The organism is Marinobacter alkalisoli, assembly GCF_045449795.1.
GTDB lineage: Bacteria > Pseudomonadota > Gammaproteobacteria > Pseudomonadales > Oleiphilaceae > Marinobacter.
On sequence record NZ_JBJJLB010000023.1, the window covers coordinates 1 to 55807 of the forward strand.

General features: G+C 58.5%; 52 protein-coding genes and 1 tRNA gene. 25 read left to right on the forward strand and 28 right to left on the reverse strand.

Going from position 1 to position 55807, the window contains the following annotated elements:
* Positions 1-89: 89 nt before the first annotated feature.
* On the reverse strand, positions 90-1352 hold the full coding sequence (gene rho / locus ACJO3M_RS11015; protein ID WP_406985466.1) for a transcription termination factor Rho: 1263 nt from the start codon (positions 1350-1352) through the stop codon (positions 90-92).
* Between the two features lie 367 nt (positions 1353-1719).
* Here rho and moaB point away from each other — a divergent pair, with 367 nt between their 5' ends.
* Genes moaB through ACJO3M_RS11035 form a run of 4 tightly spaced genes read left to right on the forward strand, consistent with a single transcriptional unit; the run spans position 1720 to position 4235 of the window.
* Positions 1720-2292, forward strand: coding sequence for a molybdenum cofactor biosynthesis protein B (gene moaB, locus ACJO3M_RS11020; RefSeq protein ID WP_407001421.1), 573 nt, complete (start codon positions 1720-1722; stop codon positions 2290-2292).
* 2 nt (positions 2293-2294) lie between these two features.
* Positions 2295-3509: a molybdopterin molybdotransferase MoeA gene (locus ACJO3M_RS11025; protein ID WP_407001422.1), complete on the forward strand. Its 1215-nt coding sequence runs from the start codon at positions 2295-2297 to the stop codon at positions 3507-3509.
* A 2-nt stretch (positions 3510-3511) separates the two neighbouring features.
* A complete protein-coding gene (gene moaD / locus ACJO3M_RS11030; RefSeq protein ID WP_407001423.1) occupies positions 3512-3775 on the forward strand; it encodes a molybdopterin converting factor subunit 1 in 264 nt (87 codons plus the stop codon).
* 1 nt (position 3776) lies between these two features.
* Positions 3777-4235, forward strand: a complete 459-nt coding sequence (locus ACJO3M_RS11035) for a molybdenum cofactor biosynthesis protein MoaE (RefSeq protein WP_407001424.1) — start codon at positions 3777-3779, stop codon at positions 4233-4235.
* A 142-nt stretch (positions 4236-4377) separates the two neighbouring features.
* On the opposite strand, the gene mobA is transcribed toward ACJO3M_RS11035, so the two are convergent.
* Together mobA and trxA are read right to left on the reverse strand one after the other, a co-directional pair.
* Positions 4378-5004: a molybdenum cofactor guanylyltransferase MobA gene (gene mobA / locus ACJO3M_RS11040; RefSeq protein WP_407001425.1), complete on the reverse strand. Its 627-nt coding sequence runs from the start codon at positions 5002-5004 to the stop codon at positions 4378-4380.
* A gap of 55 nt (positions 5005-5059) precedes the next feature.
* On the reverse strand, positions 5060-5386 hold the full coding sequence (trxA, locus tag ACJO3M_RS11045; protein WP_012139190.1) for a thioredoxin TrxA: 327 nt from the start codon (positions 5384-5386) through the stop codon (positions 5060-5062).
* Positions 5387-5698: 312 nt separating this feature from the next.
* Here trxA and ppx point away from each other — a divergent pair, with 312 nt between their 5' ends.
* A complete protein-coding gene (gene ppx, locus ACJO3M_RS11050) occupies positions 5699-7228 on the forward strand; it encodes an exopolyphosphatase (protein ID WP_407001426.1) in 1530 nt (509 codons plus the stop codon).
* Here the strand turns inward: ppx and ACJO3M_RS11055 are convergent.
* Positions 7225-9177 (reverse strand): ATP-binding cassette domain-containing protein, encoded by a 1953-nt coding sequence (locus tag ACJO3M_RS11055; RefSeq protein ID WP_407001427.1) that lies wholly within the window; start codon positions 9175-9177, stop codon positions 7225-7227. The two genes, ppx and ACJO3M_RS11055, sit on opposite strands and share 4 nt — an antisense overlap.
* A 48-nt stretch (positions 9178-9225) precedes the next feature.
* On the opposite strand from ACJO3M_RS11055, the gene ACJO3M_RS11060 reads away from it, so the two are divergent.
* The 3 genes from ACJO3M_RS11060 to bamJ all read left to right on the forward strand — a co-directional run bounded on the left by ACJO3M_RS11060 (position 9226) and on the right by bamJ (position 10979).
* On the forward strand, positions 9226-9753 hold the full coding sequence (locus ACJO3M_RS11060) for a DUF2390 domain-containing protein (protein WP_407001428.1): 528 nt from the start codon (positions 9226-9228) through the stop codon (positions 9751-9753).
* A complete protein-coding gene (locus ACJO3M_RS11065) occupies positions 9750-10145 on the forward strand; it encodes a DUF4124 domain-containing protein (RefSeq protein ID WP_407001429.1) in 396 nt (131 codons plus the stop codon). The genes ACJO3M_RS11060 and ACJO3M_RS11065 overlap by 4 nt, the downstream gene beginning before the upstream one ends.
* A 126-nt stretch (positions 10146-10271) precedes the next feature.
* Positions 10272-10979: a BamJ family beta-barrel-assembly machinery protein gene (bamJ, locus tag ACJO3M_RS11070; RefSeq protein WP_407001430.1), complete on the forward strand. Its 708-nt coding sequence runs from the start codon at positions 10272-10274 to the stop codon at positions 10977-10979.
* Positions 10980-11049: 70 nt separating this feature from the next.
* Here the strand turns inward: bamJ and rsd are convergent, their stop codons facing one another.
* Both rsd and ACJO3M_RS11080 read right to left on the reverse strand, forming a co-directional pair.
* Positions 11050-11532, reverse strand: coding sequence for a sigma D regulator (rsd, locus tag ACJO3M_RS11075; protein ID WP_406985476.1), 483 nt, complete (start codon positions 11530-11532; stop codon positions 11050-11052).
* Between the two features lie 101 nt (positions 11533-11633).
* The gene (locus ACJO3M_RS11080; protein WP_407001431.1) at positions 11634-12140 is read right to left on the reverse strand and encodes a disulfide bond formation protein B; all 507 of its coding nucleotides are present in this window, start codon (positions 12138-12140) and stop codon (positions 11634-11636) included.
* Positions 12141-12305: 165 nt separating this feature from the next.
* On the opposite strand from ACJO3M_RS11080, the gene ACJO3M_RS11085 reads away from it, so the two are divergent.
* A complete protein-coding gene (locus ACJO3M_RS11085) occupies positions 12306-12752 on the forward strand; it encodes a flagellar basal body-associated FliL family protein (protein WP_407001432.1) in 447 nt (148 codons plus the stop codon).
* A 20-nt stretch (positions 12753-12772) separates the two neighbouring features.
* On the opposite strand, the gene rmf is transcribed toward ACJO3M_RS11085, so the two are convergent.
* From rmf to ACJO3M_RS11105, 4 genes are all read right to left on the reverse strand, one after another.
* Complete coding sequence (gene rmf, locus ACJO3M_RS11090; RefSeq protein WP_407001433.1) at positions 12773-12988, reverse strand: ribosome modulation factor; 216 nt, start codon at positions 12986-12988, stop codon at positions 12773-12775.
* 152 nt (positions 12989-13140) lie between these two features.
* Positions 13141-14694 (reverse strand): glutamate--cysteine ligase, encoded by a 1554-nt coding sequence (gene gshA, locus ACJO3M_RS11095; protein WP_407001434.1) that lies wholly within the window; start codon positions 14692-14694, stop codon positions 13141-13143.
* Between the two features lie 74 nt (positions 14695-14768).
* The gene (locus ACJO3M_RS11100) at positions 14769-17111 is read right to left on the reverse strand and encodes a Tex family protein (RefSeq protein ID WP_407001435.1); all 2343 of its coding nucleotides are present in this window, start codon (positions 17109-17111) and stop codon (positions 14769-14771) included.
* A 47-nt stretch (positions 17112-17158) separates the two neighbouring features.
* A complete protein-coding gene (locus tag ACJO3M_RS11105) occupies positions 17159-18895 on the reverse strand; it encodes a putative bifunctional diguanylate cyclase/phosphodiesterase (protein WP_407001436.1) in 1737 nt (578 codons plus the stop codon).
* A gap of 99 nt (positions 18896-18994) precedes the next feature.
* On the opposite strand from ACJO3M_RS11105, the gene rep reads away from it, so the two are divergent.
* From rep to ACJO3M_RS11120, 3 genes are all read left to right on the forward strand, one after another.
* Positions 18995-21013 carry a DNA helicase Rep gene (gene rep, locus ACJO3M_RS11110; RefSeq protein WP_407001437.1) on the forward strand — a complete coding sequence of 673 codons (2019 nt, stop codon included), beginning with the start codon at positions 18995-18997 and terminating at the stop codon, positions 21011-21013.
* Positions 21014-21153: 140 nt separating this feature from the next.
* Entirely contained in the window at positions 21154-23451 is a 2298-nt protein-coding gene (locus ACJO3M_RS11115; protein ID WP_407001438.1) for a galactose oxidase-like domain-containing protein, read from the forward strand.
* 8 nt (positions 23452-23459) lie between these two features.
* Positions 23460-24026: a hypothetical protein gene (locus ACJO3M_RS11120; RefSeq protein WP_407001439.1), complete on the forward strand. Its 567-nt coding sequence runs from the start codon at positions 23460-23462 to the stop codon at positions 24024-24026.
* 53 nt (positions 24027-24079) lie between these two features.
* Here ACJO3M_RS11120 and ACJO3M_RS11125 read toward each other — a convergent pair whose 3' ends face one another.
* The gene (locus ACJO3M_RS11125) at positions 24080-24493 is read right to left on the reverse strand and encodes a c-type cytochrome (RefSeq protein WP_407001440.1); all 414 of its coding nucleotides are present in this window, start codon (positions 24491-24493) and stop codon (positions 24080-24082) included.
* Positions 24494-24690: 197 nt separating this feature from the next.
* Here ACJO3M_RS11125 and ACJO3M_RS11130 point away from each other — a divergent pair, with 197 nt between their 5' ends.
* Together ACJO3M_RS11130 and ACJO3M_RS11135 are read left to right on the forward strand one after the other, a co-directional pair.
* Positions 24691-25023: a hypothetical protein gene (locus ACJO3M_RS11130; RefSeq protein ID WP_407001441.1), complete on the forward strand. Its 333-nt coding sequence runs from the start codon at positions 24691-24693 to the stop codon at positions 25021-25023.
* Positions 25024-25038: 15 nt separating this feature from the next.
* Positions 25039-26202, forward strand: coding sequence for a phospholipase A (locus ACJO3M_RS11135; RefSeq protein WP_407001442.1), 1164 nt, complete (start codon positions 25039-25041; stop codon positions 26200-26202).
* Positions 26203-26349: 147 nt separating this feature from the next.
* On the opposite strand, the gene ACJO3M_RS11140 is transcribed toward ACJO3M_RS11135, so the two are convergent.
* The 3 genes from ACJO3M_RS11140 to ACJO3M_RS11150 form a co-directional block, all read right to left on the reverse strand.
* Positions 26350-27702 carry a phosphohexomutase domain-containing protein gene (locus ACJO3M_RS11140; protein ID WP_407001443.1) on the reverse strand — a complete coding sequence of 451 codons (1353 nt, stop codon included), beginning with the start codon at positions 27700-27702 and terminating at the stop codon, positions 26350-26352.
* A 9-nt stretch (positions 27703-27711) separates the two neighbouring features.
* Entirely contained in the window at positions 27712-28188 is a 477-nt protein-coding gene (bfr, locus tag ACJO3M_RS11145; RefSeq protein WP_406985488.1) for a bacterioferritin, read from the reverse strand.
* A 98-nt stretch (positions 28189-28286) separates the two neighbouring features.
* A complete protein-coding gene (locus ACJO3M_RS11150; RefSeq protein WP_406985489.1) occupies positions 28287-28493 on the reverse strand; it encodes a bacterioferritin-associated ferredoxin in 207 nt (68 codons plus the stop codon).
* 180 nt (positions 28494-28673) lie between these two features.
* Between ACJO3M_RS11150 and ACJO3M_RS11155 the strand changes: the two genes are divergently transcribed.
* The 6 genes from ACJO3M_RS11155 to ACJO3M_RS11180 all read left to right on the forward strand — a co-directional run bounded on the left by ACJO3M_RS11155 (position 28674) and on the right by ACJO3M_RS11180 (position 35258).
* On the forward strand, positions 28674-29216 hold the full coding sequence (locus ACJO3M_RS11155; RefSeq protein ID WP_407001444.1) for a YaeQ family protein: 543 nt from the start codon (positions 28674-28676) through the stop codon (positions 29214-29216).
* Positions 29217-29432: 216 nt separating this feature from the next.
* Entirely contained in the window at positions 29433-30617 is a 1185-nt protein-coding gene (locus ACJO3M_RS11160; protein ID WP_407001445.1) for a thiamine pyrophosphate-dependent dehydrogenase E1 component subunit alpha, read from the forward strand.
* A 1-nt stretch (position 30618) separates the two neighbouring features.
* On the forward strand, positions 30619-31596 hold the full coding sequence (locus tag ACJO3M_RS11165; protein WP_407001446.1) for an alpha-ketoacid dehydrogenase subunit beta: 978 nt from the start codon (positions 30619-30621) through the stop codon (positions 31594-31596).
* A 26-nt stretch (positions 31597-31622) separates the two neighbouring features.
* Positions 31623-33224: a dihydrolipoyllysine-residue acetyltransferase gene (locus ACJO3M_RS11170; RefSeq protein WP_407001447.1), complete on the forward strand. Its 1602-nt coding sequence runs from the start codon at positions 31623-31625 to the stop codon at positions 33222-33224.
* A gap of 9 nt (positions 33225-33233) precedes the next feature.
* Positions 33234-35159 carry a protein kinase domain-containing protein gene (locus ACJO3M_RS11175; protein WP_407001448.1) on the forward strand — a complete coding sequence of 642 codons (1926 nt, stop codon included), beginning with the start codon at positions 33234-33236 and terminating at the stop codon, positions 35157-35159.
* A gap of 22 nt (positions 35160-35181) precedes the next feature.
* Positions 35182-35258 (forward strand) — tRNA-Arg (locus tag ACJO3M_RS11180).
* Positions 35259-35591: 333 nt separating this feature from the next.
* Here ACJO3M_RS11180 and ACJO3M_RS11185 read toward each other — a convergent pair.
* On the reverse strand, positions 35592-36935 hold the full coding sequence (locus ACJO3M_RS11185; RefSeq protein WP_407001449.1) for a HipA domain-containing protein: 1344 nt from the start codon (positions 36933-36935) through the stop codon (positions 35592-35594).
* Positions 36932-37264, reverse strand: coding sequence for a helix-turn-helix domain-containing protein (locus tag ACJO3M_RS11190; protein ID WP_407001450.1), 333 nt, complete (start codon positions 37262-37264; stop codon positions 36932-36934). The genes ACJO3M_RS11185 and ACJO3M_RS11190 overlap by 4 nt, the downstream gene beginning before the upstream one ends.
* Positions 37265-37566: 302 nt before the next feature.
* Here ACJO3M_RS11190 and ACJO3M_RS11195 point away from each other — a divergent pair, with 302 nt between their 5' ends.
* The 3 genes from ACJO3M_RS11195 (at position 37567) to ACJO3M_RS11205 (ending at position 41800) form a co-directional block, all read left to right on the forward strand.
* The gene (locus ACJO3M_RS11195; RefSeq protein ID WP_407001451.1) at positions 37567-38574 is read left to right on the forward strand and encodes a helix-turn-helix domain-containing protein; all 1008 of its coding nucleotides are present in this window, start codon (positions 37567-37569) and stop codon (positions 38572-38574) included.
* A gap of 49 nt (positions 38575-38623) precedes the next feature.
* Positions 38624-39952 carry an amidohydrolase gene (locus tag ACJO3M_RS11200; RefSeq protein ID WP_407001452.1) on the forward strand — a complete coding sequence of 443 codons (1329 nt, stop codon included), beginning with the start codon at positions 38624-38626 and terminating at the stop codon, positions 39950-39952.
* Between the two features lie 252 nt (positions 39953-40204).
* Positions 40205-41800: a GMC family oxidoreductase gene (locus ACJO3M_RS11205; RefSeq protein ID WP_407001453.1), complete on the forward strand. Its 1596-nt coding sequence runs from the start codon at positions 40205-40207 to the stop codon at positions 41798-41800.
* Here the strand turns inward: ACJO3M_RS11205 and ACJO3M_RS11210 are convergent.
* A complete protein-coding gene (locus ACJO3M_RS11210; protein WP_407001454.1) occupies positions 41797-42690 on the reverse strand; it encodes a LysR substrate-binding domain-containing protein in 894 nt (297 codons plus the stop codon). The two genes, ACJO3M_RS11205 and ACJO3M_RS11210, sit on opposite strands and share 4 nt — an antisense overlap.
* Positions 42691-42839: 149 nt before the next feature.
* On the opposite strand from ACJO3M_RS11210, the gene ACJO3M_RS11215 reads away from it, so the two are divergent.
* Positions 42840-43151, forward strand: coding sequence for a hypothetical protein (locus tag ACJO3M_RS11215; protein WP_407001455.1), 312 nt, complete (start codon positions 42840-42842; stop codon positions 43149-43151).
* Positions 43152-43175: 24 nt separating this feature from the next.
* Here the strand turns inward: ACJO3M_RS11215 and ACJO3M_RS11220 are convergent, their stop codons facing one another.
* The 7 genes from ACJO3M_RS11220 to ACJO3M_RS11250 form a co-directional block, all read right to left on the reverse strand.
* Positions 43176-44483, reverse strand: a complete 1308-nt coding sequence (locus ACJO3M_RS11220; protein WP_407001456.1) for a methyl-accepting chemotaxis protein — start codon at positions 44481-44483, stop codon at positions 43176-43178.
* 150 nt (positions 44484-44633) lie between these two features.
* Positions 44634-46436, reverse strand: a complete 1803-nt coding sequence (locus ACJO3M_RS11225; protein WP_407001457.1) for an AMP-dependent synthetase/ligase — start codon at positions 46434-46436, stop codon at positions 44634-44636.
* Positions 46433-47242 carry an ABC transporter ATP-binding protein gene (locus tag ACJO3M_RS11230; protein ID WP_407001458.1) on the reverse strand — a complete coding sequence of 270 codons (810 nt, stop codon included), beginning with the start codon at positions 47240-47242 and terminating at the stop codon, positions 46433-46435. Before ACJO3M_RS11230 ends, ACJO3M_RS11225 begins: the two co-directional genes overlap by 4 nt.
* An 8-nt stretch (positions 47243-47250) precedes the next feature.
* Positions 47251-48471 carry an ABC transporter substrate-binding protein gene (locus ACJO3M_RS11235; RefSeq protein ID WP_407001459.1) on the reverse strand — a complete coding sequence of 407 codons (1221 nt, stop codon included), beginning with the start codon at positions 48469-48471 and terminating at the stop codon, positions 47251-47253.
* A gap of 59 nt (positions 48472-48530) precedes the next feature.
* Positions 48531-49574, reverse strand: coding sequence for a branched-chain amino acid ABC transporter permease (locus ACJO3M_RS11240; protein ID WP_407001460.1), 1044 nt, complete (start codon positions 49572-49574; stop codon positions 48531-48533).
* Position 49575: 1 nt separating this feature from the next.
* Entirely contained in the window at positions 49576-50454 is an 879-nt protein-coding gene (locus tag ACJO3M_RS11245) for a branched-chain amino acid ABC transporter permease (RefSeq protein ID WP_407001461.1), read from the reverse strand.
* Positions 50454-51269, reverse strand: a complete 816-nt coding sequence (locus ACJO3M_RS11250) for an ABC transporter ATP-binding protein (RefSeq protein ID WP_407001462.1) — start codon at positions 51267-51269, stop codon at positions 50454-50456. The genes ACJO3M_RS11245 and ACJO3M_RS11250 overlap by 1 nt, the downstream gene beginning before the upstream one ends.
* A gap of 180 nt (positions 51270-51449) precedes the next feature.
* Here ACJO3M_RS11250 and ACJO3M_RS11255 point away from each other — a divergent pair, with 180 nt between their 5' ends.
* Complete coding sequence (locus ACJO3M_RS11255) at positions 51450-52244, forward strand: enoyl-CoA hydratase-related protein (RefSeq protein ID WP_407001463.1); 795 nt, start codon at positions 51450-51452, stop codon at positions 52242-52244.
* Between the two features lie 10 nt (positions 52245-52254).
* On the opposite strand, the gene ACJO3M_RS11260 is transcribed toward ACJO3M_RS11255, so the two are convergent.
* From ACJO3M_RS11260 to ACJO3M_RS11275, 4 genes are read right to left on the reverse strand one after another with little or no spacing between them, the layout of a single operon-like run.
* Positions 52255-52959, reverse strand: coding sequence for a hypothetical protein (locus ACJO3M_RS11260; protein WP_407001464.1), 705 nt, complete (start codon positions 52957-52959; stop codon positions 52255-52257).
* On the reverse strand, positions 52956-53720 hold the full coding sequence (locus ACJO3M_RS11265) for a hypothetical protein (RefSeq protein ID WP_407001465.1): 765 nt from the start codon (positions 53718-53720) through the stop codon (positions 52956-52958). Before ACJO3M_RS11265 ends, ACJO3M_RS11260 begins: the two co-directional genes overlap by 4 nt.
* Positions 53721-53744: 24 nt before the next feature.
* On the reverse strand, positions 53745-54968 hold the full coding sequence (locus ACJO3M_RS11270) for a DUF445 family protein (protein WP_407001466.1): 1224 nt from the start codon (positions 54966-54968) through the stop codon (positions 53745-53747).
* A gap of 20 nt (positions 54969-54988) precedes the next feature.
* On the reverse strand, positions 54989-55747 hold the full coding sequence (locus ACJO3M_RS11275) for an Abi-alpha family protein (RefSeq protein ID WP_407001467.1): 759 nt from the start codon (positions 55745-55747) through the stop codon (positions 54989-54991).
* Positions 55748-55807: the final 60 nt, after the last annotated feature.

Sequence of the window (55807 nt, forward strand, 5' to 3'; positions counted from 1 at the left end):
TTCCCCGTTTTGGTCCCTCCTGTCCCACACCTCACTCTTCGAGCTTCAGGTACCTGCACCAGAAATCGGCAAGTACCTCAAAACCAGGATCAACGACGTTTCATGGACTGGAAGAATTCGTCGTTGGTCTTGGTGTCCTTGAGCTTGTCCAGCAAGAACTCGATGGCGGCGGTATCGTCCTCCATGGAGTGCAGCAGCTTACGCAGAATCCACACGCGCTGGATATCCGCCTCGCTCATCAGCAGGTCTTCGCGGCGGGTGCCGGAGCTACGGATGTTGATGGCCGGATAAGTGCGCTTCTCGGCGATCTTGCGGTCCAGGTGCACTTCCATGTTACCGGTGCCCTTGAACTCCTCGTAGATCACCTCGTCCATCTTGGAACCGGTATTGACCAGTGCGGTGGCGAGGATGGTCAGGCTGCCGCCTTCTTCCACGTTACGGGCCGCACCGAAGAAACGCTTGGGCTTCTCGAGGGCGTGGGCGTCCACACCACCGGTCAGAACCTTGCCTGAGGACGGAATCACGGTGTTGTAGGCACGGGCCAGACGGGTGATGGAATCCAGCAGGATCACCACGTCTTTCTTGTGCTCAACCAGACGCTTGGCCTTTTCGATTACCATTTCCGCCACCTGAACGTGACGGGCCGGCGGCTCGTCGAAGGTGGAGGCGATGACTTCACCGCGTACCGTACGCTGCATTTCCGTCACTTCTTCCGGGCGCTCGTCGATGAGCAATACCATGACATGGCATTCCGGACTGTTGCGGGTGATGGACTGGGCGATGCTTTGCATCAGCAGCGTCTTACCGGCTTTGGGCGGGGAGACGATCAGGCCGCGCTGGCCCTTGCCGATGGGCGCCACCAGATCCAGAACCCGTGAAGAGAGATCCTCGGTGCTGCCGTTACCGGCTTCGAGCATAAGGCGCTCGTCCGGAAACAGCGGTGTGAGGTTCTCGAACAGGATCTTGTTTCGGGCGTTGTCCGGCTTGTCGAAGTTAATCTCGTTAACTTTCAGCAGGGCAAAGTAACGCTCGCCGTCTTTGGGCGGACGGATCTTGCCGGCAACGGTGTCACCGGTTCGCAGGTTGAAGCGGCGAATCTGGCTCGGCGACACGTAGATATCGTCGGGTCCGGCAAGGTATGAGGCATCGGCGGAACGGAGGAAGCCGAAACCATCCTGCAGAATTTCCAGTACGCCATCACCGTAGATGTCTTCGCCGCTTTTGGCATGCTTCTTCAGGATCGTGAAGATAACATCCTGCTTGCGCGACCGGGCCAGGTTATCAAGGCCCATCTCTTGCGCAATATCGAGCAATTCGGGCACGGACTTCTGCTTGAGTTCAGTAAGATTCATAGGTTGTTAGATTTTCGGAATGGAAGTAAACGAATATTGGAATGACAGGAATGCCCCTGAACGAATTGATCGGATACTAGTTGAACTTGGTGCTGGCCAGATGGAGCAACCGGTATAGATGAAAGCCGGAAAAGTACTGAAGCCAGAGACAGGAAGAACAACCGTTCGCCGGGCAACACGGATAATCGGCCACCTGACCTGTGAATGTCAAGTGATGCTGACCAAATTTACACCAATCGCCGCTCATGTCAAAGGGGAAATACCACCACACACATCCTCCTCCCTCTGATGAGATACTCCCCTTCCATTCCCGTGCAGCTACGGGGATACTGACCACAATCAGTGATTTAACCTGCGGAGTAACACCATGAGCAGCGACAAAAGCGACGAACTCAAACCCCTGAACATTGCCATACTGACAGTATCCGACACTCGCGGGGCCGATGAGGACACCTCCGGCCAGTTTCTTGAAGACAGCGTTGTTGAGGCCGGTCACCAATTGATCGCACGGCGAATTCTCCCGGACGATGTGTATCTGGTTCGCGCGTTGATGTCCGGCTGGATCGCCGATGCGGACATTCACGCAATCATTATTACCGGCGGGACCGGTTTCCATGAGCGCGATAGTACTCCGGAAGCCGTCGCACCACTGCTGGATAAAACCATTGATGGCTTTGGCGAGGAATTTCGCCGACTGTCGGCCTCGGAGATTGGCACTTCCACGATCCAGTCCCGCGCATTTGGGGGGCTGGCCAACCACACCGTCATTTTCTGCCTGCCCGGATCAACCGGCGCGTGTCGCACCGGCTGGAACGGCATTCTGAGTACGCAGCTGGACAGCCGTCACGGACCGTGCAACTTCTCGGCACTGGCGCTGCGCAAACCGGACAGCCCCCATCACCGGCTGCATGAAAAGATTGGCAACAGGGGGCAGCGATAGTCATGGCAGGCCAACAGCTAACGCCGCTCGAGGAAGCCCTCGCCCGGCTATTGGCACAGGCAACCCCGCTGGCCGGGTCGGAGACCGTGCCGCTGACCGAGTGCCTTGGCAGGGTGCTGGCAGAGGACCATCACGTGCCGGCGGATGTGCCACCAGCGGACAACAGCGCGGTGGACGGGTACGCACTGAGAACACAGGACTTCGTCCCTGGCAGCCCCCTCCCGGTGTCGGCCCGGGTGCCCGCGGGGCAGGCCCCGGCAGCGATTGAAGCCGGCACAGCAGTTCGTATTTTTACCGGCTCGGAGATTCCCGAAGGCGCGAATGCGGTGGTGATGCAGGAACGGGTGGAGGTGACCGATGCCGGCATAGTGATCCGCGACGATGTCAGCGAGGGCCAGAATATCCGCCGCCATGGACAGGACCTGAGCCAGGGGGATCTGGCCCTCGCGCGGGGCACCCGCCTGCGCCCCCAGGAAATGGGGCTACTGGCGTCCATGGGCATCGCCCGCGTACCGGTATTCCCCCGCCTGAAAGTTGCGATCCTGAGCACAGGCGATGAACTGGTTGAACCGGGCACCGCTCTAAACCCCGGACAGATCTACAACACGAACCGGTTTACCCTGCTCGGTTTGCTGGCTGAAACCTGTTGCGACGTGGTGTTGTGTGAAACGCTCCGGGACTCGCGGGAAGCCACTCAGGCAACCCTGAAGCGCGCGGCCAGCGAGGCAGACCTGGTGATTACCAGCGGCGGCGTCTCGGTGGGCGAAGAGGATCATGTGCGGGCGGTGCTGGAGGAATCCGGCGAGCTGTCCCTGTGGCGCCTGGCCATCAAGCCGGGCAAGCCACTGGCTTTTGGCTCGATCGATGGCACGCCGGTTCTGGGGCTGCCGGGCAATCCGGCGGCGGTGCTGGTCACCTTCCTGGTGGTGGCAATTCCTTACATCCGCAAGCGCCAGGGCGCCTCGGATTATCGGGTTTCCGGTGAACAGCTGCCAGCAGCCTTCAAGGTGGACTCGGCCTCCGTTCGCAGGGAGTTTATCCGGGCGCGGAAAGAGACCCATGGGCAGCGGGTGGAAGTGGCGGCCTATCCGAATCAGAGTTCCGGAATGCTTAGTTCCGCCTGCTGGGCCGATGGCCTGGCGGTGGTGCCGGAGCACACAACCGTCAGTCCCGGTGATATGATTACGTATTATTCTTTTGCAGAGCTTCTGGGGTAACCATGAGTAACGAGAACACCCTGACTGTTCATTTTTTTGCCCGCCTGCGGGAGGAGCTGGCGACTGACAGCCTGACTCTTCCGGCGCGGCCCGACGCCACCGCCGGTCAGGTGTTGTCTGAACTGGCGGCGAAAGGCGGCCCGTGGGCCCAGCTGGATGGCGGTCAGCCGGTGATGATTGCGGTCAACCAGGCCATGGCCAAGCCGGAAACGCCACTCAAGGCGGGGGATGAGGTGGCCTTCTTCCCGCCGGTGACAGGAGGCTGAAGTGAATCATTCCGTTACGGTTCAACACGAGGATTTCGATGCCGCCGTGGAGTACCAGGCATTGCGGGGCAGTGGCGCCGGCACGGGGGCTATTGCGACGTTTACCGGGCTGGTGCGGGACAGTGGCGATATGCAAGGCGTGACTGGGCTGTTTCTTGAGCATTATCCGGGGATGACGGAGCAGGTGATCGGGGATCTGATGGAGCAGGCGGCCGAGCGCTGGGATGTGCGCAAGGCGCGTGTGGTTCATCGGGTGGGTGAGTTGGCGCTTTCCGATCAGATTGTGTTTGTGGGGGTGTGCAGTGCCCATCGGGTGGATGCGTTTGCGGCCTGTGCGTTCATTATGGACGCTTTGAAGACGTCAGCGCCGTTCTGGAAGAAGGAGATTACGGAGTCCGGGGAGCACTGGGTAGAGCAGAAGGACGCTGATCTGGCTCGTAGTCAGAGTTGGGAATTGTAGGCTCCCTGCAGGCCTCATATTGGAGTGCGCCGGCCGGTCACTAATGCGGGTGGGTGGTTCCGAAAAACGCTTTGAATACGTCCGTGTACGCTTGGGCTCCGCCATCCATGGCTCCGCACATTTTCGGAACCACCCACCCGCATTAGCGCCCTGCTTCTGAGTTATCTTCCAGATCTTCGGGACGGTTTCTGTTTTTGAACGCCTCGGCTGCGCTTTCACATTTCACTTTTACCACTCCAGCCGCCTCGGCAAAGACCATCACGCGGCGGTTGCCTTCCCCATGAAGCTGTTTTTCCAATAACGGCACCAGCGATACCGGATAGACGCCGTGCAGCGGATGCGCCCTGCCCTCGCATTCGGCGATGACGGGGTTGTCAGGGGCTTTTCGCCAGGCACTCACCAAGTGTGAGAGTACGTCGGGGGTGATTTCCGGGGTGTCGCAGGGGCAGACCAGGACCGCGTCGGCGCCGAGGGCTGCGGCCTGTTTCATGCCGGTCAGCAGGCCTGCCAGGGGGCCCTGACCGCGAACGGCTTCTTCGTCTTCGACAACCTGGTTGGGAGCGAGCTGTCGGTAGTCGTCCAGGGATCGGTTGGCGCTGATCAGGACGGGGCTGGCGACGGTTGAGAGGGTGCTGTGTACCCAGGCGGCCATGGGGCGACCTTGCCAGAAGACCATGCCTTTGTCGCGGCCTCCCAGGCGGCGACCTTCGCCTCCGGCCAGGAGCAGGCCGGCGATGTGTTTTTGGTCAGTCTGTTTTTTCATGGTCATAAAAAACCGCCCGTGAACGTTGGCTCAGGGGCGGTTTCGGGCGTCCGGTCAGCAATCAGAGATTGCTGTCCAGGAAGGCCGCCAGCTGGGACTTGGACAGTGCGCCCACTTTGGTGGCGTCCACGTTGCCGTTCTTGAACAGCATCAGGGTGGGAATGCCGCGGATGTTGAACTTGGGCGGAGTCTGTTCGTTTTCGTCGATGTTCAGCTTACAGATTTTCAGCTTGCCGTCGTACTCATCGGCGATTTCTTCCAGTACCGGCGCGATCATTTTGCAGGGGCCACACCACTCTGCCCAGTAGTCCACCAGTACAGGTACGTCAGACTGCAGTACGTCCTGCTCAAAAGATGCGTCAGTTACGTTTACGATATTTCCGCTCATTACCATTTCCTGAATCAGGCACCTTTCGCTCTTGATACCAAGCGGATACTGCTCGGAACCATACGGCCCATGCCGCAGCGATTGGTGCTGTTGAACGTTGCTGAAGGCTGCATTCTGTTCAAAAGCAGCCGTTCACCCTCATCTCAATACGCAATACTTTACGCGATTGATCAGCTGTCTGTGAAGCGGTTCTGCCCGTCTCTCGGTTTCTCGCTATACTGGCGGTGAGTAAAATCCGATGGCGACCATTACTGACAGGTCCGCCGGAATTCGCTTATAGTACCGGCACATGCCTAGAGGAATTCTTCACACGTGACGGCCACCCCCTCTGCCGAATCCAATGCCACATCGCCCGAGCTGCTTGCGGCTATCGACATGGGCTCCAACAGTTTCCATATGGTGGTTGCCCGGCTGGTACACGGGGAAATCCGCACCCTGGAGAAAATGGGCGAGAAGGTTCAGCTCGGCGCCGGGCTGGATAGCCATAACCGTCTCACCGAGGAAGCCCAGCAACGCGCCCTGGCCTGTCTGGGCCGGTTTGCCCAGCGCCTCCGCGGGATGCCGCCCGAGGCGGTGCAGATTGTCGGCACCAATGCCCTGCGGGTCGCCCGCAATGCCCAGGAATTCATGGCCCGCGCGGAGGAGGTTCTGGGCTATCCGGTGGAGATCATTGCCGGGCGCGAGGAAGCCCGTCTCATTTACCTTGGGGTGTCCCATACCCTATCCGACGATATTGGCCGGCGGCTGGTGATTGATATTGGCGGCGGTAGTACCGAGTTCATCATCGGCGAGCGCTTTGAGCCCCAGGAACTGGAAAGCCTGCACATGGGTTGTGTGTCGTTCCGCAACCGGTATTTCGCCGATGGCAAGATCACTCGTCGCCAGATGGACAAGGCGGTCACCCATGCCCAGCAGGAGCTGTTGAATATCCGCCAGCATTTTCGCAATGTCGGCTGGCAGAGTTCTGTCGGCTCGTCCGGCTCCATCAAGGCGATCGCCAGTGTTCTGGCGAGCCTGAAGATCACCGACGGCACCATCACCCTCGCCGCAATGAATGAGCTGCGCCAGCGCCTGGTCAGCATGGGCAAGGTGGAGAAGCTGTCGGATCTTGGCGTGCGCACGGACCGCCAGAGTATCTTTCCGGCGGGTTTCGCTATTCTGATGGGCGCATTCCAGTCGCTTCAGATCGAGGAGATGACCTTCACCGAAGGCGCCCTGCGGGAGGGGTTGCTCTACGATATTGTCGGTCGCATCCAGCATGAGGATGTGCGTGAGCGGACCATCACGGCGCTCCAGGAACGCTACCATGTGGATCAGGAACATGGCCGTGCGGTGGAGGAAACGACTATTGCGGCCTGGGACCAGGTGGCGGATACCTGGGCACTCCGCACCCTGCCGGATGAGGAAGTTCTGCGCTGGGCCTGTCGCCTGCACGAGATCGGGCTGACCATTTCCCACAGCCAGTACCACAAGCACGGCGCTTACCTGTTGCGCTACTCCGATCTGCCGGGTTTCAGTCAGCAATTCCAGCGGGATCTGGCCACTCTGGTGAGAGGCCACCGGCGCAAGTTCTCCTCGGCCATTTTCGAAGAGCTCGACCCCGAGGACGTACCGCGACTCAAGTACCTCTGCGTGCTGGTGCGGCTCGGGGTGCTGCTTCAGCACCCCAGGAATATGGAACCGCCGCCCGCCTTTCGACTCCATGCCGGCGAGAACCGGCTGGCGATCGAATTTCCCGATAGCTGGTTTGATGAGCGCCCGCTGACTCTGGCGGACCTGGAAAATGAGCGGGACTATCTGTCGAAGCAGGGCTTCAAGCTGGAGCTGACTCCTGACGCCTAGGCAACCAGCTCCGCTTCCAGGCTTTCCACGGTTTCGCTGATCTCCAGCCATTCGGCTTCCACGTCTTCCAGACGCCCATTGAGCCGGGCCTGTTTCCCCAGCAACTCCTTCAGTTGCTGTTTGCCCTCATCCTGATAGAGCTCTGGTGCGGACAACGCCTCTTCCAGGGTCAAAAGACTCTGTTGCAGCTGCTCCATCTCCTTCTCAAGCGCGGACTGCTGTTTACGATAAGGGCTCAGTTTCTGCCGTATGGCCGCTTCGGCGCGCTTGCGCGCCTTGCGGTCATCGGCGCTCTCACCAACCACACTCGATTCAGCCGCCGATTGCCCCTGGGCTCCGCCTTGCTGCGGCTCCCTCCTCGGCGGTTCGGATTCGTCCTTGCGGCGGTCTGCCAGCCAGCGCTCGTAATCTTCCAGATCGCCATCGTATTCCGCCACCCGGCCATCGTTAACCAGCCAGAACTCGTCCACCGTATTACGCAGCAGGTGGCGGTCGTGAGAAACCACCACAATGGCCCCGGCAAAGTTCTGCAATGCCATGGTCAGGGCCTGGCGCATTTCCAGGTCCAGGTGGTTGGTAGGCTCATCCAGCAACAACAGGTTCGGCTTCTGCCATGCAATGACGGCCAGGGCAACCCGGGCCTTCTCCCCGCCGGAGAATGAGCGGATCGCAGTCAGGGCCTCATCGCCGTGGAAGTCAAAACCACCGAGAAAGTTACGAATACTCTGCTCGGACGCTTTGGGCGACAATCTTTGCAGATGCAGGAACGGGCTGGCGTCCAGATCCAGGGATTCCAGCTGGTGCTGGGCAAAATAACCCACAGACAGATTCTCGCCGCAGGTGCGCTCACCCGCCACCAGGGTGGTCTGCCCCCGCAATGCATCCATCAGGGTCGATTTGCCGGCGCCGTTGGGGCCAAGCAGACCGATCCGACTCCCGGATAACAGTGACAGGTTAATACCCCTGAGAATCACGGTGTCTCCGTACCCGGCGGCGCCATGTCGAATCGACAGCAGCGGGTTGGACACTTTGTCTGCTACCGGAAACTCGAAACTGAACGGCGAATCTATATGCGCCGGTGCTATTTTTTCCATGCGCTCAAGCGCCTTGACCCGGCTCTGGGCCTGACGAGCCTTGGTGGCCTTGGCCTTGAAGCGGTCGATGAAACGCTGAATCTCGGCAATCCGTGCCTGCTGGCGCTCGAAGCCGGCCTGCTGCTGGGCCAGGCGCTCACCACGCTGCCCCTCGAATGCTGAGTAATTACCCGTATAGAGTTCCAGCTTACGCCGGTCGAAATGAACCACATGGGTCGCTACCCGATCCATGAAATCCCGGTCATGGGAGATAAACAGCAAGGTGCCACTGTACCGGCGCAGCCAGTTCTCAAGCCAGAGACAGGCATCCAGATCCAGGTGGTTGGTGGGTTCGTCCAGCAATAACAGGTCGGACGGTCTCATCAGCGCCTGGGCCAGATTCAGACGAATTCGCCAGCCGCCGGAAAACGCCGACACAGGTCGTTCGGTATCGGCGTCGGAGAAGCCCAGCCCTCGCAGCAATATCTCGGCCCGGCGCGGTGCAGACCAGGCTTCATGCACATCAAGCTCGCCGTGGATGCGAGCCTGGGCGTGATCATCACCCCGCCGTTCCGCCTCGGCCAGCTCCCGCTCCATTCGGCGCAGGTCGTGGTCACCATCCAGCACGAAATCACGGGCGCTTCGCCCGGATGCCTCGACCTCCTGGGCCATATGGGCAATGCGACATCCACCGGGGAGTGACACACTGCCCTGCTCGGGAGAGAGCTGCCCCAATAAAAGCTGGAACAGACTGGATTTGCCAGCGCCGTTGGCGCCGACAATGGCAACCCGCTGCCCCGGCTGAATGGTGAGGCCGACGGTGTCTAGCAACCAGACACCGCCCCGTTGTAAACTGAGATCCGTTATCGTTAACATGCTGTCATTTTATCAGGGTACGTTCCACAGAGAAGACACAGGGCCAAGATGCAGGACAACCGGGAACAGCCGTCACTGGAAATGGAACCGGATAACCCGCTCTGGCGTTTTGCTCTGGCATTCTGGAAATATCCGGGCATTGAGTCGACCTGCCTGGCGTTACAGGGTAAAGGCTGGAGCGTTACACGGATTTTAGGCGCCTGCTGGCTTGCCATTTCGGGCCAGAAATACATCGGCAAAGAAAGCGATACGGTAACAGAGTGGCGCGCCCATGTAACCGGGGCCCTGCGCTCAGCCCGACAATTTATTCCCCGGAGCAACCCGGAGACAGACAGCTTGCGAGCCAGCATCGCCAAAAACGAACTGGAAGCCGAGCGGATTGAGCTGGCTTTGAGCTATCAAAGCCTCGCCAACAGCCAACAAGAGAGCGTCGGTATGTATGAATCGGAACAACTGGCCCGTACCAACCTCGAAGCGGCAGCACCGGAGACGGTTATGGACATGGAAACCGGACAACTGTTAAACGCCCTCACCCGCGGCCTTCTTGCTTTTGCGGCCGAGAATCAGGGGGCATGATCATGAAATGGCTTATCCGTCTCGCTTTTCCTGCGCTTGGCGTTCTGCTTGTGCTGATTTTCTTCGGCATCAACGGGCCGGAACCCAAAGCCGTGGAAAGCACGCCAAAGGAAACGGACAGCAACGAGATCCCGGCCTTTGAGGGTCTGGTGCCATCACCGGTGCCAGTAGAAGGCCCGGACATAGTCTTCAAGTGGCAGGACCGCAACGGCAGCTGGCACTATGCCGACAAGCCCCCCGCAGACGGCCCGTGGAATGCGCTGGCGATCGAGCGCCAAAGCAACGGCGGCACGTCACGCCCGGCGGAACCGGATCCGGAAACTGACTGGCAATCACCCTACAGCGCTCCTTTCTCCCTGGCGCCTTCCTCGCCCACCAACAACGGCAGCTGAGCCGCTAGCCAGTTTCTTAACACATGTTCAGTGGCATCTGGCTACAGAACCCGTTACTTTCCCCTTTTCAGATAAACACAATATGGGGCTCCCCAGGAGTCCCCGCTCACAACATAGGACTCTGCAATGAAGAAAATACTGCTCGCACTGGCAGTATCCGGCGTTGTTGCCGGCTGCTCCACGCAAACCGACTCCAAGAAAGATCCCGGCCTGGAATCCACTGATCAGAAAGTCAGTTACGGTATGGGCCTGGTGCTCGGTGAACGCATGAGGAATGACCTGCCGGACCTGCAGATGGAACAGTTCCTCCAGGGTATCGAACACGGTCACGAGGGTGACGAGGAAGTGAGCCGGATGAGCCGGGAGGAAATCCAGGAGGCGCTGATGGCTTACCAGAAGCAGCTCCAGGAGCGTGACAACGCCCAGAGGGACGAACTGGCCAAGAAAAACCGTGAAGCTGGCGAAGCCTTCCTCGCCGAGAATTCAGAACGTGACGGCGTGGAAACCACTGAATCCGGGCTGCAATACGAAATCCTGGAAGAAGGCGACGGCGAAAAGCCGGCTGAAAGCGACCAAGTCAAGGTCCATTACACCGGCGAACTGCTGTCTGGCGAAGTGTTTGACAGCTCCCGCGAGCGTGGCGAGCCAGTCACCTTTGGTCTCAACCAGGTCATTCCGGGCTGGACCGAAGGCCTTCAGCTCATGAACGAAGGCAGCCGGGTAAAACTGTACATTCCCTCCGACCTGGCCTATGGCCCAGGCGGCAACCACAGCATCGGGCCGAACGAGACCCTGGTGTTTGATGTGGAGCTGATCGAAGTCAACCCGGAGTAATCCGATATACTGCCTGCAGCCTCGGCGCTAATTGCCACGGGCTGCGGGCATCCATCCTTCCCCGAGGCCGTCAGGCCGAGGACATCACCTTCTCTGCATGCACGTTGTGCAGGTGCTCGATGAGATAATCTTCCATCTCGAACCGGCTCTCCAGAATTTCTCCCAGTTCGGACAATTGATCGAACAGCTCCCGGACGTCACTCTCGTTCAAGGCCTTTCCATCGAGGCGATCATTGAAATTCAGCGCCGTCTCCGTGGTCTGTGTGATGCGCGGATACAGCTTGGCGGCCAGCTCCAGACCACCGTCGTTGAATTCCCGGGCTTCCTGAATCAACTGCTCATAGATTTCAAAATGACCAGCCGACACGTAATCCACAAGGACTTCGCAGAGCCGGACAAATTTCTCCCGCAGGGCTTCTGTCTGGGTGAAATCGCTTTCTCCGGACAACTCGCAATAGTGCACCAGCAACTCCTGGCGCTCCTTCAACCAGCGATCAATCAGGTCGCTGACACCACCCCAACGTTCCCTGGCATTACGGCAATTTTCCAACATGACGCCTTTCTCCAGTTACCAGACATACCCGGTGTTCGGATTCGATTTTTTGTTATGTCGAGACTCAAGGTACCCCATGGCCATAGTTGGCCGCAACCGTTTCAGCCACCAACCCAATCAGACCTTTTGCCAGTATTAAACAGCATAACCAGCCCCGTAATGACCAGCAGCGAGAAAAACACTGCCGTCCACCCGGGGATGCTCAAACCGAGGAAACGCCAGGTGACTTCCGCGCAGTCACCGGTGCCCCGGAGCGCGGTGGTCAATACTTCTGTCAGGGGCAGGACATCCAGCATGTAATCCACGGAAGGACCGCACGCGGGCACCTGATCCGCGGGCAGGCTCTGCAGCCACAACTGCCGCCCGGCCACTGCCAGCCCTGCACCGGAGGTGACAGCCAACAGCAAGCCGTACAGGCGCACACCAAGGCCTTTCGGGTTATGCAGTATCGCCAGCAGACTCACCACACCCGCGCCCATAAACCCGAACCGCTGAAGCCAGCACAAGGGGCAGGGTTCCAGCCCCATGACATGCTCCATGTAAAAAGCCACACCCAGCAGCGCGACGCACACAACAAAGATTACTGAAAACACCAGTCTGGAAGTCAAATGCACACCTCGGAAATGACATTCTGGCCCCGTGTCCCCGACCACGGCTGGTCAGGGCGTCAGCGAATGCTGCAAGTGGTCACCGGGCCTGTTATTCTGCGAAAACCAAGCGGTTATCGCCGTAGCTTCGTCACTAAACCCTAAACCATAGTGAACTTCAAGCCTATGACACTTCAGCTAAAGCGCTTTTTTCTGGTCCTGCTGTGCCTGCTCCCCGCACTGCCAGCCATAACAACCGCACAGGAAGAAGAAGCGGAGGAGACCGGGGAGACCCAGGAAGCCACCATCACCGATTACATAGAGATGGATCCGTCGTTTGTTACCCATGTCGGCGAACCCGGCAATAAGCTCACCTACCTGAAGGCCTCGGTCACCCTTCGTGCGTCAAAGGAAACCACACGCCCGGCCGTCGAAGCCCACATGCCAAGGCTGAGGCACGAGCTGGTGATGCTGTTCGGGGAACAGACCGATGCTGACCAACTGGCGACCAGCGACGGGCAGACCGCCCTGAGGGAAGAAGCAAAACAGCGGATAAATGCGGTGTTGGAAGAACAGCAAACCGGCGAGGAAATCACTGGCGTCCTGTTTACCGAGTTCGTGGTGCAGAAATAAACGGGCGCTGGTGAGGCGGCTCAGGCAATCCTGGAGAACAGGTCATCACTGATCGACGCCTGCTCGCTGGCGAGCTGCCACGCATCCTCCCAGCCAGCCTCCCAGGCTGCGATAACCACATCCCCCTGGTATGGGCAGCGGCTTCGCGCCATGCCCATGGAGGCCGCCATATACCCCTGGCGATAAGCCTTGTTCAGCGACTCAACATCCCACCCAAGCTTGAAATCCCTGGCCATGCCCATTCTCCCTGATCCTGATTGCCGAGGTAACAAACAGTGATACACCTGTTACAAAAGCTAACAGCAAGTGCCGGAGCCTGACAAATATTTGTTCACATTTTGTGCGATAGGTCCGGACCCGGTGTGAACCGGGCCGGTATCAGCACCGATCAGGAACGCAGGTACTGCGCCAGGAACTCGTCAAAGGGCTGGGTATCGGCGGCTTCCATTCTCTCCTGCGCTTCCAGGGACTCCGCGCTCATGCGTTCAAAGTCCGCGAGCGTGGTCTCGGAGAATGGCTCCTCGCGCAGAGTCTGCTGATGCTGGCGCGACATTTCCTGAACCCACTCCCGGTGGCCAAGGCCGGATTGTGACATGGCTTCCGTCACCCTGGCGGATGGCACCAGGCCCGGTGACGTCAGCTTTTCGCTCTGAGCTTCGAGCGCACGGCGGTAGGCGTCGCCACCCGTCCAGCTATCGAGCCGTTCCGCCAGGGGCTCCAGTTCCGACAGTATACTGGCAGCCGCTTCGCTCGCCGGGGCTCTACGACCCTCACGGCACAGCGCCAGCTCAACATTGCGACCATGGGCCACCACGTCCTTGTAATTGTCATCAAGCCGTTCACATTCGGCGTCGCCAATGCGGGGGCTATCCGCCAGCAGGCAATCCAGCAGGAACAGGTCCAGGAAATCAATCTGGCTTTCGGTCACGCCCACCGGAGAGAACGGATCCAGGTCGAGACAGCGCACCTCAATGTACTCCACACCCCGGGCTTCCAATGCCTGTATCGGCTTCTCTTCCCGCTCGGTGGTACGTTTCGGGCGCACCGCACTGTAATACTCGTTCTCGATCTGCAGCACGCTGGTGTTGATCTGGATAAATTCGCCACCCCGGCGCGTACCAATCGCTTCGTAATCCGGCCAGGGCGTGTGGATCGCACGATCCAGGGTCCGGGTGTAGGTGCTCAGTTCGTTAAAACAGATATTCAGGGAGGACTGGGCATTATTGTGATAGCCCAGGTCTCCCATCCGCAATGATGTGGCATCCGGACCGTGCCAGGTGTTGTCATTGAAACGGGCCAGATCGTGTTTCACACCGGCGACAAAGCTGGCGTCCAGAGCAGGCGACGCTCCGAACAACAGCATCAGCAGCCAGCTGCGGCGACGGAAGTTCCGGATCAGCCAGAAATACTGGTCTGACTTGAAATCCTTCAGGCTCTGCTGGTTCCCCAGGGCCCGCTGCCACAGTGACCAGAAATCGTCCGGCAACGACAGGTTATAGTGGGCGCCGGCAATGCTTTGCATCATCCGCCCATACCGTACCGCCAGGCCCTGGCGGTACACGTGCTTGAGACGGCCGATATTCGACGTTCCATATTCCGCGATAGGAATACTGGCATCACCGTCCAGCTCGCTGGGCATGCTCGCCGCCCAGAACACTTCATCACCCAGGTTCTGCTGCACAAACCGGTGCACATCCCGCAACGAGGACAGCAATCCGCCCGTGCTGTCGCACACCGGCGTAATCAGCTCCAGCAGGGCTTCTGAATAGTCGGTGGTAATTCGTGGATGGGTCAGCGCGGACCCCAGGGCCCTGGGGTGGGGGGTCTGGGCAATAAAGCCGTTACGGTCAACCCGCAGGCCTTCCTTCTCCACCCCCTTCAGAAAACCGCCCCAGTCATTGGCTGAGAACTGGTGAAAGATATGATGGCGGGATTCAGCCATGAATGACTCCTGCTATAGCGGGTAACGGCCTTGTGAGCCTTACCCGCCTGTGGAATGGGTGTCGGCGCCGCCGGTTAACGGTCGCCTTTCCGTGCCGAGGCCAGCGCCTGGGCCAGTGCGCCGGCCATGGCGCCCTGCTGGGGCTGCTGCCCACCCTGGGGGCGGCTGTTACGACCACCAGACCGGTTCTCACCACGGCCCCGACTCGCCGAGGCACCCGGTTTGCTGTCTGTTTTTTCGCCAGGCTGGTCGTCCATCCGCATGGACAGAGCGATCCGCTTGCGGGGAATGTCCACATCCATCACTTTGACCTTGACGATGTCCCCGGCTTTCACCACCTCACGCGGGTCCTTCACAAAGGTGTTGGACAGCGCGGAGATGTGTACCAGGCCATCCTGGTGCACCCCGATATCCACGAACGCACCAAAGTTGGTAACGTTAGTGACCGAACCTTCCAGCACCATGCCCGGCTTGAGGTCGTTCAGGGTTTCCACCCCTTCCTCGAAGCTGGCAAAACGGAATTCCGGGCGGGGATCACGGCCAGGCTTCTCCAGTTCGGAAATAATATCCTTAATCGTCGGCAGACCAAACTGCTCGGTGACATAGTCCTGGGGATTCAGTGACCGCAGGAACGTTGCATCACCGATGATATTCTCCACCTTCCGGTTGTTTTTCGCCGCAATGGCTTCCACCACTCCGTAGGCTTCCGGGTGCACCGAGGACCGGTCAAGCGGGTTTTCACCGCTGGCAATTCTCAAAAAGCCCGCGGCCTGCTCAAAGGTGCGATCGCCAAGGCGAGAGACTTTCAGCAATTGCTTGCGGTTTTTGAACACCCCATTCTGGTTGCGGAAATCGACGATGTTCTGGGCGATGCTCTGATTCAAGCCAGACACCCGCGCCAGCAGCGGCACGGACGCTGTATTCAGATCCACCCCCACACCGTTTACACAATCTTCCACCACCGCATCCAGACTGCGGGCTAACTGTACTTGAGAAACGTCGTGCTGGTATTGTCCCACGCCGATGGATTTGGGCTCGATCTTGACCATTTCCGCCAGCGGGTCCTGAAGGCGACGCGCAATCGACACAGCACCACGAATGGTCACGTCCAGATCCGGCAGTTCCCTTGAGGCAAATTCCGAGGCGGAGTAGATGGAGGCGCCCGACTCGCTTACCACGATTCGGGCCAGCTTCAGTTCCGGATATTTCTTGCACAGGTCGGCCACCAGCTTCTCGGTTTCCCGGGAGGCAGTGCCGTTGCCGATGGCAATCAACTCAATTTTGTACTCACGACACCAGGCCGCCAGTTGCTCAATAGACTGAGCCCACTGATTGCGAGGCGCATGAGGGAAAATGCCACCGTGGCCGACGACCTGCCCGGTGCCGTCAATAACCGCGACCTTGACGCCGGTACGCAGCCCGGGATCCAGGCCCAGCGTCGGACGCGGCCCTGCCGGCGCCAGCAACAACAGATCCTTGAGGTTGTTGGCGAACACGTTGATGGCCTCGGTCTCGGCGGCTTCCCGTACCTGGGCCATCAGGTCGGTTTCAATCTGGGTGGAGAGTTTCACCCGCCAGGTCCAGCGCACCACGTCCGACAACCACTTGTCGGCGGGACGACCGTTATCACGGATATTCCAGCGCGCGGCAATGCGCTGTTCCGCCGGGTGAGGCTGGCGGCGGTTATCTTCGGCATCTCCCACCACAATGGAGTAGCCCAGAATGCCCTCGTTGCGGCCACGCAGGATCGCCAGTGCGCGATGCGACGGCACCTTCTTCAGGGGCTCGACGTGATCAAAGTAGTCGCGGAACTTGGCGCCCTCGTTTTCCTTGCCCTCAATCACGGTGACCTTGAGCTGGCCTTCCTGCCAGATGAAGTCCCGCAGGTTGCCAAGCAATTCGGCATCCTCGGCGAAACGCTCCATCAGGATATAGCGTGCGCCATCCAGGGCGGCCTTGGTATCCGCCACACCGGCTTCGGTGTTGACGTAGCTGGCCGTGGTGGTTTCCGGATCCAGGGTCGGATCGTCGTAGAGGGCATCCGCCAGGGGTTCAAGGCCGGCTTCTCTGGCAATCTGGGCCTTGGTACGGCGCTTGGGCTTGTAGGGCAGGTACAGATCTTCCAGGCGGTTCTTGGTGTCCGCCTCGTTGATGCTGGCCCGCAGCTCGTCGGTCAGTTTGCCCTGCTCCTCAATGCTGTTGAGGATGGTGGACCGGCGATCTTCCAGCTCCCGCAGGTAACGCAGGCGCTCCTCCAGGTTACGCAACTGGCTGTCATCCAGCGAGCCGGTAACCTCTTTGCGGTAACGGGCAATAAATGGAACGGTGGCACCCTCATCCAACAGGGCGACGGTGGCATTAACCTGTTGCTCGCGTACGCCGAGCTCGTCGGCGATGCGCCTGGAGATACTGTTCATGCAACCTCTGTGATGCTTTCTGGATCAAAGCGCAAAGGTACAGCGGCTTACTGCTGCAGGCAAGCGGCCTCGCCCCGGTTGTTCAGGAAATGCACAAGTTCCTGCCAGGGCATAGGGGTGGCGTAGTAATAGCCCTGAATTTCATCGCAATGCTGCTGGCGCAGGAATTCCAGCTGCCCCTCGGTTTCCACCCCCTCGGCCACCACACTGATCTGCAGGCTGTGGGCAAGGCTGATGATGGCGCGAATGATGTGCTCCGCATCGGCGGAGTGCCCCAGTTCCTGCACGAAGGACTTGTCGATCTTGACCAGCGAAATCGGCAGGTGCTGAAGATTGCTGAGGGAAGAAAATCCGGTGCCGAAATCGTCGAGGGCAAAACTGATCCCCAGCTGATTGAGCTCCCGCAGGCAGCGCTGGGCGTATTCCGGATCGTGCATCATGGCGCTCTCGGTCAACTCCAGCTCCAGCAGGCTGGTATCCACATTGGCGTTGAAGATAATACGGAAGATGGTCTCCGTCATCTTGCGGTCGTGGAACTGACGGAACGACAGGTTAACCGCGAACACCAGCCCCGGGAAGCCAAGCTCCGCCGACTCCTGCAGGCGCTTGCAGGCCTGTTCGATGACCCAGTAACCGATGGGTACGATCAGACCGCTGCGCTCCGCCACCGGAATGAATTCGTCCGGAGCCACCAGCCCCCGCTCCGGATGGTTCCAGCGCAGGAGACATTCCACGCCACGAACCTCCTCGGTGGCCAGGTCGATACGCGGCTGGTAATACAACTCCAGCTCCTTGCCTCGCAACGCATTGCGCAAATCCGCCTCCAGGCGCAGCTGGTAACCGGCACGGACATGCAACTGCTGATCATAGAACCGGTAACTGGTGCCCGGATCACGCTTGGCTTCAAACATCGCGCGGTTGGCCCGGCGCATCAGGTTCTCAGGGCTGTCCCCCGCTTCCGGATAGGTCGCCACCCCCAGACTGGCGCTGATGACCATGCTCTGGCCATCCACCGTGATCGGGTCATTCAGCGCATTCACCACCTTGCGGATGATCTGGGTAATATCGAGAGAGTCTTCCACCTTTTCCACGATGACGGCCAGCTCATCGCCGCCAATGCGCATCAGCGAGTCCACACGGCGGAGACTGTGACGCAGGCGATCCGCCAGCTTCAGCACCAGTTGGTCACTCTTCTGGTAGCCAAAGGATTCGTTGAAACTGCGAAAATCGTCCAGGTTGAGATGCAACAGGGCCAGGCGGTGGCCGCCCCGCTCCGCCCTCAACAACGCCTGCTGGAGTCGGTCAAAGAACAAGTCGCGGTTGATGAATCCACTGGCCACCTCCCGACCCAGGTGACCATGGGCGGAGGCTGCCAGCTGTTCGCGATACCAGAGACATTTGACCGCCCGGGCCAGACTCCAGGCATCCAGGGCCTGGCGACAAAGGTAATCTGCTGCACCATTGGCGATGAGTTCGGACGCACGCTCGGCACTGGGCTCGGCACTGAGCGCCAGGACAGGTTTATCATTACTGGCGACATTGAGGTATTGCAGAAACGACGCCTCGGAGTCGCCGTGGAACACACAGTCCCAGAGAATGACATCGAAGTGGGTGTTGCGGATCAGGTCATCACAGTCAATCAGGTCCGGGCACCAGACCATGTCCGGCACCAGTTCCCGATCACCGGAAAGCGTTGCCTCCAGCCACAGGAAGTCAGCGTATTCCGGCGTCAGTACCAGCAAGCGCACCTGGCTGGAACTCATTGTTTCCATTGGCAGTGTCATTAAAGGTGCCTGATCTCCATGATGAACAACATTCGATCTTCCAAGGATAGCCGATAGATCGTCAAGGTACAGAATCTCTCGCTGGTGTAGAATGCGCGGATGAATAAACTCAACCCCAGACAGAATGAAGCAGTGCGCTACGCCGACGGCCCCCTGCTGGTTCTGGCCGGTGCCGGCAGTGGCAAAACCAGCGTTATTACCCGCAAAATCGCCTATCTGATTGAACAGCTGGGCATTCCGGGGCGCCACATTGCCGCTGTTACCTTCACCAACAAGGCGGCGCGCGAGATGAAAGAGCGCGTGGGCCGCATTGTAGACCGAAAACAGACCCGCGGGTTGATCGTGTCCACGTTCCACAATCTCGGCCTGAACATGATCCGGGAGGAGCACCCGCACCTGGGCTACCACCCCGGCTTTTCCATCTTTGACGCCGAGGATGCCAAAGCATTGTTACAGGATCTGATGATGCGGGAGGACAGCGCCGACGCCGGCGATGAACTCTCCGACATCCAGATGACCATTTCTTCCTGGAAAAACGCCATGCGCGGGCCGGAGGAAGCCTGGAGCAAGGCGGCGGATGAACGCGAGCAACGTATTGCCCTCATCTACAAAAGGTACAACGAATACCTCAAGGCCTACAACGCGGTGGATTTCGACGACCTGATCCTGCTGCCGGTGCAACTGTTCCGTAGCCACCCGGACGTGTTGGCCAAATGGCGCCGCAAGATCCGTTACATGCTGGTGGACGAGTATCAGGACACCAACGTGTGCCAGTACGAACTGGTCAAACTGCTGGTGGCGGAACGGGCGGCGTTTACCGTGGTCGGCGACGACGACCAGTCCATCTACGCCTGGCGTGGCGCGCGCCCGGAGAACCTGGCGCAGCTCAAGGAAGACTTCCCCAGCCTGAAAATCGTCAAGCTGGAGCAGAACTACCGTTCCACCGGGCGGATTCTGCGCAGCGCCAACACGGTGATCGCCAATAACCCCCACGCGTTTGAAAAGGCCCTGTGGAGTGACCACACCATTGGCGAGGAAATCCGCATCGTCCGTTGTCGTAGCGAGGACGCCGAAGCCGACCGCGTGGCCACTGAAATCCTCGACCAGAAGCTGAAAAAGGGCCTGGCCTTCAAGGATTTTTCGGTGCTTTATCGCGGCAACCACCAGGCGCGGCTACTGGAGATGAAGCTGCAGGCTTACCAGATTCCCTATCGCATCTCCGGCGGCCAGTCGTTCTTCTCGAAAAACGAAATCAAGGACGCCATGTCGTACCTGCGGCTGCTGATCAACCCCGATGACGACGCCGCCTTCCTGCGGGTGGTCAACGTGCCGCGCCGGGAAATCGGACCGCGTACCCTGGAACAGCTCAGCCACTACGCCCGCGCCCGCAACGTTAGCCTGTTCAAGGCCCTGGGCGATATGGGGGCGGAAACCCACGTGACCGAGAAAGGCCTGGACCGTCTGCGGCGTTTTGCTCACTGGGTCGACTACATCTGCGAGCGGGTACACAGGGAAGATCCGATACCGGTGATCAAACAACTGTTTACCGACATTGAATACGAGGAATGGCTGCACCAGCACTCCGGCACGCCCAAACAGGCGGAGCGCCGCATGCAGAACATCTGGTACCTGGTGGAGTCGATCCAGCGCATGCTCGATGACGGCAAAGGCACCGCCGACGAACTGGGTATCGAGGATGCCATCAGCAAGCTGATCCTCCGCGATATGATGGAACAGCGGGAAGAAGAGGATGACAGCGATAAAGTCCAGCTCCTCACCCTGCACGCGTCCAAGGGCCTGGAATTCCCCCACGTCTTCATCATGGGGCTGGAAGAGGAAATCCTGCCCCACCGCGCCAGCATCGAAGAAGGCAACATCGAGGAAGAGCGGCGGCTTATGTACGTGGGCATCACCCGTGCCAGGGAGACGCTGACCCTCACCTACGCTGCCCAGCGCAAGCAGTACGGCGAAAAGATCGAAACCATTCCCAGCCGGTTTCTAGACGAACTGCCGGAAGAAGACCTGAAATGGGAAGGTCTGGGCGACCTGGATGTCGAAGCCAACCAGAAAAAAGGCAAAGCCACCCTGAGCGCGCTGCTGGGGGATCTCGGTACCTAGCTATCGATTTCTGTCAGACAATATTTCAAAAAACTGCCGAACAACTGAAACCATTTCTGCTCCCCGAACGTAGGGTATATGGGTTGGGCTGTAACCGCCCCGCCCTCCTTACCGACAAAAACAAGATCGAGGAGCACAGGATGAACTGGAACAAGAACCTTCTGCACCGTCATATCGCTCTGGCCCTGGGCACACTGGCCCTGTCCGCTTGTGGCGGTTCGTCCGGCGATGACAACGCATCATCCGAGCCGAGCCAAAGCCAGCAGGAGTCAGCCGTTGCCGGGGATCAGGCCAGGGCGGAAAGCGAGCCCCTGCCAATCTTCAAAGATGACTACTCCCCCACCGGCGCCTTCAGCGACCCCTTTGCCGAGCCCACTATTATCGTGGATGGCAACGCCGTGGAAACTGACGAGAAATGCGTGACCAACGCCGAGGGCCTGCAGGAATGCAAGCCAGCGGCCGGTACCATGGCACTGCTGGAGGATGGCCGCATTCTTTACCTGAACGCCCTGGAAGGCACCGAGAACGTGGAGCTTTCCATCGTCGCCGAATTCGGCGAGGTGTCCATCAACGATCAAAGCCGGTTACTGTCATTTGATGACAACGACCAGCCCCAATGGTTCAAGCCCAACCCACTGCGTGCGGGAGCCAACCCCGACGGCAATGACAGTGAAACCCTGCTCAACGGCACGCCGCTTGATGGCGTGATTGATACCGCCGACAACACCGACAAGAACGATGGCGCCTTGTTCTGTTCGGACGTCATTGGCCTGGCCGATGGCAGTGTTATGGCCGTCGGTGGCACGGATTACTACTCCGAGCCGGGCGTTGACGGTCTGCCCCTGGGTGCCGCGGAGCTTGAGGGTATCAAGAACTCCCGCATCTTTGACGCCGAAACCAACACCTGGACGCAAAGCGGCGACATGAATTACGGCCGCTGGTATCCCTCCCTGGTCACCCTGCCGGACAGCAAAGTTTTTGTCGCCAGTGGCGTCACCAAACTGCTGAAACCCGTCTATCCGGAAGACCCGCTGAATTCCGGCCGCAACGTGGTTCAGACCGAAACCTACGATCCGTGCAGCGGGACCTGGACCCAGAACCCGTCCACGGCTGACCGCTCCCTGCCGCTGTATCCTCGCCTGCACCTGCTCCCCAACGGGCACGTGCTCTACAACGCCGGCGGCCAGGCCTTTAACCCGTTTGGCCAGGGTTACGACCAGGCCCTGTGGAACATCGTGGCCACGTTTGATCCGGAGGAACAGAGCTGGACCGATATCGGCTACGCCGGCCTGCCCCTGCGATTGGACGAAATCGGTCTGGGCGAACTCAGCAGCACTCTGAACATCACCAACCTATCGCAGGAGCAAGGCTCTTCACTGCTGGGCGACGTCCTGGGTTCGGCCTCGGACCTGCTGACAGCCGCCAGCGAGCTGAACGTGGATGAAGAAACGTTGAAAACCGCTATTGCTGGCGGCATGCGAGGCTCCACCTCTTCCACCATGCTGCCGCTGAAGCCCAATGAAAACGGCGAGTACACGGATGTCGAACTGTTGACCGCAGGCGGCGTACCCAGCTATGCCCTGCTCACCAACCCGGGCGGTTACCTGCCAACCGACCATAGCCGCATCGACACCGTGCGCACCAATGGCGACGACATCGAATACGAGTCCCGCCTGACCGGATCGCTGAATCAACCGCGCTGGTATGGCACCAACGTGGTCATGCCCGACGGTACGGTCATGGTGTTCAGCGGCGGCACACGGGATGGCGTGGTGGCGCCGGGCCTGGAAGGCCCGATCATGACCGCGGAGAAGTTTGATCCGGAAACCGGTACCTGGACGGAAATGGCCATGGGTAAACGCCCACGGACCTACCACAATACCGCTGTGCTGTTGCCGGATGGCCGGGTTCTGGTTGGCGGTCACGCGCCGATCAACACCGCCTACCTGTCCCACATCAATCTGGAAGATTTTGGCCTATCTCCAAACGATGGCCGCGATCCCAGCTTCGAGATCTATACCCCGCCGTACGCCATGCGTAACGACCGCCCGGAAATCCTCAGTGCGCCGGAAAGTCTCGAGCCAGGGGATGAGTTCACCATTCAGGTGGACCAGGCCGAAGCGATCGACAAAGTGCTGCTGATGCGCCGTACCGTCATGACCCACCTGATTGACGGCGATCAGCGCACCATTGAACTGCCGGTACAGTCCCGCAACGGTCGTAACCTGCGCCTGAAAATGCCGGAGACCAGCAGTGTTGTTCCCGCCGGTAAATACATGCTGTTCGCCAGTAAAAACACCGATGAAGGTCGCGTGCCGTCGGTTTCCGCCCCGGTCACGGTAACCAACAGCGCCCTGGAGTGCAGCGGTGACACCCAGATGGTGGACGATACCAGCGATGACGAAAGCCTGATCGACAACCTGGTTGGCCAGCTGTAGGAGGAAGTATGAGACGCAAGGTCCTTCAGCGCGCACGATCCGCCAGCATAACAATGCTGACGACTGGCGCGGTCATTGCCACTCTGACGCCCGTACCGGGCATGGCTCACCAACCTCCGGGCGCCGAGGGCGCCCCGGAGGGGATCCTTCGGGCCAGCATCGTCCATGAGGGCGGGGTCGACGCCATGCAGGTGATGATCCTCGACGCACCACAACCGGCCATCATGTTGAGCTATCGGGGTGAGGAGACCCTGACCGTTCTTGACAGCGACAACCAGCCGTTCCTGCGTTTCCACGGCGATCGTGTCGAAGCGAGTACGCAAAGTCGTCACTGGCAGACGCTGCCACAGAGCAAGGGCAGCGAGCCGGGCTCAGAAACTTCCTGGGTGCAGGTGTCAGGGTCCGGCAGCTTTGGCTGGGTAGACCCCAGACTTACGGCGCACACCGAGGGCCGCCCGGACCAGACCACTGACTGGCGCATTCCTGTCAAACCCGAAGCAAGCGACAGCACCGCCATCACCGGACGTCTGTCCTGGCGACCACTGGCTAACCACGCCAGTAACACCCAGCCCTGAACGAAGAAAGCCCCGCATCAGCGGGGCTTTCTTTACATTACCGAGGCAGTGAATTATTCGCTCTCGGACACCATATATTCTACCGCAGCCTGAATTTCCTCATCGGAACAGTTGCTACAGGCACCTCTGGGGGGCATGGCGTTAAAGCCGTTAATGGCGTGATCTACCAGAGTTTCCAGTCCCTTGTCGATGCGGCCACTCCAGGCGGCGGCGTCACCCTTCTTAGGTGCACCAGCGGCGCCAGTCCCATGACAGGCCACACAGGCGGCATCGTAAACTTCGTTACCAGCGCGAGGTCCCGAGCTGGCGTCTGCTGCAGGCGCTGCCGCGGATCCGCAATCATCGCCCTGTACACAAACTTCACCCACCGGGGCAATGCGTGCACGGATTTCGTCTTCAACACTTGCCATTACGGCACCCGCTGTCAGGCCGAAGCCAAGCAATACAGCAGCCAGGACTCTCTTCATCTTCACAATGCACCTCGCATTTGAGCGTTATAATAATCAGTCGCCGCATTATAGCGACTGCGGCAAGGCAAAAAAACCAAAGAGCAAAATCATCGACTGATTTCAACCATTTTAATTGCCGTTTCGTAAGCATCTGAGCCTTTGACGCTCATTCCGGGTACCATAGTAACCACCCATTCATCGGGGAACACAGGATTATGCGACAAGCCGAACAATCACCCCACCCACTTCGCAAACCCTTGCTGATACTGGAATTTGCCTCGCTGGCACTGTTGCTCGTTTCCATGGCGTGGTTTTCGGGACGTGCCGATGATGGCGCCGCACTGAGCCCCGGATGGCTGTTAATTCCGGCCATCGCCAGCCTCGCGGTTTTCTGCAGCTTTATCGGCCTGATGTATCTGCGCTGGGTTGCCGCGGCACAAGCCGACCACAAGACCCGTCACAAGATCGTCTTCGCGTTGCTCGCCCTCACCCTTATGGGTGTCTGGTTATACGGCATCGTTAATACCTGGATCAGCCTGAACGTCTAATAAGGAATAGCGGATATGGATACATCCCGCGGCGCTTCGTCCCGATTTAGCTTTGCGCTCATCCTGCTGGCCACAGCCTGCCTGCTCCCTGCCCTGGCCCATGGGCAGTCTGGTGAAGAAGTCGCGACCATGGATGATCTGACCCTGGAAGACTGTGCACTGATTGACGACGGCATTCAGCGCCTGGCCTGCTACGATCGCATTAACGCTCCCGGGAAAGCGCAGGAAACGGCCGAACCGGAAGAAACACGACAAGCGCAAGAAGCTACCGATACTCTCGAATATGACGAGCCAGGCGAGGTCGCGGAGGATGAAGCGGTTGTCGAGGACGCTACCGCCGACGCCGGGGATGAGGATAGCGGTGTCATGGCCGCGCTGGTCAAGCGCTACACCGCCACAGAAAAGGCGATCTTTTCCTTCTCTGGCAGTTTTGTGGGTCACCGCCCCACCTATATCCTGCCCTTTACCTGGGTGGACACACCGAATGAGGTTCCCGTCAGCCCACGACTGGGAGGAAGCCCCTACGACCATTCCGTCAACAATGAGGAAGCCAAGTACCAAATCAGTTTCAAGGTGCCGTTGCTGACAGGCATGCTGGATGATCGCACCACGCTGTGGTTTGGCTACACCCAGCAATCCTTCTGGCAGGTGTACAACACCGATGAATCGGCACCTTTCCGGGAAACCAACTACGAGCCGGAAGTCTTCCTGCGCTACCAGGCGAACTACGATATCGGCCCGGGCACCCTCAGCGGTGTCACCCTGGGCATTAACCATCAGTCCAATGGGCAATCGGAGCCCCGTTCCCGCAGTTGGAACCGAATCATGACTTCTATCGGGTACAGTTACGATCGCTGGCTCTTTCTGGTGCAGCCTTGGTATCGAATACCGGAAGACGAGAGTGAGGATGACAACCCCGACATTGAACGCTTTGTTGGTCACGCGGACTATCTGGCGGTCTACAAGCTGACCGAGGACCGCACGCTTTCCCTGAAGCTGCGAAACAATCTGCGCTCCGAGGATAACAAGACGTCGGTGGAGTTTGGTTACAGCTTTCCGATGGGGGACACCCTCAGGGGGTTCTTCCAGTACTACAACGGGTATGGGGAGAGTCTGATTGATTACAACGAGAGGATTCAGCGGATTGGTATTGGCATCATGCTGAATGACTGGCTTTGAACTATCGGAGCAAGACCAGTCAGGCGGGTAGTATTTTCAGAAACACGCTGTGAATACGTCCTTGTACGCTTGGCTCCGCCATCCATGGCTCCGCACAGTTTCTGAAAATACTACCCGCCCGACTGGCCCCAGACTCTTCTGCAAGCCTTAAGTATTCAACCGTTCCATTTCCGCCAGCAACTCTTCAGTTTTCGCTTTCATCAACGCAATGTCACCCCGAGATTCTACGTTCAGGCGAACAACCGGTTCGGTGTTGGACATCCGCAAGTTGAAGCGCCAGTCATCGAACTCAACGCTCACGCCGTCCACGTGGCTGACGCTTTTGGCATCGGCGCCGTAGGCGGCTTCGATGGCGGCGATGACCTTGGGGGGATCGGCGATGGTGCGGTTGATTTCACCGCTGGCCGGGTAGGCTTCGATTCTGGCATCGATCAGTGATGACAGTGGCTTACCGGACTGGCACAAACGCTCTGCCACCAGTAACCAGGGAATCATGCCGCTGTCGCAGTAGGCGAAGTCCCGGAAATAGTGGTGGGCGCTCATTTCGCCGCCGTATACCGCATCTTCATCCCGCATGCGCTGTTTGATGAAGGCGTGGCCGGTTTTGCTTTCGATGGCTTCGCCGCCGGCGGCTTTGACCAGATCGAGGGTATTCCAGGTCAGGCGCGGGTCGTGGATGACTTTGCCACCGCCGGTCTTGCGGAGGAACTGGTCCGCCAGCAGGCCAACGATGTAGTAACCTTCAATAAATCGCCCGTTTTCGTCGAAGAAGAAGCAGCGGTCGTAGTCACCGTCCCAGGCTATCCCCATGGCCGCACCGTTGGCTTTAACCGCTTCGGCGGTGGCGGCACGGTTTTCCTCCAGGATCGGATTTGGTACGCCGTTAGGGAAGTGGCCATCCGGCTGGTGATGCACCTTGATGAACTCAAATGGCAGGTGCTTCTCCAACTGGTCAATCACCAGGCCCGCACCGCCATTTCCGGCGTTTACCACAATTTTCAGCGGTTTCAGCGCAGCGGCATCAACGTAGCCGAGAAGGTGATCGATATAAGCGCCCATGACTTCCAGGGGCTCATAGCAGCCCTGGGCCGGCGCGTCGCCAAACGGCTCGGGGACGCGGTCGCGGATGTCGTTGAGGCCGTTGTCGGAACTGATAGGCCGGGATTCCGGGCCCACCATTTTCATGCCGTTGTGGTCTTTCGGATTGTGGCTGGCCGTTACCATGATGCCGCCGTCCATTTTGTAATGGCTGGTGGCGAAGTAGACCTGTTCGGTACCGCACAGGCCAATATCAAACACATCCGCGCCCGCGGCCGTCAGGCCGGAGCTTAGGGCTTCGGTGATCTCATGGCTGGACAGGCGGATGTCATAACCGACAATCACCTTTTTGGCGCCCGTCACTTCTACATAGGCCCTGCCAATGCGCTCGGCCAGTAACGGGTTGAGCTGATCCGGCACGCGGCCACGCAGGTCATAGGCTTTAAAACAGGACAGATCCATTGTCTGGAATTACTCCGCAGCAGACGATTGCAGTTGAACGTAATTCTGAATACCCATCTGACCGACCATTTCCAGTTGTGTTTCCAGCCAGTCGATGTGTTCTTCTTCGCTGTCCAGAATATGGCGGAACAGCTCACGGCTGGTGTAATCCTTGACGGTTTCACAGTGAACGATGGCTTCCTTGAGATCCGCATGCGCCGTCAATTCCAGCTTCAGATCACAGGACAGCATTTCCTCAACGTTCTCACCAATCAGCAGCTTGTTCAGGTCCTGCAGGTTGGGGAGGCCCTCAAGGAACAGGATGCGCTCGATAAGAAGATCGGCGTGCTTCATTTCATCAATGGATTCTTCGTATTCCTTGGCGGCAAGTTTGGTGATGCCCCAATCCTTGTACATGCGGGAATGCAGGAAATACTGATTGATGGCGGTAAGCTCGTTGGCGAGCACTTTGTTCAGGAACTGGATGACTTTCTTGTCGCCTTTCATGACGGTTCTCCTTGCTTGGATGTTCGATCCGTACAAGGATAGCCCTTCCTAAAGGAAGAAAAAATCACAAATGGGAAAGGGTCGCAGTAACAACCGGATCAGGCGGGCTGAGCCAGCATGTTTGCCATCGCAAGATAATCCGGGGTGCGGCTTTCACGCAGGATTTCACGGGCGGTGCAGGCGCAACGGCCACACTGTGTACCCACGCCGAGTTCCTTACCGAGCTGACGCATGGAATTGACGCCGTTATCGGCGGCTTCACGAATTTCGCGGTCTGTTACACCATGACAAAGGCATACATACATAGAAAGATCACTCACGGCCCAATGAAAGCTAGTGATAATTATTGTCATTTGCATGCGGCTTTGCAACCCCTGTGAGCGATTTTTGTGCAAATCAATGTATCAGCGGCCTCTCAGCAGAACCCGGCCATTTGATTTACACTGCCCACATATCACCAAGCGAACACGACTACGGAAAGCTCAATGGCGCTCAAGGCAACCATCTTCAAGGCAACACTGAACATCGCCGACATGGACCGGCACTACTATGTCGACCACCACCTCACGGTCGCCCGCCACCCGTCGGAGACCGATGAACGCATGATGATCCGGCTGCTGGCGTTTGTCCTCAATGCCAGTGAGACCCTGGAGTTCACCAAAGGCATCAGCACTGACGACGAGCCAGATCTTTGGCAGAAGAGCCTGAGCGACGATATCGAACTGTGGGTGGAGCTTGGCCTGCCCGACGAGAGTCGCCTGCGCAAGGCCTGCAATCGTGCCGAACAGGTGATCCTTTATACCTACGGTGGCCGCGCCGTGTCCCTGTGGTGGGAAAAGCACCGGGGGAAGCTGAACCGTTTCAGAAACCTGACCATCATCGACCTGCCCCCGGAAGCCACCGCCGAACTGGCCAGCCTCGCGGAGCGGGGAATGAACCTGCAGTGCACCATCCAGGACGGAGAGGTCAACATCGGCAACGAGGAATCCCTGGTCAGCATAACGCCCGTCCCTCTCTACCCGGCGTAACAATCCATACGACGATTCGGGAGCCCGCGCTCCCGTCACGCAAAGATTAAAATCATCGTACCGGGTCTACCCGAAAGGCGCAGTTTACGTTAAGGTAAACACCAAGTAGTCCTGTGAGGATCACACCAGATCCCGTCAGGTTGTCTACAATAAAATCAGCGACACCCTCACAAGGGGTGTTTTTGTTCCTCAGGCCAATACCCCAGGAAGAGGATTATGACAACAACAAAATCCAAAGTTGTTTATTCCCCGGTCTTTACCGACGGTGCGGAATTCCGTATTCCCACCTTCAAGTTACTGAAGCAGGACGGCTCTCTCTATAAGGGCGCCAAGGCGCCTGATCTCGACAAAGAGAAAGCCTTGCGCATCTACCGCGCGATGGTCACCACCCGGATTCTCGATGAGCGCATGCTCGCCGCCCAGCGACAGGGGCGCTTGAGCTTCTACATGCAGTGCACCGGCGAAGAAGCCGCCGTGATCGGCAGTACCGCTGCGCTGGATGATGGCGATATGATCATGGCGCAGTATCGGGAACAGGGTTCCCTGGTCTATCGCGGCTTCACCATCGATGAGTTCATGAACCAGCTGTTCGGCAACGAACTGGACTACGGCAAAGGGCGCCAGATGCCCGTTCACTACGGTTCCAGCAAGCTGAACTACATGACCATTTCATCGCCCCTGGCCACGCAGATTCCCCAGGCCACCGGTTACGCCTACGGCCAGAAAATGGCGGGCGAGGGCCACTGCACCATTACCTATTTTGGCGAAGGCGCCGCATCGGAGGGTGACTTCCACGCCGCCCTGAACATGGCCGCCGTGCATCGCGTTCCGGTGATCTTCCTGTGCCGCAACAACGGCTACGCCATTTCCACCCCGGCCGCTGAACAGTTCGCCGCCGATGGCGTTGCACCCAGGGCCTACGGTTACAAAATGGACGTGATCCGCGTGGATGGTAACGACATTCTTGCCATGCACGAGGCCACCAAAGCAGCCCGCAGCCTGGCGGTGGAGCACAATCGCCCGGTACTGATCGAAGCCATGAGCTATCGCCTGGCCGCCCACTCTTCTTCCGACGATCCCTCCGGCTATCGCAGCAAGGACGAGGAAGCCGTTTGGCGTGAGAAAGACCCCATCCTGCGGATGCGGCTCTGGCTCGAGAGCAAGAAGTGGTGGAGCGAAGACGACGAAAAACAGTTGCAGGAAAACATGCGCCGCGAGGTGCTGGAAACCATGAAACGGGCACAGAAGCGGCCACCACCCCCGCTTGATTCGCTGGTCAGCGATGTCTACGACGAGGTGCCGCCCGCCCTCGCCCAACAGCTCGACAAGCTCAAAGCGCACATCCGCCGGCATCCGGACGCCTATCCGAAGAGTGCCGAACACGCCAAGGGAGGGGCTTGAGATGACCAAGATGAATATGCTCCAGGCCATCAACAATGCCCTCGACACCGCCATGGCCGAAAATGAACGGGTGCTGTGTTTCGGTGAGGACGTAGGCGTCTTCGGTGGTGTTTTCCGCGCCACCAGCCACCTGCAAGAGAAGTACGGCAAGGCCCGCTGCTTCAACACGCCGCTGGTGGAACAAGGCATCATCGGCTTCGCCAACGGTCTGGCGGCCCAGGGTTCCGTACCCGTGGCCGAGATACAGTTTGCCGATTACATCTTCCCGGCATTCGACCAGATCGTGAACGAGTCTGCGAAGTTCCGTTACCGTTCTGGCAACCTGTTCAACGTGGGCGGATTAACCATTCGTGCGCCCTATGGTGGCGGCATTGCCGGCGGGCTTTACCACTCGCAATCACCAGAAGCCTACTTTGCCCATACACCAGGCCTGAAAATTGTGGTGCCGCGCAACCCGCACCAGGCCAAGGGCCTGCTACTGGGAGCCATCCACGATCCTAATCCGACTCTGTTCTTCGAACCGAAACGGCTCTACCGCGCCTCCGTGGGCGAAGTACCGGACGAAGACTACCGGCTGCCGCTGGGCGAAGCGGAAGTGCTCAAGGAAGGCACGGATGTGACCGTGCTGGGCTGGGGCGCGCAGATGGAAGTGATTGAACACGCCGTCGAAATGGCGGAAAAAGAAGGCATTTCCTGTGAAGTCATCGACCTGAGAACCATCCTGCCATGGGATGTGGAAACCGTGGCCAACTCGGTATTGAAGACCGGGCGCCTGGTGGTGACCCATGAAGCCCCGCTGACCGGCGGTTTCGCCGGCGAAATTGCGGCGACCATACAGGAGCGTTGCTTCCTGTACCTGGAGTCCCCGATCGCTCGGGTCACCGGGATGGACACCCCCTTCCCGCTGGTGCTGGAAAAAGAGCATCTGCCCAATCACCTGAAGGTCTACGAGGCCATCAGGTCGAGCGTGGAATTCTAGGTTGATATCAGGACAGGAGAGCAATCATGAGTGATTTTATACTGCCCGATATCGGCGAAGGTATCGTGGAGTGCGAACTGGTCAAATGGCTGGTCGCCGAAGGTGACATCATAGAAGAGGACCAGCCCGTAGCCGAGGTGATGACCGACAAGGCACTGGTGGAAATTCCGGCACCGTACAAGGGCAAGGTTACCCGCCTGTATCACAAGGAAGGCGACATCGCGAAAGTCCACGCCCCGCTGTTTGAGCTGGTGGAAGAAGGTGGCGAAAGTGAACAAGGTGCAGAACCTCAAGCACAGCCCGTCGAAACCGACACCGCTAGCGAGGCGCCTGTAGCGCAGGAACCATCCGGCGCCAGCAACGCAACCGCTGACGACGTCACCGAGGACTTTATCCTGCCGGATATCGGCGAAGGCATCGTCGAGTGTGAAGTGGTGGAATGGCGCGTGGCCGAGGGTGACGAGATCGAGGAAGACCAGCCGGTAGTGGATGTCATGACCGACAAGGCGATGGTCGAGATCACCGCCCCCAAGGCCGGCCGTGTCACCAAACTCTATCACCAGCAGCAGGAGATGGCCCGGGTGCACTCCCCGCTGTTTGCGTTTATTCCCCGCGATCGTGATGAGCCCGCCGAGACAAAAGCCGCGACACAGCCGGCGCCTGCTTCGGAGTCCTCGCCGGCAACCGCAAAACCGGTCACAACGGGAAAACGGCAGCGGATTCCCGCCAGCCCCGCCGTGCGCCGCCTGGTGCGGGAACATGACCTGAACCTGGCGGACATCGCCGGCTCGGGCAAGGATGGCCGGGTGCTGAAAGCCGATGTGCTGGCCCACCTCGACAAGCCCGCCGCGCCTGCGCAAGGCCAGGCACGTGCCGGCGAATCACAGCCGGGCAGTGCACGCAGGCAGCCGGAGGGTGAGCAGGAAGTGCGGATCGAGCCGATCAGGGGCATCAAAGCCGCGATGGCCCGCAGTATGGTGGCGTCGGCGACCACCATTCCTCATTTCATCTACAGTGAAGACATTGATGTCACCGACCTGCTGAAACTGCGGGAACAGCTCAAACCGGAGGCCGAAGCCAGTGGCTCACGGCTGACACTGATGCCCTTCTTCATGAAGGCCATGGCACTTGCGGTTCAGGAATTCCCGGTACTCAACAGCCGTCTCAATGACGACGTTACCGAGATTCACTACCTGTCCCAGTGCAATATCGGCATGGCGGTGGACAGTAAGGCGGGCCTGATGGTCCCCAACGTCAAGGGCGTGGAAAGCCGCACCCTGCTGGGCGTTGCCGATGAAGTGGCGCGCCTGACCGAGGCGGCCCGCTCAGGCCGTGTCAGCCAGGAGGATCTCAAGGGCGGCACCATCACCATCTCCAACATTGGCGCTCTGGGCGGCACCTACGCCGCACCCATCATCAACGCACCGGAAGTGGCGATTGTGGCCCTGGGCCGGACCCAGAAACTGCCGCGCTTCGACGCCAATGGCCAGGTGGTGGAACGCTCCATCCTGACAGTGAGCTGGGCGGGCGACCATCGCATCATCGATGGTGGCACCATTGCCCGTTTCTGCAACCGCTGGAAAGGCTATCTGGAATCGCCGCAATCGATGCTATTGCATCTGGGCTGACGGGGCATCATGGCGCAGAAGACGCAACTGCAGCAGTTCTACATACCTGAAGAGCAGTCGATCTACCTGCTCAGCCATGACGATGCCAAGAAGCTCAAGGACTGGGTGGCGCTCTGCGCCACCCAGCTCCGCCAACTGGGTTACCAGGACATTGAGATGATCGGCAAGGGCGCCTACGGCTTTGTGTTTGCAGGCCGCCTGCCAAGCCAGAGCGCCAATGATCCCGAGCATGTCTTCAAGTTCACCCGCATCAACCTGCCACAACACCTTCAGGACCGGCTCGAAGATGAAGCTTACATCCTCGAGCAAGTCCGGCACCCGCGGGTGCCCCGACTCATCGCCTATCAGCGGGCACGCAACCAGCCCATCCTGGTGATGGAGCGGGCCGCCGGCCTTAACCTGGAAGAAGTGTCCCTGCGTGAGGGCCGCCTGAAACCGAGGCTGGTGATCCGGATCGCCGACCAGCTTGCCGACATCCTGCGCAACCTGCGCCGCGAGAACGGCCCCGCCGGACGGCCCATCGTGCACGGCGATATCAAACCATCAAACCTGGTCTTCGATGCCAGCACCGAAAACATTGCCCTGATCGACTGGGGCTCATCGGTGTTCGCGCAGCTCGACGCCAATCAGCAGTTCATCACCGCCAATGTCATGGAGCTGATGTCCGACAACCTTCAGCAAACCAACGCCCGTCTGGGGGATGTCTACTTCATTGGCGAGGAGCAGCTGAACGGCGGCCTGTCGTCGCCCCGCTTCGACGAACAGGGCGCAGCCGGAACACTCTATGCACTGGCTTCCGGCCAGTCATGCCGCTTTGGTCATCAGGCAATTCCCGCGAGCTCCCTGGGGCTCCCCATGGAATTCGCCCGTATGCTCGATGGCATGCTGGCCCCGGACCCGGAGACGCGTCGACAGGCCGGTGACTACTACCTGAAAGAAATGCCGAGAATGGCGCGCACGGTGATGATCGATCTGCCGGAACCGCCCGTGGCCCCTCTGGTGCCAGTGTGGACACGACCATCAGACCACGAAATCGACACCGTCGTGTACAGTTCCCGCAAATCCTTCCTGCGGCAGGAGGGCGCCCCGGAAACCCTCAACGACGTCAACGACGTTCAACTGGACCGGTACTACAAAAACTTCATGCAGGGCATGGGGGAGACCGAAAAGGCGTTTCTGGCCGCCGTCAGTCGACTGGGACGATACCCCGTCGAAGGCGGCCTCGCCGTGCGCTGGGAGACCGATGGTGTCTACATTGACACCTCACTGAACCTGCACGACCCCAACCTGAAGGCGGCCTTTGTCAGGGCCGTCAACAACATGGTGTACCTGGCCCAGGCCATCTACCGCCAGGGCATCTTCAAAAGCTGCCTGTTCAATGCCCGCAACACCCTGCACATCGACCGCGACGAACCGGACCAGCCCTTTCAGGTCGAACCCGGCATGCAACTGCGCTACGAGGTCAGCGCGGCACCGGAAGTGGAAGACGAATCCCGGGTGCATTCCTACTTCGAGGACGGCCCCGACCCGGAGGAATTCCTGGTCCTGCCCAAAACCATCATCACCGCACTGGAAGCCCTGAACGACATCCACCACACCGGCATGATCATCTTCGAGGCCCTGCCCCGCCACCTCAAGATCCACAGCCACTACCGGCTGCTCGACCCGGACCGGGAAGAAGAATTTTCCCGCCTTCTCGACGAGATTCTCTCCGCCGTGGATCATATTACCGGCCTCGGCGTCTCCGGCTTCATGAAAATGCCCTACAAGGACACCCGTTTCTTCCCCCACATCGAACGGTTGCCAGAACGCTACTACCCCAGAAACCCCAGGGCCGAAGCCGATTCCGCCAGAAACCCAGACCAGCGCTCCGAAGATGCCAAGAGGACTGGACAGAACACCCCATCACACGTAAGATTGCGCACTCGAAATTGACGCACCAAGCGTTTGATTTCTTCCGCCCGTAGCTCAGCTGGATAGAGCGTTGCCCTCCGGAGGCAAAGGTCTCAGGTTCGAATCCTGACGGGCGGGCCATATTCCATAAAAAAGCCCACCTCGCGTGGGCTTTTTTATGGAACTCTGGTTTGTTCGTTAGCCCTGATGAGAACCTGCGTTTGACCCGGAGCCTGCAACGCAGGCGGAGGGAACGTCGGAACGCAGTGACGACGGCCCCGTAGGGGTGAGGTCGCTAAGCGGCCGAATACAAACGGCGCCAGCCGTTTGGGCACCGCAGCAAAGCGAAGGCGGGGCGAAGCCCCGAGCAACGCGCCCAAAGCGTTGCGAGTCCATCCTGATCTTTTAGGCAGCTCCCAAGTTTGACTTAACCTAGACTCAACTCAGAGCGCGCGGTCATAAAATCTATATCGGTCAGGCCATTATTTTCGAATGGCCTGCGCGAAGACTACGCTCCATGTCATTCAGGATAATATGCAGGATAGACCTGATTAGTTTCTGCTCGATCCCCCAGTTCTTTTTGGCCTCAACTCCGTTCGGTGACTTCTCAACCAATTCCTCATGTTCGCCACAAACCTTTTCAAAAAGCTCGGAGGCCGTCGGAATAATCCTATCCAGCTGACGGTTAATTTCCCGTGAGACTGAGCTTTTGGCCAATCCCAGCATCATTCCCGCCTTTTCCAAATCCTCAAAGGTCACTGCCCCGAAGGTTTTGGCGGTGTCACTGACCTCGAGCGCCAATTCAGATGACGGCCACCTCGCGTTCTCAACCGCGAGCGCTTTCGTGTCATAAACAGCGGTTGCCAAAAGATCATAAGCCGGAGCCACACGAATGCCTTCCCGATCGACAATGAACGAAATATTCTTTAAGTGATTATCACCGTTGCCTGTGAGAACGTTAAAAACTAACCAACTGAACAGGCTCATACGTGCTTTAGCCTTGCTCCGGCATTCACAAATCGCGTCGTTTAGAGACTCGATATTTGCGCCGGTGTATTTGAAAGCCCTGTCTCTGTTTAAAAGCTGGCAAGTGTCTATCACGTGGATGCGATGTACTTCCCCGTCTGCATCGCGCCACCGGTCAAATCGTTCAATGATATATATGGGCTCGGGTACATAGCGCATGCTGACATCGGGAACGTCCAGCTTCATTTCCCGAGCAAGCCTCATAATAAAGTATTCATTTATTACCGAGGCTGGATAGTCTGATTCAGGGTGATTAGGCTTCAGGATATGTGTAGACGGTGTGCCCGCTTCGGGTTCGTAGATGTCTTCACCTTCCAGAACAATCAACATCTTGTGCTGTGCGCCAGCCAACGACATGCGCTTTGGAGAGTCCTTCTGCAGCGAGGATCTGGGGAGATTTTTAATGCGTTGACTCAATTGATCATGGGTTAATCTTTTTCGCCCAACAGGAAGATCCCGCGAGACTTCAGGTTCGAGCAAAACCAACGCTCCGGCAGACTCAGCACCGTAATATTCAAGAAGACCGAAGGAATCTTCCCACTTCAGTCCAGCCTCTTTGGCAACAACCTGGCGCAACGCTTCTTCTGGTAGAAGGTTATCAAAGTACCACTGAACAGGACGCTTTGATGAGCCATCCTTTATGGTTTTCTCATCTCTCGGTAGTGACGGAGAAAGATCGAACCCATCTGCGAAAGCCAGCCATTCGTCGGCATATGAGAGCTCCCAAATGTTTTCTTGCTCCGAGAGAAAGCCTACCTTTGTTCCGTTGTAATAGACCACGAGGCTTCTCATGCGTTACTTCCTGGTGAATTTGGCCCCGTATATTTAGCGGTGCGCTTGCTTCCTCTGGTCGGAAGCGGTTTCAATCCTGTGGTTTTTAATCGTTCATATTCCGGGATTGACGACTCGGGCACGTCGAACTCCATGCGGATCCCCAGCTCGTCAAGCAAACGCAAAAAACGACCGAACTCAATCGTTTCCTTACCTCGCTCCGCATCACGGACAAAGACATGACCGACACCGGCACTTCCTGCCAAGTCGTCCTGCCTCAAAGACTGACTTTTTCGTACTGCGCGCACGAGCATGCCAGCCTGTTTAACGTCAGACACCATTACTTTCATCACACCACCAAAAATCTATGCGTACGGATAGAATATAGCGCATGCTGGCGACCCACACCAGAGAATCGATGCGTTCCATTAGTTTTTGAATGGAAACAGGTAAAAGCCAGAAAAAACGATGCGAGCGATTCGATTTTCGCACACTTACTTTGCGTCCATCACAACAGAACTCCCATCACCCGAATGGCGCCGATTGCACTTGCCCACACACCTCCCCAGACGGTAATTTCTTCACATAAGGTCTCAGGTGAGTTCTAATCTGAGGCGACGGTCTGACGTCCGAACAACAAGACAAAAACACCATGCTCGAAGCGACTCCTGAATCATCGGTCTCCCGCGAACATTTCCTGACGACGGTCAAGGGATTGAGGCACGTTGTCGACCCGACGACGCTGGAAGCGTCCTTGAGCACAATGATAGGGACGCGGCCGCACTCGGCTTCCGCTCGCATCCCCCTGAAACGCCTTCTGGAATTCCAGACCGTTATTGCCGAAGGCCGCGACGACCCACTCCTGCTGGCAAAGGCCTACAGCCACCTGAACTACGACCCCGGGTTCATGGGAAGGACATTCCTGGCGGGTGCCCTGAGTCTGGACGAAGCCATCTCACTGCTCTGTCGTTACATGAAAGTGAACTCGGATCTTTGCACCATCAAGCTGCAAACCAATCCTGATTCAGCCACTCTTCGGATAACGCCGGCAACCGGCTACTCGGGGGCCCACGAACAACTTGATGCGATGGTTTATAGCTTTTCGCGAATTCTGCTGGCACTGGGCATCCAGTCGATTGATTTCATCAGGCTTAACCATGTGCCTCCGCTCGCCATTCAGGATCAGTATCATCATTTATTTCCCGCCCCTGTGCACTTTGGCGGTAGCGAGCCGGCTATTCAGTTTTCTCCGGAACAGCTCAATCGACAGCTCGACTGGGAAACGTGCCCTGTGGAAAAACTGGCAAAGCGCGAACGTCGGCTCAAGCAATTACAGGGGCACCCCAACTGGCTGGAATCCGTTGAAATCCTGATTCCGGCGCTGTCCCGCCGGGGAGAGGCGCATATCGACCGGTGCGCGAACCTGCTGGCTGTGAGTCCGCGCTCCTTGCAACGTCATATTCGCGCGGAGGGATCGACCTTCCGGGACATACTGGATCAGAGTCGCCGAAAACTCGCCAGAAACTACCTTGCAAGAGGTTACGCCAACGAAGTAACGGCCTCGCTTCTTGGGTACCGACAGACGGCCCAATTCTATCGGGCATTCCGGGAATGGTTTGGCTGCTCACCCTCTGAGTACCAACATTCCCCTCCCCCTTAGTCAACGTCGACACATCCAAATCATAAACAACAATCGCAAGGAGAAAAGCATGCGTAAAGCACTGCTACGGGCCACGCTTGCCTGTACAACCGTCACGACCCCACTGGTTATGGCAGACCAATCACTGACAGACCAGGTCATACAGGGCGCTGAATCTGTTCACCAGCAAGCCATCGAATGGCGCCATGACGTACACCAACACCCCGAACTCGGTAATCAGGAGCACCGAACCGCCAAGCTGGTCGCCGACCATCTCCGCAAGCTGGGAATGGAGGTCCAAACCGATGTCGGGAAAACCGGTGTAGTAGGCATCCTTAAAGGCGGCCTTCCCGGGCCGGTGGTGGGTCTCAGGGCAGACATGGATGCGCTGCCCGTCAAGGAGCGTACCGGGCTGCCCTATGCGTCTGAAGTTATCCAGAAATACCAGGGGGAGGAAACTCACGTCATGCACGCCTGCGGGCACGACGCCCACGTCGCTATCCTGATGGCGGTCGCCCAGAACCTCGCCAACGTCCGGGATCAACTTCCGGGTACCGTGAAGTTCATTTTCCAGCCGGCTGAAGAGGGGCCCAGCGACTACGTCTATAAAGGCGAACAGCACTTTGGTGCCCGCCTGATGGTGGAGGAAGGGGTTCTCAAGAACCCGGATGTGGACGCGATCTTCGGGCTTCATGTGACCTCAAAAGCCCCCACCGGAATCATCGGCTACCGTAGCGGCCCCACGATGGCCAGCAGCTCGGATCTCTATATCACGGTGAAAGGTGAGCAAACCCACGGTGCACAGCCCTGGGATGGCGTTGACCCCATCGTAGCAAGTGCCCAGATCATCAACGGACTGCAAACGGTGGTCAGCCGCAAGACCAACATCATGCCGGCTCCTGCGGTTGTCACTATCGGCACCATTGACGGCGGCTCCCGCCACAATATCATTCCGGACTCCGTCAAAATGAGCGGGACCATCCGCACCTTTGACGATGACGTGCAGCAGCAGGTGAATGAACACGTGACCACGACCACGGAACATATTGCTCACGCTTCCGGCGCTGAAGCAGACGTTTCTATCATTAACAATTACGCCACGACGGTGAACGATCCTGCCCTCACCCAACAGATGCTCCCCACCCTGAAGCGTGTCGCTCCCAAGCAGGTGTTCGAAGTGCCACTGGTCACCGGTTCCGAGGACTTTTCGTATTATGCGAAGGAAGTGCCCGGGCTGTTCTTTTTCCTCGGTGTGACGCCGAGGGAAAACATGAAGGATGCGGCTCCCAATCATTCACCGGAGTTCTATGTGGATGACAAGGCACTGGTCACCGGCATCAAGGCATTATCTGCCCTGACGAGCGACTACCTGCAAAGCCACCCGCGCCAGGGTCAATGATCATCCTTCAGACAAAAGGCGCATGAAGCCTTCATAAGAGGCTGGTTTCCCGGGCTGGAGACAGCTTCCCGGCAAAACACGGTGCCGTCACTTCATCAACGAAGTCGGCGGCACCGCTCACACACGCCAATAGTTGCCTGCCGAAAACTGGCCCAGAATCACCTTCAGAAATACCCCCGCTTCCCACACTCTCCTTATTGCGGTAAATCTGTACCCCTCCCTCTAAAACAAGAATTTCAAAGGTGATCGGCAATGCAAACAGTGGATTATGTGATTGTAGGCGGTGGTTCCAGCGGCTGTGCACTTGCGGGTCGGCTGAGTGAGGACGCCAATTCCACCGTTGCCCTGATTGAGGCCGGATCACGCAAGGGTGCCAGCTGGCTGATCCAGACACCCGCGGCCGTGGTCGCGATGGTGCCGAAGAACATCAACAACTGGGCGTTTGAGACCGTGCCGCAGCCGGGGCTGAACGGTCGGCGAGGTTACCAGCCGAGGGGCAAAGTGCTGGGTGGCTCGTCCGCCATCAATGCCATGGCGTACATTCGTGGCCACGCCAGTGATTACGACCATTGGGCCGCCCTGGGCAATACCGGATGGGCGTTCAAGGATGTGCTGCCGTACTTCCTCAAATCCGAAGGCAATCAAACGCTCAACAACGAATGGCACGGTACCGACGGGCCACTGAAAGTCAGCAACCTTCAGAGTGACAACCCATTCCAGCAGCATTATCTGGAGGCAGCCCGCCAGGTCGGCTACCCACTGACTGACGATTTTAACGGCCCTCAGCAGGAGGGGATTGGCCTGTACCAGGTCACTCAGCTCAACGGCGAGCGCTGGAGCACCTACCGGGGATATCTGGCGCCCTACCTCGACAGCCGTCCCAATCTGATCATAGAGTCCGATGCGCTGGCCCAACGCATTCTGTTCGAAGGTAAACGCGCGGTCGGTGTTGAGTTTCTGCAAAACGGCCAGCTACGGCAGATTCGTGCACGCAAGGAAGTGGTGCTGAGCGCTGGCGCATTCCAGTCTCCCCAACTGCTGATGTTGTCCGGCGTGGGGGATGCCGACGAACTCAAGGCGGTCGACGTGCCTGTGGTCCATCATCTCCCCGGCGTGGGCAAGAATCTTCAGGACCACCCGGACTTCATCTTTGGCTACAAATCCAAAGACAGCAACCTGCTGGGTCTGTCGCTGAAAGGCGGCCTGCACGGCATCCGCCAGTTCCTGCGTTATCGCAAAGAACGACGCGGCCTGCTGGCCTCCAACTTCGCGGAGGGCGGCGGCTTCCTCAAAACCGATCCGCAGCAGGCGGCGCCCGATATCCAGCTGCATTTCGTGATTGCCCTGGTGGATGATCATGCCCGTACCCTGCACGGGGGGCACGGTTTCTCCTGCCACGTCTGCCTGCTGCGTCCGAAGAGCCGCGGCACTGTATCGTTGAAGGACAGTTCGGCACAAACCCCTCCGGTGATCGACCCGAAATTCTTTGACCACCCGGATGATCTGGAGGCCATGGTCAACGGCTACAAAATGACCGATCGGTTGATGAAAGCGCCGGCACTCGCCCGCTTCATCACCAAAGACCCGTTTACCGCGAACGTCACCACCGACGATGACATCCGCGACGTGCTCCGGTCACGCACCGACACCGTGTATCACCCGGTAGGCACCTGCAAAATGGGGGTCGATGACATGGCGGTTGTCGATCCCCAGTTGCGGGTTCACGGGCTGGAGGGGCTGCGGGTAGTGGATGCGTCCATCATGCCCAGCATCATTGGCGGCAATACCAATGCGCCGGCGGTGATGATCGCGGAGAAAGCGGCAGACCTGATGCGGGAGAGCGGCTAACCCCTCAAATCACCAAATGCTTCCTTCACATGACCTGCCAACGCATCCTGCACCGGATTGCCACCGTGCCGAACCAGCGCAATCTGGTAATCGGAAAGGGCCGGCAATCCTTCCCTGTCCAGCTTTCGCAATGGCGGGCGAACAAGGCTGAGCGGGAAAGGTGAAACCGCCAGATCCGCAAACATCGCCGCTTCCTGGCCGGAGCAATTGTCGCAGGTATAGGCCACGCGATAGGACATACCGGCTTCATCCAGTGCCCTCAGGGCCATCCGGCGCCAGACACACCCGTGGCTGGCCAGGGCCACCGGTAAGGGCGAACGGTTGGCGGCAATTCCTCCTTCACGGCCGGCCCACACCAGCGGTTCCGTATGGACCACCTCTCCCCGCATTTCCTGGCCCTGATTTCCTATGGTGATCAGGGCCATATCCAGTTCTCCGGCGTCCAGGCGCTCAAGGTGCTGTTTACTTGAGCCCACCACCACATCCACCTGAACGGCAGGATATGATCGTGCAAACTGGGCAAGCACCCCGGGTAGAATACGGCTACCAACGTCGTCTGAGGTACCGAGACTGACCCGGCCTTCCAGGGTAGGCGTCAGAAATTGCTGTATTGCCTCCTCATTCAGCCGCAACAACCGCCGACCATAGCCCAGCAGGACCTCGCCTTCCGGGGTCAGCCGGACATGGCGGGCCTCACGGACAAACAGAACGTGCCCAAGAATCTCTTCCAGGCGCTTTATCTGCATACTCAGCGCCGAGGGTGTGCGAAAAACCTGTTTCGCGGCCCGGGTAAAACTGCCGCACTCGGCAATCGCCACGAAGGTTCTCAGGACATCGGTATCCAGCAGTGGAACGGTCTCACGGCTGATCCCGGGATTGGAACTGTTCATAACCCACACCTTTCAACTTTTCTTAACTCAGATGTTAAATCTTTTCGTTTGTTTGATCAAAGGTGAGATTGCATGCTTATACAACGCGCCCTGGTCTGTACCCAGGGTTTCGCAGAGAGCGTTCATGACTGATCAAGGAGACATTCAAAATGTGCAATTATCAGGAATTCCGTCGCCCATCCCTGCGCCCTGATGCACCCAAGCAGCCGCCCAGTCTGGACTTCTATATGCCGGCTACACCGCCGCTGGCCTTCATGGCAACGCTTGAGTTCTGGGTCAGAATCTTTCGGCGCAGGCACCATTTCCGGCGCTTGTTTGTACCGCTGCTGGAGGAGAACGATCAGATACTGTCTGACATCGGGTATGAGCGGGTGGATATTCAGTGGGCACTGGAACTGCCACTGAAAATCGACGCGCTGAAGGCCCTGGCTGCTTGTCGCAGGGCACGGGGAGAGGGATGAGGTTCAGGCCTGGAGTGAGGGGGCTCACTCCTCACTCGTCAACCGCGCCACCACAGCCGCAAGATCCGTCATGCCTTTCTCCACCTGCTGGATACCACTGGCAACGCCGGAGATCTCACTGGAACTGCGGCGGGACAGCTCGGACACCCCGTCCATGCTGGAGCGTAAAGACCCGATCAAATGGCTGTTCCTGCCCACCACGGCGGAAATCTCTTCCAGCGAGTGAGCGGTTTTGGCCGCCAGTTGACGAACCTCGTCCGCCACCACCGCAAAGCCCCGGCCCATTTCGCCGGCACGGGCGGCCTCAATGGCCGCGTTCAGCGCCAGCAGGTTGGTTTGTTCCGCCACGGTACGAATGGTGCTGACAATGTTGCCAATCTGCTCGGCCTGGGTTTCCAGGTCCCGGCTCACCTCCACCGCGCTGGACACCTCCTCCTGGGTCGACTCTGAGGTTTCCACCGCAACCGCAAGCGCGCGGTTGGCCTCGGTGGCGATTTGTGACGTTTCTTCAGAGGTGGAGGCGGCAACTTCGGCAGCCTCCCGGGCGTTGGCAATCCGGGAGGTAATATCGGCGGCGAACTTGATCACCTTGTAAACCTGCCCTCCGGCATCCAACACCGGGCTGTAGGTGGCCTCCAGCCAGATGCTGCGGCCACTTTTGTCCCGGCGTTCAAACTGTCCTGAAAAACTTTCTCCCCGGGCCAGGCGGCTCCAGAAGTCAGGGTTGTTGCGATAGAAATCATCGAAGCAGAACATCTTATGATGCTGATGGAGAATTTCTTCCCGGGCGTAACCGGTAGTGCTCAGAAAGTTGTCATTGGCTTCCAGTATCTCGCCATCCGGTGTGAACTTGATGACCGCCATGTATCGGTTGATCGCATCCAGCATCGCGGTATCATCCGCGACCTTGTCCTGCGCCGCTGTCGCGTCCCAGGCGATTTTGACAACCTTGGTGATTTGCCCCTCATCGTCGGTAACGGGGAAGTAGGTTGCCTCCAGCCAGACCCGGCGACCGTCCTTGGCATAGCGGGGGAACGTGCCCTGCTGAGACACACCCCGCCCCAGCTCTTCCCAGAATCGCTGATATTCGGCGGATGAAGCGTATGTGGAATCACACAACAATCGGTGATGCTTGCCAATCAGTTCCTGACGCTGATAACCCACGAGAGACAGCAGAATATCGTTGGCCGATTCCACCACCCCGGAACGACTGAATTCGATATAGCCGATCTGAGAGCTGATGGCGTCCAGAATTTGCCGCATCCTGGCATGGTCGTTACGGGAAACCTCCAGCTGTTCTGTCAATTCCGCAATGCGATGGCGACCGAACATGTTGTGCCCTCCGGGAGCAATGTAGGAAATCCATTGATTCCAATATAACCACTAAGTAGGGGAAACTACGTAGTTTAAAGTAGGGTTCGCGAAACGAATTGTAAGCAAAAGCGACAGTTCTTCAGTGCAACCAGGTTTTCGCCAGCCACTTCAGGCATACAGCGACTCAATCACACCGCTGTACTTCTCATAAATATTGCTGCGTCGCACTTTCATGGTCGCGGTTACTTCGTCATCGTCGTGGTCCAGCTCCTTGGTCAGCAGGTGGAAGCGCTTGATCTGCGCTACCTGGGGCAACTGTTCGTTGCCCCTGTTCACCTCTGCCTGAATCAGCTCATTAACCCGTTCATGCTCGGTCAGGCTGCGGAAGGTGGTGTAGGCAATCCGCTCCTGTTCGGCCCATTTGGCGACGGTCTCGAAGTCAATCTGGATCAGGGCGGACACAAACTTGCGAGCCTCGCCGATGACGATGCACTCCTTGATGTAGGGGCTGGCCTTGAGGGTGTTTTCAATTTCCGTGGGGGAGAGGTTCTTGCCACCGGCGGTGATCATAATGTCTTTCAGGCGATCGACAATCTTCAACTGACCATCCCGCCATTCGCCCACATCGCCGGTGTGCAACCAGCCATCCTTCAGGGTGCTGAGGGTGGCATCATCGTTCTTGTAGTAGCCCTGGAACATGCTGCCACCGCGCATGATGATCTCATTGTGCTCGCCCAGTTTGACTTCCACTCCGGCAATCGCCTCGCCAACTGTACCCAGGTGTACGTTGTCCACGCGCTGGGCCGTTGCGACGCCGGTGCTCTCGGTCTGACCATAGACTTCCACCAGGGGAATGCCGATGGTGCGGAAGAACGTCAGAATACCGGTGGCAATAGGCGCAGCGCCGGTAAGCGCGATGGTGCAGCGACGAAGCCCGATGAAGTTCTGCAACGCGCGGAACACGGTCCAGTAGCAGACACCAAACACCAGCCGCTCCATCAGGTTCCAGCGTGCCCGCGGTTTGGTGGCGAGTGGCTCACAGATCGTCATTGCCCGCTTGAACAGCCCCTGGCGCAAGCGACCGGTTTCCTGGATCTTGATGTAAATGGAGGAATGAAGTTTCTCCCAGATCCTTGGCACCCCGAGGAAAAACGTCGGAGCGATTTCCCGCAGGTCTTCCTGCACGGTACGCAGGCTTTCGCCGAAACTGACCGTGCTGCCCACGTAGATCGGGGCAATATTGGTGAAAGCCTGCTCGGCGATATGGCACAGCGGCAGGTAGGACAAACTGGAATCATGTTCGCCCACGTCCAGCAGTTCAATCAGTCCCGGCGCGGCGGCGTGGAGGTTATGCCAGCTGACCATCGCGCCCTTGGGGCGACCGGTGGAGCCCGAGGTGTATACCATCAGCGCGGTGTCTTCCATGCGCTGGCGATCCAGAAGATCATCGATCAACTGCGGATGCTGTTGCTCAAACTCCCGCCCTCTGGCCTCAATGTCCTCGAACGCGGACGGTGGCTCGGCGTAATACCGCAGTCCTTTCATGTCGATCACGATGTTGTGCTTCAGTTGCGGCAACTTCGGCCAGGCTTCCAGCACTTTGTCCGTCTGCTCCTGGTCTTCACACACCACGATTTCGGCATCGCTGTGCTCCAGCACATAGGCCACCTCGTTCCAGGGACTGGTGGGATACACCCCCACGCAAATACCCCCGACCACGCCGATGCCCATCTGCGCGATCACCCACTCCACCCGGTTCTCCGCGATGATGGCCACATGGCCACCCTCGGAAAGCCCAAGGGCGCGAAGTCCCAGCCCGAAATGGCGGGCCCGCTGGTAGTAGTCCTGCCAGGAAAAGGCCTGCCAGATACCAAAGTCCTTCTGGCGCAATGCCAGGCCATCCGGCCGCTCACGGGCGTGGGCTCTCAGCATCTGGGTCAGGGTCAGGTCGGGAATGGCGGGTGTTGTCATGAAAGCCACCGTTTACGGCGTTTGTAATGCTTGATATCGCGGTAACTGCGGGCCTCGCCTCCGGCGCCGCCAACCCCGAGGTAAAATTCCTGCACATCTTCATTGGCGGTGAGTTTGTCGGCCGGGCCGTCAATCACGATCTTGCCGTTTTCCATGATGTAGCCATAGGAGGCAATCGCCAGGGAAACCGCGGCATTCTGCTCCACCAGCAGAATGGCCGTGCCCTGCTCACGATTGATACGGGCCACGATGGTGAAGATTTCCTCCACCAGCAACGGCGCCAGCCCCAGGGAAGGCTCATCCAGCATGATCAGGTCCGGCTGGGCGATCAGGGCGCGGCCCAGTGCCAGCATTTGCTGCTCCCCGCCGGACAGATACCCCGCCAGTTGCTTGCGGCGTTCCCGCAGGCGCGGGAAGTAGTTGTAGACCAGTTCATAACTGTCGCTCAGGGACGTTTTTTTGCCGGATAAGGCGTAGGTCGCGGCGATCAGGTTTTCCTCCACCGTCAGGTCTTCGAAAACGCGGCGCCCCTCCATGACATGAAACAGGCCATTACGGACCAGCTTCTCCGGCGCGGTTCCTTTCACATCGGCACCGCGGAAACGCACCTCACCGGCGGTTACCTCGCCGTCTTCCAGGTCCAGCAGGCCGGAGACGCTTTTCAGGGTGGTGGACTTGCCAGCGCCATTGGAGCCCAACAACGCCACAATGGCGCCCTTCGGCACCCGCAGTGACAGGCCCCGAAGGACCTGCACCGACTTGTTGTAGACCACCTCGATATTATCGATTTCCAGTAAGGCTTCCATACCGCGCCTCAGTCGAGGTGAATCCAGTCCGACACCGGCTCGTAACGGCCCTCTTCGGCGTTCACCCGCCAGATACGGCCGACCGGGAAGGACATGTCCCGCACCGTCACCGGAATACCGATAATACCGCCGGTGTCCCAGTCTTCGATGGAAGCCAGCGACGCCGCCATGTTCTCTGCAGTCAGCTCCTTGCCGGCATCCAGTGTGCGCTTGATGACTTCGGTCCAGACCATGGCATTGAACCAGCCCTGCATGTAGCCGGTGGGGCGGTAGCCCGCCTCCGGATCACTCTTCTCAGCCTGGGCGCGAAGCGCATCCAGCATCGGGCCGCTTTCTGCACTGTCGTAGTAGTTATAGGGCATCACACCCATGTAGCCGTCGGCGTCCTCGCCCATCTTGTCGATGATCAGCTTGTCGGAGGACCAGAAAGTGCCCATGAACTTGGTGTCCAGACCCATCTGGCGCATCTGCACCATGAACTCATTGATGGGTGACAGCACATAGCCGTGGAACACCACATAATCGGGGCGAACCCGGCGCAGCTTCAGCACTTCCGCCGATACGTCCACGCTGCCCGGCTTGGTGACGATCTCCTCGACCACTTCAATGCCCAGCTCGGCGGCGCGGGCTTTACCATTCTCGATCGGATCCTTGCCGAACTCGGTATCGCTGTAGACAAAGGCCAGCGTCGGCTTGTCACCCTCTCCGGTTTCGGAAGCAATGTACTCAAGAATGATGCCGAACATCTGGCTGTAGCTCGGGCCCGGAATGAACTGGAACGGATACTGCTCGTTGTCGGTCAGCGCGGTCGCGAACGAGGCGCCGCTCATCAGCGTCTCGCCCTGGCTGTTCAGTTCCGCGGCAATGGCTTTCATGAAACCGGTACTGTCACCGTAATACACCGCCGGTGAGTCGCTGCCGGAGATCTTTTTGAACGCGGCCACCGAGCGATCCACTTCATACCCGGTATCCTCCATCACATACTCCACCGGGTGTCCGTTGATACCCCCTTCGCTGTTGATCCAGCTGGTGTAGTCGGTGAGGCCGGCGTGAATATGCACCCCGGCGAAGGCAAATACCCCCGACAGCGGGATCGAGCCGCCGAACACAATGGGCTCCTTGTCCTGCGCCATGGCGGGCGCAGTCATCGTCAGTGCCGCGACCAGACCACTCAGCCCTGCGAGCTGGCGGCCCTTTCCAAGGCCTTTGCTGAATAGTTTTCTGAACATGTGTCTTCTCCTTGCTGCGTCTTGTTGTTGGTGTTGCAACGGGTCGCGTGGCAGCGCGATCAGGTACTGAATGGCCACAGCCGGAAGAACCGCCGGATGCGATGCCAGATCTCGGCCAGGCCATGAGGTTCAAAAATCAGAAAGCCCACGATCAATGCCCCGAAAATGATTTCCAGCATCGGCGACATGAACACCGGCGCATTGGGGTAAAACGGTGTCAGCGCTGACGTCAGCAGTTTGAGCACTTCCGGGATCAGCGTCATGAACGCCGCGCCCAGAATGCCGCCCAGCAGGTTGCCCATACCGCCCACAATCACCGCCGCCAGATAGAAAATGGACATGGACAGGGGAAAGCTTTCCGGCGTCACCACCCGGTAAAAATAGGCAAACAGCCCACCAGCCACACCGGCATAAAAAGAGCTCAGCGCGAAGGACATCAATTTATAGTGCAGCAGGTTGATACCCAGAATCTCGGCGGAAATGTCGCGATCCCGGATAGCAATGAAGGCACGGCCAATACGGGTGCGGAAGACATTACTGGCCGCGAACAACATCAACACCGCAAGCGGCACGATGACAAAGTACATCCGGAAATCGCTCTGGAAGGTAAACCCGAACAGATGGGCCGGTTCCAGGCTCAGTCCGCCCATGCCACCGGTAACCGATTCCCACTCGGCAAAGATAAAGTGCAGGAAGACACCGGCCGCCAGGGTCGCAATCGCCAGGTACAGACCTTTGACCCGCAGCGATGGCAACCCCACCAGGATGCCGACCGCAGCCGCCATCAGCCCCGCCAGCAACAGAGTCACCGGGAACGGCAACCCGGTATTCAGCGACAACCAGGCAACCGTGTAGCCGCCGACACCCATAAAACCGGCCTGCCCCAGGGATATCAGCCCGGTAAAACCGGTGAGAATATTGAGGCCGGTGGTACTGATCACCGCGATGCCCACCAGGCAGCCCAGGTACAGCAGGTAGGCGTTCGCGATGAACGGAAACACCAGCAAGGTCAGCAGGAACAGGGCAAACCAGAATTTCTGGGTGGCACTGGTCCAGATCGCCTCATCGGCCTCGTAAGTCTGTTTTGCGTCACCAATGCGCATCCTACACTCGCTCTATTTCGTGGGTGCCGAAAAGTCCGTAGGGACGAATCACCAGGATGACCGCCAGCACCAGAAACGTGGCCGGCATCCGGTATTCACCACCGAGGTAGGCCCCGGCCACGGTCTCCAGCCAGCCGATGAACACCCCGGCAACCAGTGCGCCCAGAATGCTATCCAGGCCACCGACAATCACCACCACCAGCACACTGAGGCCGATAATCCCGAACTGGGGGCTCAGGCCACCGGTCGCTGCCACCAGTACGCCAGCGAGAGAGGCGGCCAGGGAGCCGAATACCCAGGCCAGGTTAAACACCCGGCGCACGTTGATCCCCATGGAATAGGCCGCCGCCTGGTCGGACGCGGTCGCCCGCAGTGCGACGCCGCCGCGGGAGAAGCGGAAATACAGCAGATACAGAATCAGCAGCGCGGCGCCAATCAGGAAGCCGTAGGCGATTTTCGGTGCGAGGTAAAGAGGACCGATAAAGACCGGTTCCCGGGGCAGGAAACGGGGCAACAACTGGGGATCGGCACTCCAGAAAAGCTCCACCACACCCACCAGGATGCTGGCGATACCAATGGTCACCATCACCACCGCAATCGGCGACTCCCCGAGCATCGGCCGGATCATCACCTTTTCGATCACACCGCCCAGGATACTGCCCCCGAGAACCGCCAGCGGCAGCGCAATCCATGGCGACAGTTCCATGCCGCCGGCAAAGGCCAGGAACAGGTAAGCGGCGAACATCATGATTTCGCCGATGGCAAAGTTGATCACCCGGGTGGCCTTGTAGATGATCACGAAACCCAGGGCGATCAGGGAATAGAGCCCGCCCATGGCCAACCCGGCCAGACTGATTTCACCAAAGAACAGCCAGTCCATTACGCCGCCTCCCCGCCAGCGTTCAGTTTTTCGCGCAGGCTGTCGATGTCGCTGTTGCCCAGATAGGCCCTGATCACCTCGGGGTTTTGCTGCACGTCCTCCGGCAGGCCCTCGGTGATCACCTGGCCAAAATTGAGCACCGCGATGTGGTCCGAGATATCCATCACCATGCCCATGTCGTGTTCCACCATCAGCACGGTCACGCCCCACTCCTCGCGGATATCCAGGATAAAGCGGGCCATGTCTTCCTTTTCTTCCCGGTTCATCCCGGCCACGGGCTCATCCAGCATCAGCACCTTGGGGCGCATGGCCAGGGCACGGGCCAGCTCCACCCGCTTCTGCAGGCCATAGGAAAGGCTGGCCACCGGCTGGCGGCGGATGTGATCGATCTCCAGAAAATCGATGATGCGGTGTTCCACTTCCCGGCGAATCGCCATTTCCTCCCGGCGCGCCGCTCCGAAGTACGCCAGCGAGCCCAGCAGGCCGCTTTTCATATGAACGTGGGCGCCAAGCTTGATGTTGTCGAGTACGGTCATGCCCCGGAACAGGGCAATATTCTGGAAGGTTCGGGCCAGGCCCAGCGAAGCCCTCTGCGGCGGTTTGATACGGCTGGCAAGCACCTCCCCCTGATAGCGGATCGTGCCCTGCTGGGGTTTGTAAAAACCGGAAATGCAATTGAACAGGGACGTCTTGCCGGCGCCATTCGGACCGATGATGGTGGTGATGGTGCTTTCCGGCACGCGGAAGCCGACATCCTGCAATGCCTTTACACCACCGAAGGACAAAGACAGGTTATTGATCTCGAGGATACTCACATCTTGTCACGCTTAACCAGGATTATGGTTGTTGTTATTGTCAGGACTGCTGACCGAACCCAACTAAAAATAGTCCAACCCCGCAACAATGGCCAAGCCACAGTGTCCTATTATGAAACGGACGTGATGGACGAAAAGATGCAGCCAGGCGGCAAACGCCCGGGCAGGAGCAAAACAACAATGACAACACCGACCGTGATATCCGAATTTGACCGCAGTAACGGCGTCGCAACACTGACCTTTAATCGGCCCGACTCACTCAACGCCATTAACATTCCCATGGCTGAATCCTTCCTGGAGGCGGTCAGGGGGCTGGCTTCACAGCAAAGCCTGCGATGTGTGGTGCTCCGGGGCGCCGGTCGCGCGTTTGTGGCAGGGGGCGACATTTCCGGTATGGCCGGAGGCCGGCAGCAAGCCAGGCAAATGGTCAACACCGCCCTGGATTCGCTGAATCCGGCCATCCTTCTGTTGCGGGATATCGACGCACCGATCATTGCTTCGGTGAAAGGCGTGGCAGCGGGTGCCGGTCTCAGCCTTGCGCTGATGGCGGATCTGATCGTTGCCGAGGAAAACGCCCGTTTCCTGATTGCCTACAACGGCATTGGCGCGGTACCGGACTGCGGTGGCACGTGGTTTTTGCCCCACAAGATCGGTGCCGGAAGGGCCTCGGAAATGATGATCCTCGGCCGCACCCTGAACGCCACGGAAGCCCAGCACTGGGGCCTGGTCACCCGTGTTGCACCGGAAGATCAGTTCGATGAGGTACTGGCGACCACCATCGCAAAGGCCGCTGAAGGACCTGGCCGGGCTTTTGGCGCTTTTCGCCGGCTGGTCGATCAGGCAAGTGGCACAGCATTGGCCGACCACCTGGAAGCCGAGCGGCAGGCGTTTCTGGAGATGACTACAACGGCCGACTTCAGCGAAGGCGTGTCCGCCTTCCAGCAAAAGCGGAAACCACGATTTCAGGGTAAGTGACGGCGCGCAACTACCGCTCGCCATCCACCCGGAAAAAGCCCAGATCCTGCAAAGGCAGCTCCAGAACCGAGTCGTCGAGGACAATGGGCACCGAGCGCTGGTCAGGAATGACCGTGGCCGAAAAACGATTTTTTACCGGTGATTCGACATCCAGATTCAGGTTCAGTGATGTCACCAACTCGGTATCCACCGAGGGCCTGACCACCTGATCAATGGCCGCCAGCACCTCCCCGCTGTACTGAAGACGCACCATGGTATCGACGGGCACGACGATATCCACGGGCAGATCAAACCGTACCGGTAACACGCCCCTGACCGGCAGCTCCGGCAGCCAGGAATAGATCATTCCGGTATTGGCGGAAATGTCCAGATCCGTCTCAACGGTCAATGTGTCCCGATAGCGGATCTCCATGCGAAGGGGGATCTGCGTGTCCAGATCAAGGTTCGTGCGGTACTGCCCCTTCAAGGGCAGCGGCAGCGCTTCGTGGCGGAAAGGCACTCTGACATCCACCTGCCCCAGCAAAGTAAGCTCGGCGTTCTCCTCGGTGTGGGCGTCAACCCGCAGTTCCGCAGGCAGCCTTAACAATGCGAACTGATCAGTCAGGGACACGCCAATGATCACGCGTGTGTATAACAAGAACCCGCCGACCAGGCCAAGCGCCAGTATCAGCACAAACAGCCAGCCATACAGAATCCAGCGTCCAAGAGCACTCATTGCCTTGGCTGCTCCGACGGCGTGTCGTCGTAGGGACTCGATTGCGACTCATCCTGCGGCGACCAGGAAAGTCCAATCTCGCGGATGGGAAGCTCCAGATCCATTTCCGCCAGCAGGGCATCGGCCGGTTCCAGGATAGTGGCGTAGGCATTGATGCGTGACCGGACCGGCACGGACATCTCGGTTTTCAGGGGAATATCCGTGGCAATATCCACTTTCAGGGGTACCTGCAGGGATTCCAGCAGTTCAACCTGGGCGGGAGCGGTGAACTTGAGATCCACCATCTGGTCAATCGCGATTTCCTCATCCAGAGGAATGGTTGCCTTGACCGGCAACTCCCCGCGCAACGGCAATTCAAACCATTTGCCGAGCGCTTTGACTTCCACGTTACCGTCCACTGCAATTGTCTGATCCAGCTCGATGTTCTGACGTAGCGGAACCACCATCTGTATCGGTACGGCGCTGTCGAAAGTCACCGACACGTTCAGGGTGTCGCGAATCGGCAGCGTCAGAGTCTGGTCGATGGGCACCGTTGTGGAGAGCACGGTATCCAGCTCAATATCCAGACTGTCCAGAATATCGATGCCCACAGCCATCGGCCTGGGAATGGACACCTTCGCCTGCTGATCACGAAGCAACAGCTCCGCACCCACATTCTTCCACAGCCAATAGGCGCCGGTAATCCCCAATGCGATAGCCAGAATAAGCAACACGCCGGCAATGGCCAACCATGTCTTGCGAACCGTAATCTGAATTGCCATAACGGATTCCCTGAGCCAGCCTCATTAACCGAACATGAAGGTAAGCTGAAATACCCCCACACAAAAGCCCAGTGCCGCACCAACGGCAATCAGTATCCACTCATCCTGCTCAAATGCCGGCCTCAGCATGCCCTCGAACTCCGTGGGTTTGAGGCTCTGCAGGCGGGTCGACAGGGTATGTTCCAGGTCCAGGGCCTCATCGGCATAATCTTCGATGTGTTTCAGTGTGGCCGGCAACCGCTGAATCAGCCGCTTTACTGCACTGGACTTCATGTCACGGTAATTCTGGGTGCCCACGGCAAAGGTGACGAAGGGCTTGGCCAGGTTGGTCTGCTCGTCGACTGCGCGCTGTACGTGGCGGCCGATCATATCGAACACCTTGTCCGCGTATGGGCCCTTCAGAATGCCTTCTATGATATTCGCTGGCGTCAGAACGTAGGAAGAAACCAGACGGCCGTAATCACTGGCCACTTCATTCTGGCGCTTCATGAACAGCCCCTGGATATTGAACGGGCCAATGCGCATCAGCTCCTTGGGATTGAAGATCATCTGCAGGGCGATGGCGTTGGTGGCATAGCCCACCAGCAGACCGAACGCTGGCAGAAGCCAGCCCTGCTGAAAGAACAGCCAGACACACATCTGGACAAGACCAAACACAAAACCGAAATAAAGCCCCGAGCGCCCGATAAAACGGAATTCGGCGGCGCCCACTTCCTGGAAGATCTTGTTCAACAGGGCCTTATCACGGCTCAGGTTGGTGACCACCATATCTTCAAGGTCATACATCTGGGAAATGTTGACCTTAAGCTGATTCATGATGTCATTGATCAGTTTGGGAGCATCCCGCTTAACCCGCTTGTAGATCTGCCGCTTGACCATTTCCGGCAAGGATTCCCAGAGCCTCGGTTCGTACTCCAGCATCACCTGGTCGACGATTTCCTCGATCATGCCGTTCAACGCCGGCTCCAGCGCATTGGCCACTTTGTCGGCGTCCAGGCGGGAGAAGATCTCTTCCTGAGTGATGAGATGGGTGGTGATGGTTTCCACCGAAATAGCCGCCATTTTCGCCGCACGCCGGGGAATGATGCCCTGCCAGCCCAGAAACGGAGGCTTACCCACAAACTCCAGCGGCTGGAACATCATCTTGATGGCTATGACGTTGGTGACGTAGCCGACAACACCACTGATCACCGGCATCGACAGATACAGCCACAGGTTTGACACGAAGTCATTCACTACCGCTTCCATACTCGCACTTCCAGTCGTTTTTATTGTTTGCCCGTCGCACCCGGTGACTCGTCATTCTCACGGCAGTCGAGGGTTTTAGACCAAAGGGTTTTACCGAGATCCGAAATTGAAAAGGACAGCCGCTGAAAGCGCACTTTCATGCCAGCCTGATTCTCTATATCGGTCGTCAGAGCGCGCACCGCCAGACCGTTCTCGATACTCTCGTAGTTCTGCACCAACGTCTTGAACGAAGGCCCGGTTTCGATCAGTCCCAGCTGGATCAGGTGGTTCAGATAATAAGGCGCCCACTGGCCCAGCATCAGTCCGGACTCCTGGGCTATCCGGCTCAGGTGGCCCCGCAGCCGATAGGCCGGTTTACCCAGCCGGCCTATCACCTCCATATGACACATGGCGTGGGGCTGCTCATCCGACACCAACGCCAATACCCGGAGTTCATCAGGCACCAGTTGCTGCACGATGATGCGGATCAGATCATCGGTAGCGGACTCTTTGGTCTGGTATATCGAACGATGATGCAGGTCTCTCAGAATGCCTGCGGTATCGGCGGTGACCAGCGTCGGCGTGACATCGTCAGAATTCCCATGGGACAAGCCATGACCATCCAGCCTCTGCAGCCGGTTCCTGAGCGCCAGAAGCAACTGGTTTTCAACCTCCGAGGCAACGGCCGCAGCACGCTGAACGGGCGGTAACTCCCCGAGTGCTGACCGGAGACGCAGCAGGGTACGGTTGCCCGGTACGGACGGCACCGGTAATCCTGACGTTAGCTTTCGCTTGTCCATTGCGCTCGCCTGACAATCTTATTGTTGTGAATACGGACAATTTACGTGACATATGTCACA

What these genes read in the sequence shown, in the direction of transcription:
- rho (WP_406985466.1), bottom strand. Translation starts at nt 1,352, where the DNA reads ATGAATCTTACTGAACTCAAGCAGAAGTCCGTGCCCGAATTGCTCGAT.
- moaB (WP_407001421.1), top strand. Translation starts at nt 1,720, where the DNA reads ATGAGCAGCGACAAAAGCGACGAACTCAAACCCCTGAACATTGCCATA.
- ACJO3M_RS11025 (WP_407001422.1), top strand. Translation starts at nt 2,295, where the DNA reads ATGGCAGGCCAACAGCTAACGCCGCTCGAGGAAGCCCTCGCCCGGCTA.
- moaD (WP_407001423.1), top strand. Translation starts at nt 3,512, where the DNA reads ATGAGTAACGAGAACACCCTGACTGTTCATTTTTTTGCCCGCCTGCGG.
- mobA (WP_407001425.1), bottom strand. Translation starts at nt 5,004, where the DNA reads ATGACCATGAAAAAACAGACTGACCAAAAACACATCGCCGGCCTGCTC.
- trxA (WP_012139190.1), bottom strand. Translation starts at nt 5,386, where the DNA reads ATGAGCGGAAATATCGTAAACGTAACTGACGCATCTTTTGAGCAGGAC.
- ACJO3M_RS11055 (WP_407001427.1), bottom strand. Translation starts at nt 9,177, where the DNA reads ATGTTAACGATAACGGATCTCAGTTTACAACGGGGCGGTGTCTGGTTG.
- ACJO3M_RS11060 (WP_407001428.1), top strand. Translation starts at nt 9,226, where the DNA reads ATGCAGGACAACCGGGAACAGCCGTCACTGGAAATGGAACCGGATAAC.
- ACJO3M_RS11065 (WP_407001429.1), top strand. Translation starts at nt 9,750, where the DNA reads ATGATCATGAAATGGCTTATCCGTCTCGCTTTTCCTGCGCTTGGCGTT.
- bamJ (WP_407001430.1), top strand. Translation starts at nt 10,272, where the DNA reads ATGAAGAAAATACTGCTCGCACTGGCAGTATCCGGCGTTGTTGCCGGC.
- rsd (WP_406985476.1), bottom strand. Translation starts at nt 11,532, where the DNA reads ATGTTGGAAAATTGCCGTAATGCCAGGGAACGTTGGGGTGGTGTCAGC.
- ACJO3M_RS11085 (WP_407001432.1), top strand. Translation starts at nt 12,306, where the DNA reads ATGACACTTCAGCTAAAGCGCTTTTTTCTGGTCCTGCTGTGCCTGCTC.
- rmf (WP_407001433.1), bottom strand. Translation starts at nt 12,988, where the DNA reads ATGGCCAGGGATTTCAAGCTTGGGTGGGATGTTGAGTCGCTGAACAAG.
- gshA (WP_407001434.1), bottom strand. Translation starts at nt 14,694, where the DNA reads ATGGCTGAATCCCGCCATCATATCTTTCACCAGTTCTCAGCCAATGAC.
- ACJO3M_RS11100 (WP_407001435.1), bottom strand. Translation starts at nt 17,111, where the DNA reads ATGAACAGTATCTCCAGGCGCATCGCCGACGAGCTCGGCGTACGCGAG.
- ACJO3M_RS11105 (WP_407001436.1), bottom strand. Translation starts at nt 18,895, where the DNA reads ATGACACTGCCAATGGAAACAATGAGTTCCAGCCAGGTGCGCTTGCTG.
- rep (WP_407001437.1), top strand. Translation starts at nt 18,995, where the DNA reads ATGAATAAACTCAACCCCAGACAGAATGAAGCAGTGCGCTACGCCGAC.
- ACJO3M_RS11115 (WP_407001438.1), top strand. Translation starts at nt 21,154, where the DNA reads ATGAACTGGAACAAGAACCTTCTGCACCGTCATATCGCTCTGGCCCTG.
- ACJO3M_RS11120 (WP_407001439.1), top strand. Translation starts at nt 23,460, where the DNA reads ATGAGACGCAAGGTCCTTCAGCGCGCACGATCCGCCAGCATAACAATG.
- ACJO3M_RS11125 (WP_407001440.1), bottom strand. Translation starts at nt 24,493, where the DNA reads ATGAAGAGAGTCCTGGCTGCTGTATTGCTTGGCTTCGGCCTGACAGCG.
- ACJO3M_RS11130 (WP_407001441.1), top strand. Translation starts at nt 24,691, where the DNA reads ATGCGACAAGCCGAACAATCACCCCACCCACTTCGCAAACCCTTGCTG.
- ACJO3M_RS11135 (WP_407001442.1), top strand. Translation starts at nt 25,039, where the DNA reads ATGGATACATCCCGCGGCGCTTCGTCCCGATTTAGCTTTGCGCTCATC.
- ACJO3M_RS11140 (WP_407001443.1), bottom strand. Translation starts at nt 27,702, where the DNA reads ATGGATCTGTCCTGTTTTAAAGCCTATGACCTGCGTGGCCGCGTGCCG.
- bfr (WP_406985488.1), bottom strand. Translation starts at nt 28,188, where the DNA reads ATGAAAGGCGACAAGAAAGTCATCCAGTTCCTGAACAAAGTGCTCGCC.
- ACJO3M_RS11150 (WP_406985489.1), bottom strand. Translation starts at nt 28,493, where the DNA reads ATGTATGTATGCCTTTGTCATGGTGTAACAGACCGCGAAATTCGTGAA.
- ACJO3M_RS11155 (WP_407001444.1), top strand. Translation starts at nt 28,674, where the DNA reads ATGGCGCTCAAGGCAACCATCTTCAAGGCAACACTGAACATCGCCGAC.
- ACJO3M_RS11160 (WP_407001445.1), top strand. Translation starts at nt 29,433, where the DNA reads ATGACAACAACAAAATCCAAAGTTGTTTATTCCCCGGTCTTTACCGAC.
- ACJO3M_RS11165 (WP_407001446.1), top strand. Translation starts at nt 30,619, where the DNA reads ATGACCAAGATGAATATGCTCCAGGCCATCAACAATGCCCTCGACACC.
- ACJO3M_RS11170 (WP_407001447.1), top strand. Translation starts at nt 31,623, where the DNA reads ATGAGTGATTTTATACTGCCCGATATCGGCGAAGGTATCGTGGAGTGC.
- ACJO3M_RS11175 (WP_407001448.1), top strand. Translation starts at nt 33,234, where the DNA reads ATGGCGCAGAAGACGCAACTGCAGCAGTTCTACATACCTGAAGAGCAG.
- ACJO3M_RS11185 (WP_407001449.1), bottom strand. Translation starts at nt 36,935, where the DNA reads ATGAGAAGCCTCGTGGTCTATTACAACGGAACAAAGGTAGGCTTTCTC.
- ACJO3M_RS11190 (WP_407001450.1), bottom strand. Translation starts at nt 37,264, where the DNA reads ATGAAAGTAATGGTGTCTGACGTTAAACAGGCTGGCATGCTCGTGCGC.
- ACJO3M_RS11195 (WP_407001451.1), top strand. Translation starts at nt 37,567, where the DNA reads ATGCTCGAAGCGACTCCTGAATCATCGGTCTCCCGCGAACATTTCCTG.
- ACJO3M_RS11200 (WP_407001452.1), top strand. Translation starts at nt 38,624, where the DNA reads ATGCGTAAAGCACTGCTACGGGCCACGCTTGCCTGTACAACCGTCACG.
- ACJO3M_RS11205 (WP_407001453.1), top strand. Translation starts at nt 40,205, where the DNA reads ATGCAAACAGTGGATTATGTGATTGTAGGCGGTGGTTCCAGCGGCTGT.
- ACJO3M_RS11210 (WP_407001454.1), bottom strand. Translation starts at nt 42,690, where the DNA reads ATGAACAGTTCCAATCCCGGGATCAGCCGTGAGACCGTTCCACTGCTG.
- ACJO3M_RS11215 (WP_407001455.1), top strand. Translation starts at nt 42,840, where the DNA reads ATGTGCAATTATCAGGAATTCCGTCGCCCATCCCTGCGCCCTGATGCA.
- ACJO3M_RS11220 (WP_407001456.1), bottom strand. Translation starts at nt 44,483, where the DNA reads ATGTTCGGTCGCCATCGCATTGCGGAATTGACAGAACAGCTGGAGGTT.
- ACJO3M_RS11225 (WP_407001457.1), bottom strand. Translation starts at nt 46,436, where the DNA reads ATGACAACACCCGCCATTCCCGACCTGACCCTGACCCAGATGCTGAGA.
- ACJO3M_RS11230 (WP_407001458.1), bottom strand. Translation starts at nt 47,242, where the DNA reads ATGGAAGCCTTACTGGAAATCGATAATATCGAGGTGGTCTACAACAAG.
- ACJO3M_RS11235 (WP_407001459.1), bottom strand. Translation starts at nt 48,471, where the DNA reads ATGTTCAGAAAACTATTCAGCAAAGGCCTTGGAAAGGGCCGCCAGCTC.
- ACJO3M_RS11240 (WP_407001460.1), bottom strand. Translation starts at nt 49,574, where the DNA reads ATGCGCATTGGTGACGCAAAACAGACTTACGAGGCCGATGAGGCGATC.
- ACJO3M_RS11245 (WP_407001461.1), bottom strand. Translation starts at nt 50,454, where the DNA reads ATGGACTGGCTGTTCTTTGGTGAAATCAGTCTGGCCGGGTTGGCCATG.
- ACJO3M_RS11255 (WP_407001463.1), top strand. Translation starts at nt 51,450, where the DNA reads ATGACAACACCGACCGTGATATCCGAATTTGACCGCAGTAACGGCGTC.
- ACJO3M_RS11260 (WP_407001464.1), bottom strand. Translation starts at nt 52,959, where the DNA reads ATGAGTGCTCTTGGACGCTGGATTCTGTATGGCTGGCTGTTTGTGCTG.
- ACJO3M_RS11265 (WP_407001465.1), bottom strand. Translation starts at nt 53,720, where the DNA reads ATGGCAATTCAGATTACGGTTCGCAAGACATGGTTGGCCATTGCCGGC.
- ACJO3M_RS11270 (WP_407001466.1), bottom strand. Translation starts at nt 54,968, where the DNA reads ATGGAAGCGGTAGTGAATGACTTCGTGTCAAACCTGTGGCTGTATCTG.
- ACJO3M_RS11275 (WP_407001467.1), bottom strand. Translation starts at nt 55,747, where the DNA reads ATGGACAAGCGAAAGCTAACGTCAGGATTACCGGTGCCGTCCGTACCG.